Source organism: Borrelia sp. A-FGy1 (assembly GCF_014084025.1).
Taxonomy (GTDB): Bacteria; Spirochaetota; Spirochaetia; order Borreliales; family Borreliaceae; genus Borrelia.
In genome coordinates this window covers 685,610-743,280 of record NZ_CP043682.1, presented here as the reverse complement: position 1 = coordinate 743,280, position 57,671 = coordinate 685,610, and the positions used below count along the sequence as shown (strand labels likewise).

At 28.3% G+C, this 57,671-nt stretch carries 55 protein-coding genes and 1 tRNA gene (2 of these 56 running past the window's edge); 17 read left to right on the top strand and 39 right to left on the bottom strand.

Features of this window, described 5'->3' with window-relative positions:
- The 7 genes from rimM to F0310_RS03415 form a co-directional block, all read right to left on the bottom strand.
- On the bottom strand, window positions 1–83 hold the 5' end (the start) of the coding sequence (gene rimM, locus F0310_RS03445) for a ribosome maturation factor RimM (protein WP_182117543.1). The gene continues 418 nt to the left of window position 1, outside the view; only the first 83 of its 501 coding nucleotides appear in the window; the start codon lies at window positions 81–83; its stop codon lies beyond the left edge, outside the window.
- Between the two features lie 3 nt (window positions 84–86).
- Window positions 87–335, bottom strand: coding sequence for a KH domain-containing protein (locus F0310_RS03440; protein ID WP_182117542.1), 249 nt, complete (start codon window positions 333–335; stop codon window positions 87–89).
- A gap of 9 nt (window positions 336–344) precedes the next feature.
- The gene (gene rpsP, locus F0310_RS03435; RefSeq protein ID WP_182117541.1) at window positions 345–596 is read right to left on the bottom strand and encodes a 30S ribosomal protein S16; all 252 of its coding nucleotides are present in this window, start codon (window positions 594–596) and stop codon (window positions 345–347) included.
- The gene (gene ffh / locus F0310_RS03430) at window positions 593–1,942 is read right to left on the bottom strand and encodes a signal recognition particle protein (RefSeq protein ID WP_182117540.1); all 1,350 of its coding nucleotides are present in this window, start codon (window positions 1,940–1,942) and stop codon (window positions 593–595) included. Before ffh ends, rpsP begins: the two co-directional genes overlap by 4 nt.
- 59 nt (window positions 1,943–2,001) lie before the next feature.
- Window positions 2,002–3,210 carry a host adaptation transcriptional regulator BadR gene (gene badR / locus F0310_RS03425; protein WP_182117539.1) on the bottom strand — a complete coding sequence of 403 codons (1,209 nt, stop codon included), beginning with the start codon at window positions 3,208–3,210 and terminating at the stop codon, window positions 2,002–2,004.
- Window positions 3,211–3,901: 691 nt separating this feature from the next.
- Window positions 3,902–5,911 carry an elongation factor G gene (gene fusA, locus F0310_RS03420; protein ID WP_182117538.1) on the bottom strand — a complete coding sequence of 670 codons (2,010 nt, stop codon included), beginning with the start codon at window positions 5,909–5,911 and terminating at the stop codon, window positions 3,902–3,904.
- Window positions 5,912–6,039: 128 nt separating this feature from the next.
- Complete coding sequence (locus F0310_RS03415; RefSeq protein ID WP_182117537.1) at window positions 6,040–6,621, bottom strand: Dps family protein; 582 nt, start codon at window positions 6,619–6,621, stop codon at window positions 6,040–6,042.
- A 69-nt stretch (window positions 6,622–6,690) separates the two neighbouring features.
- Between F0310_RS03415 and F0310_RS03410 the strand changes: the two genes are divergently transcribed.
- Window positions 6,691–7,143: a CAP domain-containing protein gene (locus F0310_RS03410; RefSeq protein ID WP_182117536.1), complete on the top strand. Its 453-nt coding sequence runs from the start codon at window positions 6,691–6,693 to the stop codon at window positions 7,141–7,143.
- Between the two features lie 42 nt (window positions 7,144–7,185).
- A tRNA-Val gene (locus F0310_RS03405) sits at window positions 7,186–7,259 on the top strand.
- Window positions 7,260–7,518: 259 nt separating this feature from the next.
- Here the strand turns inward: F0310_RS03405 and F0310_RS03400 are convergent.
- The 7 genes from F0310_RS03400 to F0310_RS03370 all read right to left on the bottom strand — a co-directional run bounded on the left by F0310_RS03400 (window position 7,519) and on the right by F0310_RS03370 (window position 14,126).
- Window positions 7,519–7,710 (bottom strand): hypothetical protein, encoded by a 192-nt coding sequence (locus F0310_RS03400; protein WP_182117535.1) that lies wholly within the window; start codon window positions 7,708–7,710, stop codon window positions 7,519–7,521.
- Window positions 7,711–7,847: 137 nt separating this feature from the next.
- Window positions 7,848–8,741, bottom strand: coding sequence for a mevalonate kinase (gene mvk / locus F0310_RS03395; RefSeq protein ID WP_182117534.1), 894 nt, complete (start codon window positions 8,739–8,741; stop codon window positions 7,848–7,850).
- A gap of 6 nt (window positions 8,742–8,747) precedes the next feature.
- Window positions 8,748–9,686 carry a GHMP family kinase ATP-binding protein gene (locus F0310_RS03390; RefSeq protein WP_182117533.1) on the bottom strand — a complete coding sequence of 313 codons (939 nt, stop codon included), beginning with the start codon at window positions 9,684–9,686 and terminating at the stop codon, window positions 8,748–8,750.
- Window positions 9,677–10,615 (bottom strand): diphosphomevalonate decarboxylase, encoded by a 939-nt coding sequence (mvaD, locus tag F0310_RS03385; protein ID WP_182117532.1) that lies wholly within the window; start codon window positions 10,613–10,615, stop codon window positions 9,677–9,679. Before mvaD ends, F0310_RS03390 begins: the two co-directional genes overlap by 10 nt.
- On the bottom strand, window positions 10,612–11,865 hold the full coding sequence (locus tag F0310_RS03380; protein WP_182117531.1) for a hydroxymethylglutaryl-CoA reductase, degradative: 1,254 nt from the start codon (window positions 11,863–11,865) through the stop codon (window positions 10,612–10,614). The genes mvaD and F0310_RS03380 overlap by 4 nt, the downstream gene beginning before the upstream one ends.
- Window positions 11,855–12,919 (bottom strand): type 2 isopentenyl-diphosphate Delta-isomerase, encoded by a 1,065-nt coding sequence (gene fni, locus F0310_RS03375; protein ID WP_182117710.1) that lies wholly within the window; start codon window positions 12,917–12,919, stop codon window positions 11,855–11,857. Before fni ends, F0310_RS03380 begins: the two co-directional genes overlap by 11 nt.
- Complete coding sequence (locus tag F0310_RS03370; RefSeq protein ID WP_182117711.1) at window positions 12,903–14,126, bottom strand: hydroxymethylglutaryl-CoA synthase; 1,224 nt, start codon at window positions 14,124–14,126, stop codon at window positions 12,903–12,905. Before F0310_RS03370 ends, fni begins: the two co-directional genes overlap by 17 nt.
- A gap of 103 nt (window positions 14,127–14,229) precedes the next feature.
- Here F0310_RS03370 and mnmA point away from each other — a divergent pair, with 103 nt between their 5' ends.
- The gene (mnmA, locus tag F0310_RS03365) at window positions 14,230–15,294 is read left to right on the top strand and encodes a tRNA 2-thiouridine(34) synthase MnmA (protein ID WP_182117530.1); all 1,065 of its coding nucleotides are present in this window, start codon (window positions 14,230–14,232) and stop codon (window positions 15,292–15,294) included.
- 48 nt (window positions 15,295–15,342) lie between these two features.
- Here mnmA and F0310_RS03360 read toward each other — a convergent pair whose 3' ends face one another.
- The 5 genes from F0310_RS03360 to F0310_RS03340 form a co-directional block, all read right to left on the bottom strand.
- A complete protein-coding gene (locus F0310_RS03360; RefSeq protein ID WP_182117529.1) occupies window positions 15,343–17,247 on the bottom strand; it encodes a methyl-accepting chemotaxis protein in 1,905 nt (634 codons plus the stop codon).
- 28 nt (window positions 17,248–17,275) lie between these two features.
- The gene (locus F0310_RS03355) at window positions 17,276–19,516 is read right to left on the bottom strand and encodes a methyl-accepting chemotaxis protein (protein ID WP_182117528.1); all 2,241 of its coding nucleotides are present in this window, start codon (window positions 19,514–19,516) and stop codon (window positions 17,276–17,278) included.
- Window positions 19,517–19,675: 159 nt separating this feature from the next.
- Entirely contained in the window at window positions 19,676–20,602 is a 927-nt protein-coding gene (locus F0310_RS03350; protein WP_182117527.1) for an ABC transporter permease, read from the bottom strand.
- Entirely contained in the window at window positions 20,571–21,725 is a 1,155-nt protein-coding gene (locus F0310_RS03345; protein WP_182117526.1) for an ABC transporter permease, read from the bottom strand. The genes F0310_RS03350 and F0310_RS03345 overlap by 32 nt, the downstream gene beginning before the upstream one ends.
- Window positions 21,726–23,306, bottom strand: coding sequence for an ABC transporter ATP-binding protein (locus F0310_RS03340; protein WP_182117525.1), 1,581 nt, complete (start codon window positions 23,304–23,306; stop codon window positions 21,726–21,728).
- Between the two features lie 219 nt (window positions 23,307–23,525).
- Here F0310_RS03340 and F0310_RS03335 point away from each other — a divergent pair, with 219 nt between their 5' ends.
- Genes F0310_RS03335 through F0310_RS03320 form a run of 4 tightly spaced genes read left to right on the top strand, consistent with a single transcriptional unit; the run spans window position 23,526 to window position 26,597 of the window.
- Complete coding sequence (locus F0310_RS03335) at window positions 23,526–24,188, top strand: HAD family hydrolase (protein ID WP_182117524.1); 663 nt, start codon at window positions 23,526–23,528, stop codon at window positions 24,186–24,188.
- On the top strand, window positions 24,185–25,048 hold the full coding sequence (locus tag F0310_RS03330) for a hypothetical protein (protein WP_182117523.1): 864 nt from the start codon (window positions 24,185–24,187) through the stop codon (window positions 25,046–25,048). The genes F0310_RS03335 and F0310_RS03330 overlap by 4 nt, the downstream gene beginning before the upstream one ends.
- Window positions 25,042–26,088: a hypothetical protein gene (locus F0310_RS03325; protein WP_182117522.1), complete on the top strand. Its 1,047-nt coding sequence runs from the start codon at window positions 25,042–25,044 to the stop codon at window positions 26,086–26,088. The genes F0310_RS03330 and F0310_RS03325 overlap by 7 nt, the downstream gene beginning before the upstream one ends.
- Window positions 26,085–26,597, top strand: a complete 513-nt coding sequence (locus F0310_RS03320; protein WP_182117521.1) for a hypothetical protein — start codon at window positions 26,085–26,087, stop codon at window positions 26,595–26,597. Before F0310_RS03325 ends, F0310_RS03320 begins: the two co-directional genes overlap by 4 nt.
- Window positions 26,598–26,626: 29 nt before the next feature.
- On the opposite strand, the gene F0310_RS03315 is transcribed toward F0310_RS03320, so the two are convergent.
- The 8 genes from F0310_RS03315 to F0310_RS03280 all read right to left on the bottom strand — a co-directional run bounded on the left by F0310_RS03315 (window position 26,627) and on the right by F0310_RS03280 (window position 35,229).
- Window positions 26,627–27,067: a response regulator gene (locus F0310_RS03315; RefSeq protein WP_182117520.1), complete on the bottom strand. Its 441-nt coding sequence runs from the start codon at window positions 27,065–27,067 to the stop codon at window positions 26,627–26,629.
- Window positions 27,068–27,114: 47 nt separating this feature from the next.
- Window positions 27,115–27,600, bottom strand: coding sequence for a chemotaxis protein CheX (locus F0310_RS03310; RefSeq protein ID WP_182117519.1), 486 nt, complete (start codon window positions 27,598–27,600; stop codon window positions 27,115–27,117).
- Window positions 27,601–27,611: 11 nt separating this feature from the next.
- Complete coding sequence (locus F0310_RS03305) at window positions 27,612–28,943, bottom strand: CheR family methyltransferase (RefSeq protein ID WP_182117709.1); 1,332 nt, start codon at window positions 28,941–28,943, stop codon at window positions 27,612–27,614.
- On the bottom strand, window positions 28,912–31,539 hold the full coding sequence (locus F0310_RS03300; RefSeq protein WP_182117708.1) for a chemotaxis protein CheW: 2,628 nt from the start codon (window positions 31,537–31,539) through the stop codon (window positions 28,912–28,914). The genes F0310_RS03305 and F0310_RS03300 overlap by 32 nt, the downstream gene beginning before the upstream one ends.
- Window positions 31,540–31,626: 87 nt before the next feature.
- Entirely contained in the window at window positions 31,627–32,655 is a 1,029-nt protein-coding gene (locus F0310_RS03295) for a flagellar filament outer layer protein FlaA (protein ID WP_182117518.1), read from the bottom strand.
- A gap of 64 nt (window positions 32,656–32,719) precedes the next feature.
- Entirely contained in the window at window positions 32,720–33,292 is a 573-nt protein-coding gene (locus F0310_RS03290; RefSeq protein ID WP_182117517.1) for a flagellar filament outsheath protein, read from the bottom strand.
- Entirely contained in the window at window positions 33,282–34,286 is a 1,005-nt protein-coding gene (locus F0310_RS03285) for an N-acetylmuramoyl-L-alanine amidase family protein (protein WP_476577992.1), read from the bottom strand. The genes F0310_RS03290 and F0310_RS03285 overlap by 11 nt, the downstream gene beginning before the upstream one ends.
- Window positions 34,270–35,229 carry a glycosyltransferase family protein gene (locus F0310_RS03280; protein ID WP_182117515.1) on the bottom strand — a complete coding sequence of 320 codons (960 nt, stop codon included), beginning with the start codon at window positions 35,227–35,229 and terminating at the stop codon, window positions 34,270–34,272. Before F0310_RS03280 ends, F0310_RS03285 begins: the two co-directional genes overlap by 17 nt.
- A gap of 58 nt (window positions 35,230–35,287) precedes the next feature.
- On the opposite strand from F0310_RS03280, the gene F0310_RS03275 reads away from it, so the two are divergent.
- On the top strand, window positions 35,288–35,920 hold the full coding sequence (locus F0310_RS03275) for a hypothetical protein (protein WP_182117514.1): 633 nt from the start codon (window positions 35,288–35,290) through the stop codon (window positions 35,918–35,920).
- On the opposite strand, the gene F0310_RS03270 is transcribed toward F0310_RS03275, so the two are convergent.
- The 3 genes from F0310_RS03270 to F0310_RS03260 are packed head-to-tail and all read right to left on the bottom strand — an operon-like array spanning window position 35,921 to window position 37,135.
- On the bottom strand, window positions 35,921–36,358 hold the full coding sequence (locus F0310_RS03270) for a DUF192 domain-containing protein (protein WP_182117513.1): 438 nt from the start codon (window positions 36,356–36,358) through the stop codon (window positions 35,921–35,923).
- Window positions 36,355–36,768 carry a hypothetical protein gene (locus tag F0310_RS03265; protein ID WP_182117512.1) on the bottom strand — a complete coding sequence of 138 codons (414 nt, stop codon included), beginning with the start codon at window positions 36,766–36,768 and terminating at the stop codon, window positions 36,355–36,357. The genes F0310_RS03270 and F0310_RS03265 overlap by 4 nt, the downstream gene beginning before the upstream one ends.
- Window position 36,769: 1 nt before the next feature.
- Complete coding sequence (locus tag F0310_RS03260) at window positions 36,770–37,135, bottom strand: hypothetical protein (protein WP_182117511.1); 366 nt, start codon at window positions 37,133–37,135, stop codon at window positions 36,770–36,772.
- 101 nt (window positions 37,136–37,236) lie between these two features.
- Here F0310_RS03260 and era point away from each other — a divergent pair, with 101 nt between their 5' ends.
- On the top strand, window positions 37,237–38,109 hold the full coding sequence (gene era / locus F0310_RS03255) for a GTPase Era (RefSeq protein ID WP_182117510.1): 873 nt from the start codon (window positions 37,237–37,239) through the stop codon (window positions 38,107–38,109).
- Between the two features lie 73 nt (window positions 38,110–38,182).
- The gene (gene lysS, locus F0310_RS03250; RefSeq protein WP_182117509.1) at window positions 38,183–39,748 is read left to right on the top strand and encodes a lysine--tRNA ligase; all 1,566 of its coding nucleotides are present in this window, start codon (window positions 38,183–38,185) and stop codon (window positions 39,746–39,748) included.
- Between the two features lie 94 nt (window positions 39,749–39,842).
- Here lysS and gpmA read toward each other — a convergent pair whose 3' ends face one another.
- Window positions 39,843–40,589, bottom strand: coding sequence for a 2,3-diphosphoglycerate-dependent phosphoglycerate mutase (gpmA, locus tag F0310_RS03245; protein WP_182117508.1), 747 nt, complete (start codon window positions 40,587–40,589; stop codon window positions 39,843–39,845).
- 190 nt (window positions 40,590–40,779) lie between these two features.
- On the opposite strand from gpmA, the gene rpiA reads away from it, so the two are divergent.
- Window positions 40,780–41,466 carry a ribose 5-phosphate isomerase A gene (gene rpiA / locus F0310_RS03240; protein WP_182117507.1) on the top strand — a complete coding sequence of 229 codons (687 nt, stop codon included), beginning with the start codon at window positions 40,780–40,782 and terminating at the stop codon, window positions 41,464–41,466.
- A gap of 1,349 nt (window positions 41,467–42,815) precedes the next feature.
- Here rpiA and F0310_RS03235 read toward each other — a convergent pair.
- The 6 genes from F0310_RS03235 to groL all read right to left on the bottom strand — a co-directional run bounded on the left by F0310_RS03235 (window position 42,816) and on the right by groL (window position 49,007).
- Complete coding sequence (locus F0310_RS03235) at window positions 42,816–43,967, bottom strand: hypothetical protein (RefSeq protein ID WP_182117506.1); 1,152 nt, start codon at window positions 43,965–43,967, stop codon at window positions 42,816–42,818.
- A 23-nt stretch (window positions 43,968–43,990) separates the two neighbouring features.
- Window positions 43,991–44,890: a protein translocase subunit SecF gene (secF, locus tag F0310_RS03230; protein ID WP_182117505.1), complete on the bottom strand. Its 900-nt coding sequence runs from the start codon at window positions 44,888–44,890 to the stop codon at window positions 43,991–43,993.
- The gene (gene secD / locus F0310_RS03225) at window positions 44,874–46,634 is read right to left on the bottom strand and encodes a protein translocase subunit SecD (RefSeq protein ID WP_182117504.1); all 1,761 of its coding nucleotides are present in this window, start codon (window positions 46,632–46,634) and stop codon (window positions 44,874–44,876) included. Before secD ends, secF begins: the two co-directional genes overlap by 17 nt.
- Before the next feature lie 68 nt (window positions 46,635–46,702).
- Window positions 46,703–47,011, bottom strand: coding sequence for a preprotein translocase subunit YajC (gene yajC / locus F0310_RS03220; protein WP_182117503.1), 309 nt, complete (start codon window positions 47,009–47,011; stop codon window positions 46,703–46,705).
- Between the two features lie 15 nt (window positions 47,012–47,026).
- Window positions 47,027–47,323 (bottom strand): hypothetical protein, encoded by a 297-nt coding sequence (locus tag F0310_RS03215; RefSeq protein ID WP_182117502.1) that lies wholly within the window; start codon window positions 47,321–47,323, stop codon window positions 47,027–47,029.
- A 43-nt stretch (window positions 47,324–47,366) separates the two neighbouring features.
- Complete coding sequence (gene groL, locus F0310_RS03210) at window positions 47,367–49,007, bottom strand: chaperonin GroEL (protein ID WP_182117501.1); 1,641 nt, start codon at window positions 49,005–49,007, stop codon at window positions 47,367–47,369.
- A 204-nt stretch (window positions 49,008–49,211) separates the two neighbouring features.
- Here groL and F0310_RS03205 point away from each other — a divergent pair, with 204 nt between their 5' ends.
- From F0310_RS03205 to F0310_RS03195, 3 genes are all read left to right on the top strand, one after another.
- Window positions 49,212–50,909, top strand: a complete 1,698-nt coding sequence (locus F0310_RS03205; RefSeq protein ID WP_476577978.1) for a histidine kinase — start codon at window positions 49,212–49,214, stop codon at window positions 50,907–50,909.
- Window positions 50,910–50,995: 86 nt separating this feature from the next.
- Window positions 50,996–51,526, top strand: coding sequence for a transcriptional repressor (locus tag F0310_RS03200; RefSeq protein ID WP_182117500.1), 531 nt, complete (start codon window positions 50,996–50,998; stop codon window positions 51,524–51,526).
- 3 nt (window positions 51,527–51,529) lie between these two features.
- The gene (locus tag F0310_RS03195) at window positions 51,530–52,513 is read left to right on the top strand and encodes an alpha/beta hydrolase (protein ID WP_182117499.1); all 984 of its coding nucleotides are present in this window, start codon (window positions 51,530–51,532) and stop codon (window positions 52,511–52,513) included.
- A gap of 32 nt (window positions 52,514–52,545) precedes the next feature.
- Here the strand turns inward: F0310_RS03195 and F0310_RS03190 are convergent, their stop codons facing one another.
- Both F0310_RS03190 and F0310_RS03185 read right to left on the bottom strand, forming a co-directional pair.
- Entirely contained in the window at window positions 52,546–54,090 is a 1,545-nt protein-coding gene (locus tag F0310_RS03190) for a PTS transporter subunit EIIC (protein ID WP_182117498.1), read from the bottom strand.
- Window positions 54,091–54,138: 48 nt separating this feature from the next.
- Complete coding sequence (locus tag F0310_RS03185) at window positions 54,139–54,834, bottom strand: N-acetylmannosamine-6-phosphate 2-epimerase (RefSeq protein WP_182117706.1); 696 nt, start codon at window positions 54,832–54,834, stop codon at window positions 54,139–54,141.
- Between the two features lie 152 nt (window positions 54,835–54,986).
- On the opposite strand from F0310_RS03185, the gene ylqF reads away from it, so the two are divergent.
- From ylqF to F0310_RS03170, 3 genes are all read left to right on the top strand, one after another.
- Window positions 54,987–55,832, top strand: a complete 846-nt coding sequence (gene ylqF / locus F0310_RS03180) for a ribosome biogenesis GTPase YlqF (protein WP_182117497.1) — start codon at window positions 54,987–54,989, stop codon at window positions 55,830–55,832.
- Between the two features lie 97 nt (window positions 55,833–55,929).
- Entirely contained in the window at window positions 55,930–56,985 is a 1,056-nt protein-coding gene (locus F0310_RS03175; RefSeq protein WP_182117496.1) for an ABC transporter ATP-binding protein, read from the top strand.
- Window positions 56,975–57,671, top strand: the 5' portion of a protein-coding gene (locus F0310_RS03170; protein ID WP_476577977.1) for an ABC transporter permease. The gene runs 110 nt beyond the window's last position; 697 of the gene's 807 nt are visible here — the first part of the coding sequence; the start codon lies at window positions 56,975–56,977; the stop codon falls past the right edge of the window. Before F0310_RS03175 ends, F0310_RS03170 begins: the two co-directional genes overlap by 11 nt.

Below are 57,671 nucleotides of genomic sequence, written 5' to 3'. Positions count from 1 at the left end.
CCATTAAGATCGTTGGACATGCTTTTAACCTTAGCATATCCATTAATTCCATAAGACGACATTATTACGCCTTTCATAAACATATATTAATCCAAAATTTCTAGCTGAACTCTCCTGTTTGTCTTTGCAGCGCAAGCACTGAGTAATGTCCTAATAGCTCTTGCAATACGACCTCTTCTCCCTATTATTTTCCCAACATCACTTGTAGAAACTTTCAATTCCAAAATAGTTGACTTTTCCCCCTCAACCACATTTAATTTAACTTCATCTCTTTTATCCACAAGGGACTTTACCACAAACTCTATAAGTTCTATTTCATTACCGTATTCTTTCATTATGTCCTCCTATCTACCCTCTTTAAACCTACTTTTATTTAAAAGCTTCTTAACTGTATCACTTGGAATAGCTCCTTTATTTATCCAATCTTTAAATTTATCTTCATTTATTTTAATTTGATTCTGTTTTTCAACAGGATGATAATATCCAAGCTCTTCAATAGCTCGTCCATCTCTAGGTGAAGCAGAATCTATAACTACAATTCGATAATAAGGCCTTTTATTTGAACCCATTCTTTTCAATCTTATTTTAACACTCAATTTATAATTCCTCCTTTTCCTCCCAAAAGAGATGCTATCTTATTTTGAAAGCTTTTATTTTTCATTTTTTTCATCATTAAAGTTGTCTGACTAAACTTTTTAATAAGTTTATTTACTTCAAAAATTGTTGTTCCACTACCTAAAGCTATTCTTCTCTTTCTCGAAGGATTATTCAAAAAAATAGGATTTAATCTTTCTTTTTTAGTCATAGAACAAATGATTGCCTCCTCTCTTTTAAGCTCCCTTTCATTAACTTTAGAACCAAACATTTCTGAAGAAATACCAGGAAGCATTCCCATCAAACTAGAAATTCCACCCATATCTTTCATATATCTAAACTGACTTAAGTAATCTTCAAAATTAAAACTAGCTTTTTTAAGCTTATCTTCAAGTTTTAAAGCTTCTTCTTTATTTATAACAGATTGAGCCTTTTCAACAAGACTAACAACGTCTCCCATACCAAGAATGCGTGAAGCAACTCTATCTGGATAAAAAACATCAAGATCTTCCGGTCTCTCTCCAACCCCCACAAATTTAATAGGAGCCCCACATATAGTCTTAAGAGATATAATTGCACCACCTCTAGCGTCAGAATCAAACTTTGTTAAAATTACACCTGTAATTCCAATTCTATCATTAAATTCTTTTGCAATATTTACAGCAATCTGACCTGTCATAGCATCTGCTACTAATATTGTTTCTACAGGAACAATCATTTTCTTAATTTCTTCTATCTCTCTTAATAATAACTCTTCCACCTCAAGACGACCTCTAGTATCCACTATAATAGTATCGAAAAGTTCCACTTTAGCATATTTAACAGCTGCTCTTATAACCCTAAGAGGATCTTCCTCTTCCTCAAGGGCAAAAACACAAATACCAATTTGACTGCCCAAAATCTTTAACTGATCAACTGCGGCTGCTCTAAAAGTATCCGCCGCTACAAGAAGAATCTTTCTATTTTCACTTTTAAGTCGCACCGCAAGCTTTGCGCAAGTCGTAGTTTTACCAGATCCCTGAAGACCAACTACCAAAATATATGATTGTTTATTAACGGGATTTAAAACAAGATCAGAATGCCTATCCCCTAAAAAACTTACAAGCTTATCATTAACAATTTTAATAAACTGGGATTTAGGATCAATATTCCTTAAAACTTTAATTCCTTTTGCTTCTTCAAAAACAGAATTTACAAAATGTCTAACGACTTTCAAATTAACATCAGCATCAATTAAGGCATTCCTAATAGCATCTACAGCCTCTTCAATATTTTTTTCATTTATTACAGACTTTCCAGAAACATACTTTACAAAATTTCTAAAACCTGAACCTAAACCATTAAACACTAAAAACTATCCTCATTTGCAAAAATATTACAAAATATACAATACAAAAAAAGAAAATATTAATCAATATCCCCTCCTGTTAAATAAAACTTATTAAAAATAACACTAGATGCAGGTCCAATAACGGATACTTCAGTATCAAGAGAACTAAGCTTTAATATTATACTCTCCTTATTTAACTTTTTAATTTCCTCTTTTAACAAATCAAAAAAGCTTTTAAGCTTAAAACTTTGTCCATAAAGAACCAAATAATTAAAATCAAGAACTCTTTGAATATTAATGATAACTATTGCTAAATACTTTACTGTATCTTCCATTATTCTCCGTACAAATTCATATTTTTCATGAAGAGAAAAAATATCATATATGGTAACTTTTTTAAGCCTACCTTCATATTTATCATAAAGCTCAGGTATCTCTCCATTCATAAATTCCTTTGATATTAAACGTTGAAGTGCAAAATTAGATATTAACATATTAACACACCCCTTATTCCCACAAGTAGGACAATTTTTCTCCCCACCATAGTCAATAACCATATGACTAACCATACCAGACCTATTATTAAATCCCGAATAAACATTACCCTCAGACCAAATAGAAAGCTCAGCAGTATCCGTGTAATCAAAAAACATGATATTATCTACATTTTTGCCCATAAATTCAGCAAGAGAAAGGTTTTTAACATAACTTTCAAGATACACTGTAAGTGAAAAATATTCCTCTAGTATAGCCTTAACAGGAATATCATTTTCAATCCATGACCCATGGCTATCATTAACAATCCCAGACTCTTTATCCTTAATTATTCCAGTAATACTAAAACCTAATCCGATAAACTTATCTCTTGAAAAATTATGCTTCCATATAATCTCAATCATGTGATCCTTAATCTTTTCCAAAATTTCATAAGCACTAACTGGAGGTTCAAAAGAATAAGTTTCACTTATCAAAACCTCACATTTAAGATTTGCAATTCCTATCTGAAAATAATTACTCGAGATAATTACTCCCATTGAATATGCAAAATCCTTATTAATATCGAGAAGTATTTCTTTTCGTCCGTGTTTCTTAATATCAGTTTCTTTTGAACCTACTTCAACTAAAATATTTTCCTTAATCATCTGATTAGTAAGAATTGTAACAGCAGCATTTGTTAATGACAATTTACGAGCTAAATCTGTCCTTGAATGTTGCATATTCTTTAAGCTAAGGAGTATCTTTCTTCTATTACCGCCTCTTATTGAAACCATGTTCTCACCTTGCATAACACAACCTCCTTTTATTTTTAAAATAAAAAAATATTAATAATAAGACATGATATCAAAAAACCACCATAATATTCTAGTATAATTTAAAAGACAAAAAATCTTTTTTTAAAAAATAAAATTATATTTTAATATTATTACAATAAACTAACAAAATGTTTAAAATCTAGAACTTACACGCTCTAAGTATAAAGTTTTAAAATCTTAAAAGAATAAAAGTGAAAAGATAAAATAAGCAACATATAGATCTTAGTAAAAAGATTCTTCCTTTAAATAGTTGCTTCTGTCCAAAAATAGAAAATTTAATTTACATTTTGTCTTTTTAAATTAACCGAAAACATGCATTCTTATTTTTCTAATTTTAGACTTTAGAATACCAACCCCAATTATAAAATATAAATACACAAAGTAATAAAAAAAGTAATAAAAAAGGATCCAGACAATAGAATGTACCAAAAAGATTTGTAATACTCTTTCAAACTTTAAAGCAGTCTTAAATTTACAAAACTTAAAATTTAAAAATCAAAAAAGTGCTTAAGTGGAACACAAGACAACTCAAAAACAAATAATCCAATTTGAATTATCTTTGGATTATCTGATACATCAAAATATCCTTAATCAATCTAAAAAGCTATAAATAATTTTAGTACTAAAGATTATAACATTATTTAAAAATAAATTAATAATCAAACTATTCCCACTTCTCTTTAAAATAAGAAAATTCCATAGTAAAAATTCCTCTCCCCTTAGTAGAACTTCTTATAGTAGAAGCATATCCAAAAAGCTTTTCAAAAGCTGCTTCGGCTTTTATTATTTCATAACACTCAATATTATTAATAGAATGAATAATTCCACCAATATGACTTAATGTAGAAACCACCTCTCCAGTATATTCAACAGGAGTTCTAATTTCCAAAATCATTATTGGTTCAAGCTTAATAGGGTTAGCTCTTTTAAAAAGTTCATGAAAAATAAGCCCTGCTATTGACTCAACAGCAAACTCACTAACCTTGCCTTTATCATAATTTAATGAAATTATCTTAACTCCTGTATCTACAATAGGATACCCAATAACACCACTTGAAAAAGCGGAAGTAATTCCCTTAAGTATTGCATCTCTAAATAAAGGATCAATATTGCATTTAAAATCAATTTTATTGCCTTCTCCCCTATTTAAAGGACTAATAACCATACCAATTTTTAAATTAAGCTCTTTGCCTGCAAAAATATTACTAAACTCAAATACATCATCAATCTCTAAACTCAAACTCTCTCTATAACTTACCTGAGGTCTTCCCGTATAAACATTAAGCTTAAACTCATCTCTAATTCTCGTAATAATAATATCAAGATGTAACTCTCCCATTCCAGAAATAAGCAATTGTCCTGTCTCCTTACTCTCTTTATAACTAAAAGTAGGATCTTCTTTAACTATTATTTCAAGAACTTCTTTAAGCCTAGAATTATCAGATGTCCTCTCAGGCTCTATAGATATTAATACAACTGGCTCTGGAAATATTAAAGGCTCAAGTAAAATTTCGTTTCCCTCCTCAACAAGAGTATCTCCCGTAACAGAATGTTTAAGTCCAATAACTGCCCCAATATCTCCTGCCTTAACCTCATCAATCTGCTCACTTTTATTTGAAAAAACCCTAAAAATTCTTGTAAGTCTTTCAGTTTTATTCTTAGCAATATTAATAACCTTTTTGGAAGAATTAATTTCACCTGAATAAACTCTAATAAAATAAAGATGAGCTGCAATTGAACTAAAGTATTGAACTTTAAAAACAAGTGCCGATAATTTACTCTCATAACTAGAATCAATTAATATGTTTCTATCCTCTATTAAAGAATATGCATTAAAACTTTTTTCAAAAGGACTTGGAAGATAATCCACAATAGCATTTATTAAAGGCTCTATTCCAATATTTTGTAAGCTACTTCCCATTAAAACAGGAATAATAGATCCCTTAATAGTATTCTTCCTAATCTCTTCTATTATAAGAGAATTGTCAATATCAGAATTTTCAATAAAAAGTTCAGTAATCCTTTCACTAAAATTACTAAGAGAATCTATTAACTTTTCTTTAAAAATCTTAACATCTTCAATAAGCTCTCCACGCACTTCTTTTTCAATTACAACAGGCTTACCGTCTTCAAGTCTAAAATACAATTCCTTATCGCCAATAATATCTATTACTCCTTCAAAATTATTCTCACTCCCAATTGGAATCTGTAAGATTATTGGAGTAATGTTAAATTTATTTTCTATATCTTTAACAACCTTAAAAAAATCAGCACCTACCCTATCCATCTTATTAATATAAGCAAGCTTTGGTATTCTATACTTTGACGCCTGCTTCCATACCGTTTCCGTTTGCGCCTGTACCCCATCAACAGCACTAAAAATAACAATTCCTCCATCAAGCACACGAAGAGACCTCTCGACCTCAGCTGTAAAATCAACATGTCCAGGAGTATCAATAATATTTATCTGATGCTCCCTCCAATAACAAGTAATAACAGCAGAACTAATTGTAATACCTCTATCTTGTTCTTGAACCATCCAGTCGGTTACTGTATTACCAGAATCAACATCACCTATCTTATGAGTTTTACCAGTATAGTATATTATCCTTTCTGTAGTAGTAGTTTTTCCAGCATCAATATGTGCCATAATTCCAATATTCCTAATTTCCATAGAGTCCTCAAACATAAAATTAAAGCTATAGATTTACTATAGCTTCAAATAATTCAAACATAATTTGAACTATTAATTAATAAATATAAAATAAATTTTTAAAATTATTTCCAAATCACACCCCAAGCTCAATGCTTCTCTTTGCAACACCCATCTTTATAAAGTGAACAATCACATCTTTCCTTATCTTTGCATAAATCACTTTCTTTTTCCTCGTGACATGGACATCCACAATTACTCAACAAGGATTTATACATCCATAAATATTTTTCAAGAGATACCATAATGTCATCTAAAACATTAGCAGTTCCATAATCAGATGCACTATCAACAATACCTCTTGTTTCAAAAATATTTTTAAGAATATAACTAAGACCACTTACAATACTGTTCACTGAAAGGATAAAACTTGAGGTTGACTCCATACTAAGTTCCTTAATAAAAGAATTTTTAGCAAATTCAGTATATCTAAATTCAGAAACATAACCCAACGCTCTAGATCTCTCAGCTAAAGTATCAATAACTTCTGCAATGTATTCATAAAGCTTTTGTGTTCTTTTATGAATTACAAAAAAATTAACATCCTTTATATTCCAATGAATACCTCTTAAATTAGAATAAAAAACATGGAGCCCTGCCAATAACTCTTGAAGTCTTAAGTTTATTTTATCTGAGCTTTCAATTTTTAAATAATCTAAATGATTTAACATATTGCCTCCCTACTAACATCAATTAGATGTATAGTATGATAATATCATTTTATTATAGGTAAGGTAATTATGCAAAAAAAAATTATTTTTATTATTGTAATTCTTACAAACCAATTCATATTATTAAGCTCAGATAAAGACCTAAAATTTCTGTATTATTCAATTAATAAATTAAGAGATAGCCTAAATTTAAAAAAATTAGAAATAGATAAAATTCTTGAGATGGTGGCAAAAGAATATATAAAAACTCTCAGTAAGCATAATGTGTTAACACATACTCTTTTTGGAACAACTCCAATGCAGAGAGTTAAAAAATATGACAAATATTTTTGTAGAATAAAAGAAATTCTAGCATTGGATATAGAAGTTAAAGATGTAATAGATGCTTGGCTTAAAAGTCCTCCCCATAAAGAAGCTCTTTTAAATAAAGATACAAGTAAAATGGGTGGATATATTTTAAAAACACATAATAATAAAAAAATGTTCATAATTATCTTTGGAGAAAAATTTCAAAAAAATTGACATAAATAAAACTTATCCTATATAATAACTCTTGACATTAAAGGGTTCATAGCTCAGTTGGTCAGAGCGCCTGCCTTACAAGCAGGATGTCGGGGGTTCGAATCCCTCTGGACCCAAATTTTAAAAATTAAGTTTTTTGTGATTTAATAAAATACTACTTTAATCCTCTCTTATGATATGTTAATAATAATCTAATGAAATTTATATTCTTAAGGGCTTATATAAAAAAATATTAATCTTAAATTCCTCTCCCTCCCCCTCTACTTAAATTCAACATAATATCTAAAATCAAATATGTTGATAAAAATACATCCGATATACTATAAGAAGAATCTCTACAGAATTCTATACTAAAACAAACTCTCAATTTTACGCCTAGAAATCTAACCAAATCATCTTTGTAAAAAATTCATAATCAAATAAAATGTTTTTAAGATAAAAAAATTCATCTTTCATATCATTAAAATTTTTAAAAATACTAAAAATAGAATTAATCAATTCAATATAATCGAAATTAAAATAAATCTTATGATTAAAATCTTCATAAAGACCATAAAGACCTATCAATTTAATGAGATTCTATCCAATTATATCAATGTTAGATAATATGGTTTTATTTTTACATAAACTATAAATAACATAAATATTATGTCTAATATCATCTAGTATAAAATTAATTTCAACTTATTTTAAAAATATTAAACTTAAACTTTAAATACCCTAAGCTTTAAAACTAAATTAATATTACTCTTATCTATGTCTTTATTTAATTTTTTTAAAGCCGTTATAGCTTCATGCTTTTCTTTAAAAATCAAAATAAAGACTCCGCCTCGTCCTGCCCCACTCAATTTACCAGCAAGAGCCTTAAATTCTTTCCCTCTTCTTATTATATAACCAAGGGAATATGAAGATAAATCTAAAGAATTTAAACAATTATTTGCAATATTTATATTCTTTACTAAAGAAGAAAAATCTCGACTAGAAAAAGCAAAATAAGAATCTCTAGTAATGTCTCCTAACTTTTCAATTATTTTAAACAAACTTTTATTAAAAGAAATTCTTTGACTTAAATCAGATATTATTCTTTTAGTTTCAACCTCTCTTCTCACCGCACCTATTAAAAAGTAAAAATTACAAGGTTCTATTCTCTTAGGATACAAAATATTGTTTTTATTTTCTAAATAGAAAGTTCCATCTAACTCAATTAGTAAAATATCCATACCAGAAGACTTACTATGAAAAATATTTTCAATCTCACGTGCCAGAAAAATTTTATCGTAATTCTCATATTCTTTATGAGTTATAATGTATTCGGCAAAACATAAACTAAGACTAGCAGAAGATCCAAGGCCAACTCCAACTGGAATTTCTGAAAATATTAAAAATTCAATGGGCCTAACTTTATTAAATCTATTCTTAATAAAACATATTACTTCATCTATTTTTAAAGAAGGACTTCCTAAATACTTCCAAGAACTAGAAAAGGCATAAATAAAATGCATATAAAGCGGCATTGTTGCCCCAATAACTGGAAACCCATAAACAGCACTATGTTCACCTAAGAATAATACTTTAGAAGGTTTTTTTATTACAAACATTTAATTTTAAAATCTTACACCATCCAAGTCTAAATTTATTGAATTAAGACTGAATCGCTTAAAAATTTCAAAATTTGGTCTATAAACTATAAAAGTTTCATTTCCAGCTCCTAAAGCTTTAATTAAACTACATTCATTCTCAAGATAAGCAAGATCTAAAGGCAAATCAGCAGGAATCCCTATCTTTTCTCCAATTTCTATTCCTAAATCCTTTGCTTCTTTTAAACTAGATAGAAAACAAGAATAAGAATTACTTGATTTAAAAACAATTTTCCTCATCATAATATTCATATTCTTTATAAAATCAATTAAAAAAGCTCTATGTTCATTATATTTAATAATCGAACTAGTAGTTTTCACTGTCTTACTACCCTGCATTAAATAAAATTCACTAAAATCTATCTTATCTAAAAGTTTATACTTAGGCAAATTACCACCTTTAAATTGAAGAACACCACCAAAAATGCTAGTTGCAATGTCATATCCACTACCCAAACCCCCTTGAGCATATCTATAAGCTTCTAGACAATATATAAAAATTTTATCTTTTTCAAAATGATTAACGTTACTAAATAGTAAAAAAATCCCAAAAACAATTCCAACAGCAACAACTGCACTAGACCCAAATCCTTTCTTTATGCCGTTATTTAAAAAAAAAGCACTAGTATCAATGTAAACATCACAAGGAAAATTTTCTAAACTAACAAAATATTTTTGCTTTAAATATCTAAACATCTTAAAAACAAAATCATTTTCATTTTTTATTAAATTAAAATTTTCAACTTTAGTTTTTTTACTAAAAAAGCACCACTTATTGCTTCTTTTAAAAGTAAAATAAGCTCTCTCACTAATTGCTATTGAAAGCCCAAGGCCACCTTCTTCTAATATAGAATATTCTCCCATTAAAAGTAAATTACCAGGTACAGAAAATTTAATTAAATCCATTCCAAACCACTTCCAATCTTTGAGACAATAAAATCAACATCCCTAAAATTTTTCTTAAGTCTATCTAAAACTAATTTTAAATCTTTCTTCAAGCAAATTATCTTAACCTGTGGTCCAGCATCCATCGTCTCAAAAACAGGAACCCCACTACTCCTAAGAGCAGAAACATATTTTATTAAATCTATAGTACTACTTTTAAAATAAATAATAGAAGATGAAAACATTAAAGCAAACATATCTTGATAACTTTTTACAATAGAGAGCCCAAGTCTATAAAAATCACCCTTTAAAAAAAAATATAAAGCTTCCTTAAATATTTTCCGACTAGATTTAATCCAAGCATCCCAATAAAATCTATTCTGCATGCAAATCTTCATGGCAACTCTTGAAGAAATCTCTTTTTCACTACTGTCAACTATAGCAAATATTATACACAAATCATTAAAATGATTTCCATTATCTATATGAAACGTACTCTTTGCTCCTTCTTTCAAAATTGTAAATCCGCCATAAATAGCCCTAGCTCCTGATGCCGAACCTATTCTTGCAAGCTCTGAGGCTTTTTGATGAGAATATTGATTAAAGTATTTTAAAATACAAGCCGAAATAGACGCAAAACCAGAACTTGAACTTGCAAGCCCTGCAGCTGTTGGAAAATTATTCTTGCTACTAACCTTAAAACCAATATTTGGTTCATTTAAGATTTTTCTTGCATAATTGAAAAAATTTATCTCTCTGTCCCTTAAGATAACACTCTTTGAATTTAGAACTATTTCATCCTTATCTGAAATCTCAAGCTCACTTGTTGAATAAAATTTATCAATGCTTACAGCAATGCTAGAGGTAGCTGGAATATTTAAAAAAATATCTCTTTTGCCCCAATACTTAATTAATGCTAAGCTAGCATTAACCTTACATCTAACCTTCATTTTGATCTTAATTCCTTTAAAGCTTTAAGAGAAAATTCAAGAGAATAAACCTCACTATGCCTCATTTTCAATAATATTTTTTCTCTCTCATAACTAGTTATATTATAATCTCTTTCAAGCATATATAAAATTTTATTAACATGTAATCTCATATGCCCTCTTTGAATTCCATCAAGAGCAAGAGCCCTTAAAGCTGCAAAATTACTTGAAAGCCCAACACAAGAAAGTACACCCATAAATTCTTTTTTAGTACCTATACCCATAATCTTAAAGCTTAATATACTGGCTTCATGAGTACTCACAGCCCCTCCTTTAACTCCAACCTGTAAAGGAAGTTCTATCTCTCCAATTAAATTATCATTTAAAACATAAAACTTACTAAGAGGCAAATACTTCCCCCCCTTTGATGCAAACTTATGTATGCTTGCCTCAAGAGCTCTTGTATCATTAAGCGTTGCAATGCACAAACCTGTAATTCCATTCATAATACCCTTATTATTAGTAATAGCACGCTCTTCTTCAAAAAAGCCTATCTTAGAAATCAAAGAAATATTTTGAGCCAAATTCAAAGATCTAACCCTATCTTCAGTCAACTTACTAATATTTAACTTGAAATTAGCTTTCACAATAAAATTATTTAAATCGTTGCTTAAAATTTTTAAAACACATTCATATCCAAATTCCAAAGTAAGATGATTTGCAACTTTCTCGGCTACTGCATTAAGCAAATTCGAACCCATAGAATCACAAACATCAATATAAATATTTAACTTTTGAATACCAATTTCCCCAATGTATTTAGTTTCAAGCCTTCTAAGTCCTCCTCCTCTCTTTTTCATATTGAACAAAATAGGTTTAGTCCAAACATCAATCTTATCAAAAAGAGTAAGCATTATATGACTTAAATCTCTATTTGTCTTAATATATACTTGAGAAGTCCCTAATACCTCACCTACAGAATACATCAAATCAGCATTCTCAAGCATTTTGGCTGCTGAATTTAATGCAGCTATAACTGAAGCTTCTTCTGTGGCAATAGGTATAGCATAATATTTCCCATTTATCTTTAAATTCTTCACAATACCAATAGGCAAAGACAAATAACCAACATAATTTTCTACCATATTGTAAAGAAAATCTTCATCAACAGAATCATAAAAAAAATCATCAACACCTAACTTTAAAAAAGTCTTTATCTCTTCTACTTTCTCTGTAGTACTTTTCTTTCTGAAATTTTCACTAAGTCTCATAAAAATCTTTAAATTGTTTTAAATTAAATAACAAAGGATAACTTAAATAATATTTATTTGCCCTAAACTCTGATATATTCTTACTATCACTTAAAAGCATAGACATCTTTAAAACATATTTATAATCACTTAAAAGCTTATACACAGCTTCTTTGCCACCATCATAAAAAGCTTTAAGAATAGCAGATGCAGCACCTACCAATTTAGCTCCAAGAGCAATCCCCTTTGCAATATCCATTCCAGTTTCATATCCACCTGAAGCAAAGACTTTATCTTTAAGGGAATCATTAATACTTATCAATGTTAAAACTGAAGAAATACCCCAATTAGAAAAACAAGAAGCAACCTCCAAATTTCCCTCCTTAATACCTTCAACCAAAACCCAATTAGTTCCACCACTACCAGCAAGATCAACATAAGATACTCCAAAGTTTAATAAACGAACAACTAACTCAGGTAACATTCCAAACCCTGTTTCCTTAACAATTACAGGTATTTTTGAAGCAGAACAAAGCTTGGCAATTGAATCCTTTATTCCCCTAAAACTTCTCTCTCCCTTAGAATTCATTAATTCTTGTCCTGTATTTAAGTGCACAATCACAGCATCAACCTCAAGTCTCTTATTCATCTCATTTATTTTTAAAATACCAAGATCTCTCAACTGAGTAGCCCCAATATTTGAAAACAAAGGAATATTACCAGCATATTTCTTTAAAGCAAAATCTTTAATATATTCAGGATATTTAAATAAAAGCTTAAAAGATCCCAAACTCATTGGAATTCTTAAATCATTTGAAATTTTGACAAGAGTCTTATTAAACTTATTTCCCTCTCTAATTCCTCCTGTCATTGATGATATAAAAAAAGGTATATCAATCTTATATCCTAGTATATTCTCACTAGTATCTATATCATCAAAATCAAGCTCACTCAGTGCATCATGCTTTAAATTAACAAAATTTAAAAGAGTATCACTTCTACTAACATCTTCCTTTTTTAAACAAATTTCAATATGTCGTCTCTTATTTTCTAATATATTAGGCTCGATACCCATAAATTCGGTATCCATCTTCTCTAATTTCTTTCAAGTAAAATCCATAAGATTCGTATGGAATTATCTTATTTTCAAAAAAATCCCTATATTCATCAAAATTTGCATTGTGCTTTAAAGACAAAACTTTATCAACATCCCAAGTTTTAACAATAGAATATGCATCATTCTCAACTCTAAGCTCATAAATAACCATAATGTTACCAGAACCATAAGAACAAAAAAGTATTTTTTCTCCTCTAATATCTTTTTTTGAAAATACTCGTTTTAAATAAGTCATTAAAGATAAAAATATTGAACCCGTATACAAATTCCCAGTCTCTTTAGAAGCCTCAATAGAATCATAAAAATCTATCGACTCTAAATAAGCATTACACTCAGATTCATCTTCACTATAATATTTCTTTAAAATATAATGCATTGAATCTATAGGCATTTTTGCAAAAGGCACATGCAAAACAAATCTATATTTAGAAAATAAATCTTTAACACTCATATTTTTTTTATAAGCAAAATTTATCAATGCCTCTTCATTCGCTCTATTGTAACACTCAATAGAATAGCGTCCCTTTACTTTGGCTTCAAAGCTTCCAAATGGTCTAAAAAAATCATCAACATCATCAGTATAAATTCCAAACTCAGACAAATTGATAGATAACACCTTAGGATTCTGCTCAATAAGAACAGCCACAGCTCCAGCTCCCTGAGTAATCTCTGCTGTAGTAAGATTGCTATAATGTGCAATATCACTAGAAAATACTATACCATATTCAGACTTATCCATATGACTTAAAATACTTGCAGCGCTATGCAAAGAAAGTGCAGTACCTGCACATGCATGCTGAATCTGATAAGTCAAGAAATTATTCTTTAAATAAATATCAGCCAATTTAAGAGCTCCATAAACATAAGAAGATATTGATTTTGAATAATCAACTCCTGTTTCAGTTCCACCTAAAAAAACTCTCATCTTTTCTAAATTAAGATTATTATTATCAAAAATAAACTTAACAGCAGAACTAGCCATAGTAACACTATCTTCATTAGGACTTGTAAATCTAAATCCTTTCTGAAGAGTTAAATCTATTGCTTTATTAAATTTACTAAAAAATTTCTCATCTTTCTTATACAAAGGATTTTCTAAAAGAACAGAAAAATCTAAATAATTTAAAGGTAAAAAAACCCTAATATCACTTATACCTACTCTCATCATCGGGGCCATCCATCACAAAATAGATTTGCAAATATTATACTATAGATTAGAAAAAACATCAAAATTATTAAATATGTTATAATTCAAAAAGAAATAAATTATGAAAACAGCAGTACTTTTATCTGGTGGAGTAGATAGCTCTGTAGCTCTTTATGAAATGATAAAAAAAGGATATAAGCAGATAAAATGCTTTTATCTAAAAATTTGGCTTGAAGATGAGCTTTCTTATATTGGAGAATGTCCTTGGAAAGAAGACATTACTTATGTAGAAGCAGTTTGCAAAAAATTTAATGTACAATATGAAATTATCAATCTACAAGATGAATATTACAAAAGAGTGGTAAATTATGCCATTGAAGAATTAAGAATTGGAAACACTCCAAGCCCAGATATATTTTGCAATACAAGAATAAAATTTGGTGCATTCTTTGAGAAAATCAATCAAAATTACGACTTAGTTGTTACTGGACATTATGCCAAAATTGAATATAAGAATAATCATTACATACTTAAACAAGCTAAAGATAAAATAAAAGACCAAAGTTATTTTTTATCTCACCTTTCTAGAGAACAACTATCAAAACTACACTTTCCCCTAGGAAATCTACTTAAAACTGAAATAAGAAAAACAGCAGAAAAAATAGATTTACCTAACAAAAACAGAAAAGACAGTCAAGGAATCTGTTTTTTAGGAAAAATCAAATATGAAGAATTTATTAAATATCATTTAGGGAAACTTAAAGGTAACATAATCGAAAAAGAAACAGGTAAATTACTTGGCACGCATAACGGTTATTGGTTTTTTACAATTGGACAAAGAAAAGGAATTAAACTTAGTAACGGCCCGTGGTATGTAACAGAAAAGGATATTGAAAATAACATCATTTATATATCAAACAGTACAAATTATCTTAAACAAGGAAAACAAAAATTTCTAGTTCATAAAATAAACTGGATAAACAAGCCATTAAGCTTTAAAAATTTAAGCGTCAAAATAAGACACGGTGAAAGAAAAACGAAATGCACAATAAAAATAATAGAAAATAATATTATGCAAGTGTTCTTAAAAGAAGAAGACCTTGGCATTTCTCCAGGACAGTTCTGTATATTTTATCAAGAAGATGAGTGCCTAGGAGGAGCTAAAATCCTTAAAGCACTAGTATAAAAATAAAATATTTTTAATATCAAAGGGCCAAGTTTAATACTTAACCCTTTATTTATTATTAACTTTAAAGTAATCAACTGATTCTTTTAAATCTTTAACACTTTCCAACATCTTTTCAGACATTGCTGAAAGTTCTTCACTACTTGATGCTGTTGTTTGTACTAATTGACTAACTTGCTCTATCGCATTCTTGAATTGTCCTATTTGATTACTTTGATTAGAGCTTTCTCTAGTAATGTTCTTAACAAGCCTAGCTGTTTCTTCCATTCCAGGAACAATCTGTTCAAAATTATTACCTGCTCTACTTGCAATAGTCAAACTTTTATTTGCTATGTCAATAATTTCCCTAGCAGAATCCTTGCTCTGATCAGCAAGTTTTCTAACTTCTGCAGCAACAACTTCAAATCCTTTACCTTTATCTCCTACTCTAGCAGCTTCAATAGAAGCATTTAAAGCAAGTAAATTAGTTTGTCTTGTTATCTCATCAATAATTCCTATTTTATCTGTAATAACTTCCATTGCTCTAATAGCTTTAACAACAGATTTATGTCCTTCCTTAGTCCTCTCATTAGTATTAACGGCAATCTTTTCGGTAGTAGATGCACTTTCAGTATTTTCAGATACACCCTGAGATATCTGCTCAATATTGGCCGTCATTTCCTCTAATGTAGAAGCTTGTTCCACTGCTCCAGAGCTTAAATTTTGACTTGCATTCGCTATTTTAATTGCATTTTCATAAAGATAGTCAAGATTTTCTATAACTCCCTTTGCTACAGATGAGAAACTAGCCCTTAAAAGTTCTAAATCCTCATATAATCCACAAAGTTCTAAAGTCTTCCATTTTAGAGGATTCTCTGCAACAGTAAAATCCCCAGAAGCCAATCTTTCAGAATAGTTTAAAATCCCATTTAAAGAAGAACCAAGCCTTGAAACAAGATAAATAGTAACCAAGCAAAGTGCTAATAAAGTAACCACAAAGCTTATTCCCAAAATAAAAATAGTAAGTTTACTCATATAATAAAAATCATCTGCAGTAACTCGTAAAAATATTATAAAGGGTATTTTAGACAGCCTACCTTGTATCTTTTGAGCAAGTCCAACATATGGCTTTCCCTTATTATTAGGGTCAAAATAATGCATAACAGTAAGCTCTTTATTTCTCTGAATTAAATCCTCAGCTGTTGTCTTGACTATGTTATTATAATAAGGGTTGGAGAAAGATAAATTATCACCTGGCAACCAAGTATGATGCATAAGAAAAACCCCCTCTCTATCGTATACCATAGCCCTTCCAGTTCCCAATGCTCCAAAACTAATACCTTTAAAAGAATTATAAATATGATCAGTTGCATAAAAGAGTATAAAGTATCCAAGAATATCACTAGTTTCATAATCACTTAAAGGAACCCCAATTAATAAATAAGGTATCTGACCCGCCTTATTCCTTATCTTAGAAACTCCCTTAACTAAACCTTCTTCAATAGAACCAGGCTCTGCTAAAAGAACAGAAGAGTTATAAATAGAACTTGTTTCTTTTAACTTAAGAAAATATTCTCTATCTGAAATAGAAATGCCATAATCACTGTTATCTTTAACAACAGTAGTAAGTATTACATCTCCTTCTTTATTAGTTACCATCATATTACTACCTGTTCTAACTAGCATCTCAGTTTGTTCCATAATAAATTCTATTCTCTTTGCCTTAAGACTAGAAAATGCTTCAAATTTAGAAGAAGAGTTCAAGTACATTGAATTAATTTTTACTCTCTCTTCCATTGAAGAAATATAAATAGTCAAAGAATTTTTGACATTTCCAATAAGATTCTTCATAAGATCTAATTGTTGATCTGACAAATTATTACTAATCAACATCCCGAATATGAAAAACAACACAGAAATAAAAATCGATATAAGAATACTAACAAGAAGCAATATTCTAGCTCTCAGTTTCATAAATTACCACCTACCTATAAAAATAATTCTAAAAATCTGAAAAATCTTCATCAAAATTTAATTTCTTATCAACAATATCAATAGTTTTCTTAGGATCTACTCTTTTATTAATAGACTTATCAATTACATTTGAATTGCCAAACATATCTTCTTGCCTATCTCCTCCTCCTAAAGAGGAAATATTTTCAATACCCAAAGAACCAATGCTTTCAGATGTAAAACCAGTATCATTTTCAACAGAATTCAAATAATCATCAGAATCAGAAATATCCATTTCTTTAATTCTAAAAAAAGATACCGCATGCTTAAGTTCTTTTGATTTTTCAAGCATCTTCTCGGCCATACTTGAAAGCTCTTCACTACTTGATGCTGAAGCTTGAACAACTTCTCCAACTTGATCAAGAGCCATTTTAAACTGAGTAATCTGTTCATCTTGATTAGAGCTTTCTTCAGATATTTTCTTAACAAGATTAGTAGTTTCTTCTATTTCAGGTAACATATCTTTAAATATCAAGCCTGCCTCTGTTGCTACTCTAGAATTTTCTTCAACTAGTTCACCAATCTCAAGAGCAGAGATTTTACTAAGATCAGCAAGTTTTCTAATCTCACTTGCTACAACAGCAAATCCTTTACCTTCATCACCAGCTCTTGCGGCTTCAATAGCTGCATTTAAAGCAAGTAAATTAGTTTTTTTAGCTATTTCTTCAATAACACTAACTTTCTCAACAATAGCCTGCATAGCAATAACAGACTCCTCAACCGCTTTACCTCCTATCTGTGAATTTTCATTAGTCTTTAAGGCAATCTGCTCTGTCTGTCTAGAATTATTAGCACTCATTTTAACTCCAGATGATATCTGTTCAATGTTTGCCGACATTTCTTCAAGAGTTGACGCCTGTTGTAATGCACTAGAACTTAAATTTTGACTCGAATTAGCAACTTCAATGCTTGCTTTATTAACATAACCAATATTACGAAGGACACTTGCAATAGCACTTGCAATATTATCTCTCATCTTAATAATTTGAGCACCCAATGAACTTAACTCATCAGGATATCTTTCTTCAAGACCATGCTCTTTATCTAAATTTCCCTGAACTATTTCTTTTACTAAATTTCTAATCAAATCTAGCCTAAAACTAATAATTGTATCTATTCTTATCGCAAGAAAAATTACTATTGTAATAATCCCTAAAATAGAAGCCATAATAAATTGAAAAGCTAAACTGTCAATAACACCATAAATATCTTCATAAGGAATTCTTGCAAGCAACAAACCACTCTCTTCTCCAAGCTTACTGCTAACAGGTAGCATGGCATAATAGTTATCTAAACCCATCTCTGGCAAATGCGCCCTTTCAATCTGATAAACTGGAACCTCAGTAGCAACAACAGGCTGCCTTGGAGGTCTAGACAAAGCATCTTTTAAAAGATTAATAAACTTTGAGCTAACCTTTGACCCCTCATTGTATTCTATTAAAGGATTAGCAACACTATTACTAGGATCTAAATAAACTAAATTACCTCTCTTATAAAATCCAAACTTAGTCTTATTTAAACTATCTCCTATAATATCATTAATTAAATAACCTACTAAATAACCAAGAACTACCTTATTCTCTGCAGAATAGACAGGCACTACTATAGCAAAAGCTTTTTTTTCTTTTTGAAGAGTCTTCAAAGCTACCTCTCCAGCTATTCCATCAGTAAGGCCTGTATACCATCCAACAAAATTTAGTTTATCTTTTTTATAATCTTCCAAAGTTTTCTTAAAATATTTAGTTCCTGATTCAGATTGACCAAAATCAATATTATTTTCATGTCTTGTAGTAACAATTACTTTGCCTTCAAAGTCAAGAAATGCAAATTCCTCATAAACAGTATCTATTTTCAAGTCTACCAATGTCTTATATATTCGATCACGATACCTCTTGCTTAACTTAACAGTATCAAGAACTGCCTTAGAATTATCTCTCATTTTTCTTATCTCTATCTCTGAAAAGGTACGGCCTCCATTTTTTAAAGAAGAATATTCATAAAGAGTCTCAAGAGCTATAGTAGATCCTGTACCATCAAGAATAATGTAAAATGTATCTAGTAAAGATTGAATAGCAAAAGTAGCTCTCCTTACTTGACCTCTTGTAAGCTGCTTATAATAATGCTCCACATAATTACCCAAAATAGACTTAAAAATCCAAGAAAAGAATAATACAATTATCATTAAACATATGAACAAAAGCCCTACAAACTTATATTTAATTTTTAACATAAAATTACCTCGTTAAATAACTAGTTATTTAATAACTTTAACAAACTCAAAATTAACAGACATCACCCACAATTCTAGAGCAAAAAAAATAATTCCCAAATAAACCATAAATAATTTCAAAAATGTTTTATAAAAGAGTTTAAAGATATAAAGATAAAATCAATCTTGTTTATATGGCAAGCCTAAAGACTTAGGTGCATGGTTCTTTTTTGAAAAAAACATAAGACTTAAGATTACAACAAAATAAGGTAAAATAATCAATAATTTAGGAGATACTAATAAAGAAAAAAAGGAAATTTGAGTCACAACAACAACTAAAGTTCTTACAAAAGAGAATAAAAAACTACCCATTAAAATTCCAAAAGGTCTCCATTTTCCAAAAAGTAGCATAACAATAGCAATAAAACCTTGTCCGCCAATAATTCCCTGCATGTAGCTTGAGGCAATCACAGTAGAAACAACTGCTCCAGCAACTCCAGCAAATAAACCACTCAAAAGCACACAAAAAACCCTAATTATAACAACATTCACTCCAAGAGATTCTAAAACTTCTGGATCTTCACCGCTAGCTTTAATTCTAAGTCCAATTTTAGTATATTTAAATATAATGTGAAAAAGAATAACACACATTATTGCTATATAAAGTGAATATCTTTTTCCAAAAATCTGGAATATGATAGATTTTTTATCTAAAATTCCATCAAAAAGTATAGGTAGCTTAACATCTATTGGAGGAGTTGAAGAAGATCCAAAAATGAAAGTTCCAAATAACATAGCAATAGCTGGCCCCAAAAAATTAATAGCCATCCCAGTTATTATCTGATTTGACTTAAGAAAAATGGTAAAAATTACATGAAGACAAGAGATCGCGATGCCCGCAAAACCTCCAACAAAAATTGCAAATAACGGATTGCCATAAAAATACGCAACTGTAGCACCAACAAATGCACCAAGAGACATTGTTCCCTCAAGACCAATATTTATTATTCCACTTTTTTCGCTTATAAGCCCTCCTAAGCCGGCTAAAACTAAGGTCTGAGAATTTACTAAAGTTTCACTGATTAGAAATATTATTACGTTTAACACTCTTCGTACCCTCCAAAATCATCTTATTTAAAAAATGACTAGCAGAAATTACAAGCACTACTATGCCTATCATCAAAGATACAATTGAAGAGGATAGACCCATCAAACTCTGTACTCTACTACTACCATAAAGCAAAATCGAAAATAAAATACTTGAAAATATTATTCCAATAGGTGAATTATTAGCTATTAAAGACACAGCTATTCCATTAAGGCCTATTCCTTCCATATAAGAAAGCTTAAATATTGCTTTATTAACACCCATAACTTGTACAGCTCCAGCAATCCCTGCAAGAGCACCTGAAAGAAACATAGAAAATAGCAAAACTTTTCTAATATTAATCCCCATACGATAAGAAGTCTCTAAATTATGACCTATAGAACTAATTTTAAATCCAAGTATTGTTTTACTTAATAAAGTCCACATCAAAACAGCAGTAACAATCCCAATTATTATTCCAAAGTTAAGAGGTGCCTTTAGTAAATCATTAATAAATGGTCTCTCTGCTCTATAAGCAAGCCCTTCAGGTGATAATTTCCAAGAACCAAAAAAATCAATAAAAGCGCTCTCTCTTATTGACTTAGATAAATCACTATTATCTTTCTTAATAGATGGTATATCTATAATTATGTTATTTATGTGAAAAAAGATCCAATTAAACATAATTCCTGAAATTACTTCACTTATATTAAATTTAACTTTTAAATACCCAATTAAAATTCCTAAACTTCCCGATACAATAAAAACAACAACAAAAACACAAATTACATGCAATAAAGGAGACATATTGAAAAAAAGTCCAGCCATTAAAGCTGTTATTGAACCAAGTATAAATTGACTCTCAACACCAATATTAAAAAGTCCTGCTTTTAAAGAAATGCCCACCGAGAGACCTGTAAAAATCAATGGAGTAGCATAACTTAAAATATAACCTAAATGCTTAGGAGAAGAAAATATAATTTCTATTATTATGTAGTACATCCTAAAGGGGGAATAACCAATAAAAAATACCACTAAACCAAGGATTAAAAACCCCAAACACAATGCAAAAAAATTAATAAATACAGGCGAATTTAAACATTCCAAAGCCATCTTTTTATATCTATATCCATTAACACTCATCTAAACCATACCACCAGTCATCATTTTTCCAATAACATCAACATCAAAATTATCTTCTAAAATGCCTACAACTTGCCCATCATACATAACAGCTATCCTATCACAAACACTTATAAGCTCTTCAATTTCAAGAGATACAAGAAGAACAGCTGTTCCTGCATCTCTTTGCTCTATTATCTTCTTATAAATATTTTCAATAGCACCAATATCAAGCCCTCTTGTAGGTTGAACAGCTAAGAGAACCTCAGGCTCTAAATTAACCTCACGAGCAACAATTACTTTTTGTTGGTTGCCTCCAGATAAATTTTTAACTTTACACAAAATATCTCTTGGTCTTATATCAAAAGAATTTGTAAGTTGTCTACTTATTTTTTTAAGAAAACTCAAATTAAATCCAACAAACTGCTTTTTAATAGCATATAATATTTTAAGCAGTAAATTATTGCTTCTATTTCTATTCTTAATTTTCAAATACTTTACATCATCAAAGCTCTTAATACCAATATTCTGAAAAACATTAAAATCTAAAATAAGACCGTGTTTTTGTCTATCAGACGGAATATTCCCAATCTTTCTATCTATTATTTGTTTTACACTAAATCCCTTTATAGATTCAAGCTCACCGTCAGTCTTCTTAAAGATTTCTCCACTAAACACCTTTCTTACTCCAAGAATAGCTTCAACTAATTCTTCCTGTCCACTACCTTCAATTCCAGCTATCCCAAAAATTTCACTACTTCTAATGTTGAAGCTAACATTTTTAACCTTAAACACACCTCTTTCATCTCTAACATTTAAATTCTTAACCTCAAGTATATTTGTATGATTAACAAATTGCCTCTTAGATATATCAAGAACTGTCTCTTTACCTATCATTAACTTAGTAATATTTTTCTCATCAAATTCAGAAACGTCAAAAGTTCCTACAACTTTTCCAAGACGCATAACTGTACACTTTTGTGATACAGCTTTTATTTCCTTTATTTTATGTGTAATAAGTATTACAGTATGTCCCTCTGAAGCTAATATTTTTAAAATATTCATAAATTCATCAATTTCATTTGGAGCAAGTACTGCTGTAGGTTCATCAAAAATAATGACATCAGCATTTCTATAAAGAACCTTAATTATTTCTATCTTTTGTCCCATGCCAACGCTTAAATCTTCGATTTGCTTATCAATATCTATTTCCAAGCCGTATTTTTTAGAAATATTATGTATCTTCTTTCGAGCTTTTCTGTAATTAATAAATCCAAATCTTGAATCTTCATATCCCAAAATAATGTTCTGTACAGCTGTAAACCTTGGAATTAACATAAAATGCTGAAAAACCATACCAATACCGTTGCGAATAGATTCACTTGAATTTTGAAGGTTCAATTCCTTACCTCTTAAAAACATTCTTCCGCTAGTCGGTTTATGTACCCCATAAATAGTTTTCATTAAAGTGGTTTTACCAGCACCATTTTCTCCAAGAATTGCATGTATTTCTCCTCTCTTAAAGCTTATGGAAACTTCATCATTAGCTATAAAATCTCCATATTGCTTAGTTACCTTATCTAGCACTAATATATCTTGCATTGATTAAGACCTAACCTGAAATACATAAAAATTAAACAATATTTGTTTATCATTCTTATAAAATATAATAAAACTTAAATAGGAAAATTGGCAATAACCTTGAGAAAAAAATTAAAGACAACTTAAAATATCCTAAATCATGAAATAAATTTAATAAAAGAAAAAAATAATGATAAAATGAATGCACAATATAATAATCACTTTCGAAAGGATTAAATCATGAAAATAAAAGCTTGCATTTTTGACATGGATGGAACTTTAATAAATAGCATTACAGATATTGCATTTTCAATGAATTCTGCATTAAAAAACTTAGGATACAAAGAAATAAAAATAGATGAATTTAATAACCTTGTTGGAAGAGGACTAGATAAATTTGTAGAAAAAACCTTAGAATATCTTAGTATAAATTTTAATGATAAAAATCTTAAATACAATCTTTATAAAGAATTTTTAAAAGAATATAATAAAAACCTTTCTTCTCAAACAAGAGCATATGATGGAATACCCGAACTCCTAATCAAACTTAACAAGCTAGATATTCCTATTGGAATCTTAAGCAATAAAAATCATAAAGAACTCTTAATAATAACAAAAGATATCTTTAAAGACATAAACTTCTTTGAAGTTAGAGGCTATTCTTCAAAATTTGAGGCAAAACCAGACCCTGCAAACGCACTTGATATGATAATAAAGCTCGATATTAATCCTTATGAAGTTACATACATAGGAGACAGTGATATTGATATGATAACTGCCAAGAATGCTGGATTTCTACCTATAGGAGTTTCATGGGGATTTAGAACAGTAAAAGAACTGAAAGAAAATGGAGCAGTATATATCATCAATAGTCCTTCTGAGCTCTTGGACATAATAAAATGAACATAAAGGCATATTTCCCTCATTTATATCATTATTTATTTAATCATGAAAGCATAAAAAACTTGTCTGTATTTGAAAAAGAAATTGAGATAATTAAATATTTTAAAGAAAATAACAAAACTATTTCAACATTTATAGATGAAGATTTTAAATCTGATCTTAATTCACTAATACAATATGTCAAAGGCAAAACAGATATAATAATTACTCCCTTAGTTTTATCAAGCATTGAATCTATTGATTTCAATATTGTAAGGGAACTCTTTAGAAAAGAATTTAATAAAAATAATTTAGAATCAACATTTAATTGCATCAAAGACAGTTCTTATCTAAGAAAAGAATTTTTATACAACTTTAATGCAATAAGTAGCGGTCTTATTACATTCTACATAAATAAACTCTTTGAAGATAAAGATTCTTATACAGTATATCTAATTAAAAAAGAAAACGATATTCTTGATTCTTCAAAAATTATAAAAAACTACATAAAAATTTTACTTTTATTAAGGGTTTTGATAATTAAAATTTGCTTTGAAAAAGAGATAGAATTAAGTTCACAAAATATCAAAAACACAGTAAAATTAATCATTACAGAAATTGATTTTTTAGACGAAAAAACGGCTCAATTAGTAACACAAAGTTTATTCAAATACGAAAACTTAAACAATATGTCGCCAATTGCTACATTAATATCTATTTTCTCAAATAGAGCAAGAATTCCAAATATTAAAAATAATAAAACAAAAGGTTTTCTAGGATATGATGAAAGCTGGTTTTCAATAAAACAATCAAGTTCAAAAGATTACGATCCAAGAATTATTAAAGAACTTCTAGAAATAGCCAGGAAAAATAAATGGTAAAGGTACTCTCAAATATTTTAAAAGCTACTTTAATTTCTTCATTAATTGCATTCTTAATAGAAGAGTTGTCAATAATATTTTTTTTAACATATAAAATCAGATTTGGTCTTATATCTATCGGATTTTTATTTGATTTAATTTTTATCTTAATTTTTTTATTTAAAATTTTAAAAGCTTATTTTTCAAAAAAATTGCAAATATATATAAGGAATAACCTATTCTTTGACATACTACATTGTCTAATCCCTATTGCATTTTATAGCTCTTATCAAATTAAAAATATAATTAATACTCATGAAACTACCTTAAATCCAATTATACTTTCCCTCTTTAAATTAAGATTTTTAAGACTTCTTAGATTTAATGATTTAATGATTGAAATTTATTATAATAAGCAAGAGAAAAACTTAATACTCATTGCATTCGCTAGAACATTTTCAATAAGCCTTCTAATTCCATTCGTATTTTTTATAATATTTTCAAGTTTAAGCTTTGCAAATACAATTCCAGAAAAACAAGAGTTTAATATCATAAAAAACATTTCAGTAATAACTGAAAAAAATTACATTAAAGAAAAATATCCTTTTATCCTAATAATTAAAGATACGGAGAATACAATATATTCTAAATCTAATGATATATTTCTTTACTATAGTCCTAGCGAATATAAAATTATTGAAATAGATCAAACAAAATTTTATATAGATAAATATTTGCAAAGAAAAAATGATTCCATTCTTGGAATATTTTTATTTTCACTTTTTATCTCATTTGCCATTTTCTTAATGAATTTTTACAAATTTTTCAAAGCAAGTTTCTTAAGTCCAATAACACTAATGCAAAAAGTGCTACAAGATCCATTTGAATATAGAAAAATACAAATACCTTTCCTTTTCAGTGAAGAAAAAATATATGAAATGGCAAAAAAATTTAATAACATTTTATTAAAAGAAAAATTAAATACAAAAAGAAGAAGCAAAATTCCGCTAGAAATAGAAAAAGTTAAAAAAATAATAAAAACTAATAAGGAACAAATATGATAAAAAAAATATTTTTACTTTTTATTATTAATACGACACTTAACTCACGATTAATAACAACTTCAATTGAAAAAAGAGTATCTGAAGAAACGAAAGAATATTCTGCTTTTAATCTAATCTTAGAAGAAGAGTATTATACTAAGCAACCTAAAAGTCAAATTGAAATACAGATATATGAATTAACAGAAAATTTTATTAAAAGCATTATAAAAAATAAAGTTAATTATACTAAAATAAATCCATCATATAGAGAAATCAATAAATATTTACTTAGAAGCGAAATTATTGATAAGACATTTTTAAAATATAAAATATTCAAAATCAAACCCATGGACACAGTTTTTAGAAGTATAGCATTACTTTATACAAAAAAAGGATTTTATAAACTAGAACTATACATAGGCAATAATAAAGAAAAAAAATTAGAAATTTTTAACTCAAACATGACATACTTCATAAAAAACATAAAAGAAATAAAAAACAGAATGGTTTTTTATAGAACAAATTAAGATTTCTAATTCCACCAAATCAAACAAGCTCATTTAACAAACACAGACATAACTCTTTGAAGAACTTTAGTTCTATCAAGAGGCTTCACAATAAATGTTTTTGCGCCCTTAATCAAACAATCCTTAACCAACTGCTCTTTTCCCAAAGCAGAGATCATTATCACTCTAGCATTTTTATCAAATTCCATAATATTAGAAAGACAGGTTATTCCATCCATCTTAGGCATAGTAATATCAAGAGTAACAATATCAATATTAGGATAATGGTTTTTATATTTAACAATAGCTTCCTCTCCATCAGCAGCAGTATCGATAATATTAAATCCTTCAGAAGTAAAAATTTGTGTAAGTTGCTTCACAGTAAATACAGAATCATCAACAATCAGAACATTAAAAGGAATTCCAGTTTCATAGTTAATGCCCTTAGGCTTAACTGAAGAATCCACAGCAATAGTAGTTTTTTGGATCATATCAAACCCTCTCTTCTATAATTAGTAAACTTAACTCAATAATCATATCAAACCCTCTCTCTTATTGCAATATTAACTTCTATAATTTTGCCATCTGGCAAAGTAAAGGGTACAATTAAAGCCTCAGAACCTTTATTACTTATCTTCATATTTTCTCCATAAATAAAAGCTGGTGGAGTTATATCAAATATAAATCCCTTAGCATGCAAAGTAGTAACAAAATTACCTGCAATAATATTGCCAACCTCAGTAAGAGTAGCAGCAACCATTTCTTTAGTCTCTTCGTCTTCAAAATCAATATACTCCTCAAAGTTCAGCTTAGAAGCAATAAAAAGAGCAGTATCAATATCCATATCAATAACAATACTACCTTCCACAGAACCTGCAAGTCCTACTATTACAGAAACTCCCTTTATTTTTTGATTGATTGACTTAAGCCCTGGATTTCCCATCTTAATATCTTCAACAAGCAACATATCTCTTAAAACTGAAGAAGCAGCATCTAAAAATGGCTCTATGTAATCTATTCTCATTCTTTTCTCCTTTAAATCTTTTTATACAAGTTAAAATGCTCTACAGATTTATCTTTCTTAAAGATATAATTATCTTTAAGATACTCATTATCTCCCAAAATCAAAAGAGCACCACTAACAGTCTTTTTTGCAATTGTATCTAAAATTAGAACTTGATCTTCATTCTTAAGAAAACATAAAACATCTCTTAAGAAAACAATTCCCAAATTATCAGGGAACTCTGACAAAATAGCATCTGAATACTCAAACAAAATATTATTCATAATATCCGACTTAAATTTATAAATTCCTGGGCTCTTCTCAAAGGAATTCTTTCTATAAATCTCGCTCAAATTAATTTCAGCTTCTGAGAAAAATAAACTAGAAGTCTCAATTACCCTAGTTAAATTATTATCAATAGCTGTTACTTTAAACTTCTTTTTATAAGATTCACATAAAGCATTCACAAAAGATATAGTTTCCTTTCCACTTGCACATCCAACTTCAAAAACATTTAAAATAGATCCAACACCAGTAATGTTATTCAAATGCTTTTCTATAACCTCATCCTTAAATCCTTTTAAATATCCATCATCCCATAAACATCCTGAATATTTTGAATAAAATTCACCTAAAAAGTTACTATAGGACTCATCATTAATATTAGCTATATTTAATTTTATATCAACTTCTCTTAAAAACTCATCATTCACTAAAGATGCATTAAAAGAATATTGAAAAAGATTATCTCTAATTATTTTCAAATCAACTAAAATATCATTAGATTCTATATTAATTTTATTACAATCTTCTTCTAAATATGACAGATCAACTTTTGTTTCTGTTTCTAAAAAAAGATTTTCTTCTTCGTCATAATTAAAAACTCTATCTATATCAAGAAGTACATATAATTTATTGTCATGCTCAATTACTCCCTTTATGTACTTTATAAGTGTATCTTGAGATAAAACAGGATGAGGATCTTGTATTAGAGAAGAATCAATTGAAAAAACATTGTTTACCTTGTCAACAATAATACCAATTAACAAATCTCCATTTCTAAGAACCATAATATCTTCTAGATCCTTTTCACTAGTCTTTAAATTAAACATTATTCTTAAATCAATAATAGATATTATCTCCCCTCTCAAATTATCAAGTCCAACTACATATCTCTTAGCATTGGGAACATATGTAAAATTGTTAGACTTCCTAATTTCTTTAACTTTCATTATATCTATTAAATAATTGTCATCACCAATATTAAAAGATACTACCTTAAAATCCAAGTTAACAAAATTAGACTCTCTAGCTTCATGTCTATTTAACTCATCATCTTCTAAATGAATCTCTTTTATTTCCATCATAAAATCTATCCTTCATATCCTTTAGTTCAAAAAGCCTAAACACATCAATAATTAAAACAACTTTACCGTCTCCAAGTGTAGTAGCTCCAACTATACCAGGACTTGAAGCATACTTATCCTTAATAGGCTTTACAACAAAATCTTCTTCTCCAAGAATAAAATCTACGATTATTCCTGCTTTTTTATCGTCAATATTAATAACTATTAAAAACTTCTCAGACAACTCTTTATCATGATTCTTTATATTAAAAAGATCATCAAGCCTAAGTACAGATATAATTTCTTCTCTTAAATTATAAACTTCATGTTCATTTTCAAGCAATTTAATATTTTCTTCACTAATTCTATGTGTCTCAAGAACACTATTTAAAGGAATAACATAGGTTTCACTTCCTGATTTTACAAGAAGACCCTGAACAATTACTAATGTTAAAGGAAGCTTAATCTTAAAAGTAGTGCCAATATCAATCTTTGAATCTATTAAAATAGTTCCATTTAACTTTTCAATGCTCTTCTTCACAACATCAAGACCCACTCCCCTGCCAGAAACATCTGTAATCTTACTAGCTGTTGAAAATCCAGGAGAAAAAATCAAGTTAAAAACCTCACTCTCAGAAAGCAAGTCATTTTTTTTAATTATTCCTTTTTCTATTGACTTCTGTCTAATAACATTAGGATCAATTCCCCTACCATCGTCCGCAATATCTATTGATATTACATTACCCTCATTTCTAGCTCGCAAAATTATATGACCTACTCTATCCTTACCCTTTTTAATTCTCTCCTCAGAGGTTTCAAGCCCATGATCCATAGAATTTCTAACACAATGCATCAAAGGCTCCACAAGATCGTCTATAACAGACTTATCAATCTCAGTATCTCCTCCTTCAGTCTCAAGCTCTACAATCTTACCTAACTTCTTTGATAAATCCCTTACAACTCTTGTAAACCTAGAAAAAATACCAGAAACCGGCAACATTCGCGTTCTCAAAACACTCTCATGTAAATCAGTAATTATCCTTGAAAGTCTACTAGAAGCAAATTTTGAGTCTTGAAGAATTTTTAAAAAAGAATCTCTTAATTCTCCCATATCATGTAAAGTTCTTTCAATTTTATGATTCATCAAATTTCTTATTTGAGCTTCAACAGCATTTTCTAATTCCAAACCCACATCTTTAAAAACTATTTTCAAATCTATTAAAAAATTTCTTAGAAAACTTTCCTGATAATCATAAAAATAATTAAAATTATAAAGAAAAGATGTCATATCAGAATTTATTTGATTATAAGCTGACTTATTTATAACAACTTCACTTACAAGATTTAATATAGAATCTATTTTCTTACTATCAATTCTAATTAAATTAACATTTAAAGGAGCTCCTCCCTTCTTAGGTTGTTTAACAGAAGCATCATTATCAATTCCAGTATTTAAAATACTGAAATCCTTAATATTATCTAAATTAACCTCTGTAATCTCAAAACTAATAACAACATCAGATAAATCTACCTTCCTAGAAATGTTATCTGATGTAGTATCTGTTATCAAATAGTACTTAACTACATCAAAAAACTTATCTGACATTAAATCAACATTATCCGGTATAGACTTATAAATCTCTCCCAAACCTTTTAGCGCCTGCATCATCTGTATACCAGAAATTGTTGCCATAGGATTTTCTCTATTAAAATTCAATTTCACTTCAAATAATTTAGCATTTCCAATTTGACTTTTTAAGCTTACAAGCTCCTCATTAGAAAGCTCAACTTTATCTTTTTTAAATAAAACACTAGATTGATTAAAATTACCTCTCTCTCTTATCTCTGCTTCTTCCAATTCACTATCAATATCAAGTTCTTCAACTTTATAACTCAAGACGACATCTGATATATTTATTTTTCTCTCTACATTATTAGTATCTGAATATATCAAATAATAATCTACTCTGGGTAAAAACTCATCTGCAACAATCTGTTCATAACTAGGCACAGTGTGGAGTATGGGTGCTAAATCCTTTAAAGCTTGAAACATCTGTATAGCAGAAATAGTTGCCATGGGATTATTTTCATTAAATTTAATATTAACCCTCAAAACTTTTTGTCCAAGTCCTAAACTTTCTTTCATATCATAAAGATCAGAAGATGAAAGCAAAAATTCATCACTATTAACACTATCCAAAGACATCATGGCAGTTTTCTGGTTACCAATTCCCAAAAAACCTATTAACTTACTTTTAAGATCACTTACATCTTCTAAATAAACATTTCCATCAAGACGAGAATTCAGCATTGCCTTTATCACATCAAGTGAATTTAAAAGCAAATCAACAAGAGCATTACATATTTTTAATTTATTGTCTCTAATAGCATCAAATACGTCCTCAACAACATGAGTAAATTCTGAAAGTTCCATCATATCTACAGAAGCTGAACTACCCTTAAGGGTATGTGCAGCTCTAAATATTTCATCAATAGTTTCTGCATTATTAGGGTCGTCTTCTAATGACATAATATTTTCTTCAAGAGTATCTACAAGATTCTGAGCCTCTTCAAAAAAAATTTCTAAAAGCTCCTCATTATCTGAACCTAGCATCAATCTATTTCCCTATTTTAATCTTAAGATCAAAAGGACTAACCTTCAAAAAAGACCAGCCCCCTAATAATTCATAATAAATCAAATTTATTTTACCTGAGTATTTGACTCAACTTTTTTATATTTATCTTTTTCTAAAAAATCTTGAAAAGAACTATCTGGCATCGAAACATTTTCCCTAATTCTTAAAACTCTCTTGAAAGTTTCTTGTGCCTTTAACCTACGAAGAGATTCTGTTCCCTGCTCCTCATAAACTTTAAATACAGATTCATTATCAATATCAGAATCCAAAGAAACATTTAATTTATCATAAAGAACTCTCACATCTTTAACATAAAAAATAAAATTCTGATTTTTGGAACTATGTGATTTTGATACCCTAAAGGCCTTAAATCTCATTTTACTTGAAGCAATAGGATAATTTGGAATATCATCTTTAACAATCCTAGAGTTTATAGTTGGAATATAAGTAGGATTTGACCAAACCAAATCAGCCCAACCTTTAAATTTTAAGGTCCCTAAAGGATAAGCATATTCCATCCCGTTCATATCTTCAAATAAAACTTCAAGATCTACCTCATAGCCCAAACTATAAACAGTTACTTTAACTTCCTTCATAGTCTTAACATTATCAATAAGCCCCTTGCCTAAAAATTGATTTCCATCATCTCCAGAATAAAAAGGAATCTTAAAAGGAGGTAAAATCATAGCAGAAGACTGAGAATAGCTAGGAAATAATACTCTTACCCCTAATACTGTATCACCTGAATATCTCTTAGAACTATTCTTAACAACAGCTGGCGCTACATGAGAATTTCTTACATAAGCCTGCATTCTAGCTGAAGGAGTCAAAAGAACACTCCAATTATTTATGCCAAGATCTATAACCATATCCTCTGGCTTAACAATACCTGAAGCTCCAGAATAAACATAATCAACATAACCTGTAAGATCCAGCTTGGTTGAGCTTGGGTCTTTTGCAAGTTCTGCAAAATCAAGAACTAATATACCAGGTTCCTCCTTTTGACCATTATCTGTCCCAGTAGCTTCTTGCCCAAAAAGAGGACTAAATAGAATAAGAAACAATAAAATAAAAACAACTTTTAATTTTGTCATACACAAAACTCCTTCTCTAAAATATAATTTAAAACTTATCTTTTTTCCTTTTTTAACTATTTTTTTATAAAATACCCAATGCTTGAAAATTATCGTTTTTATTACTTAAAACATATCCTTCAATAAAAATAACAAGATCCTTTACATAACCAGGATAGTTAAAATTAATTGTTTCTTTTAAAGATTTAATAAATAAATTTAATCTAAGCTTACCATAATTATGGTAACTAAAATCATCAAAAGAATCATAAAAATCCTTTGATATATTTATAAAGTATATGCCATTACTCATAAAAGAGTATAAAAACTTAACATTTCTTGTATCTAATAGAAAAGAAAACCCCTTACTATTACCTAACAGAAAATCTTTAACTAAAAAATCCAAGTTTTCTTTAAGAGTTTGTCTTTTCTTTAAATATCTCAAATCAGAAATCAATTCATTCTCAGAATAAAAATAAAAAACCTTTCTAAAAAAGATATTATCATAATTTAAAAAAATCATACATGAAGAATAAAAAAAACTTAAAAATAAAAGTGAATAAAGAATACTAAATGAATATCTCTCATATTTAAGATTAAGATATTTATAACAAAAAGACTTATACTTTATAAAAATTTTCAACATGCTATTTTTCATAAAATTCAATAAACTTAATTAAAGAACTTAATATTAATATATTCACCTTACTCATATAATTGTAATCCAAAATTAACATTGCATCAGAAATATTCGATAAAAATCCAATTTCAATTAAAACAGCAGGCATACTAATATTCTTAATAACAAACCATTGTTCTTCTCTAATTGAACGCACCTTGGTTTCATCTATAGAATCCACAAAAGTCTCATATAAAAGCTCAGCTAATTTTTTTGATTCATACTTATACTTAATGTCTAGTATATCATTAAGTTCTCTTAAGTATATATTATCTTTAATATCGTATCCTTTAAAATTTTTTATAACCTCTCTTTTTGAATTCTCAGGAAGATACCAAAATTCAATTCCCCTAGCTAAATTATTTGGAGCATTATTTACATGTATTGATAAAAAGATTACATTATTTGGAAAATCCGGTTTAATTGAATTCGCAAATTCAGCCCTATCTTTTAACGGTACAAAAACATCATCAATACGAGTCAATAAAATACTTATATCTAAAAAATAATTACTCAAAATTTTATATAAATGCATAGAATAGCTTAAAGCAAAATCTTTTTCTAAGAGAGTAACATCATGGCCATCTATGTTATGTGTAACAACAGCACCTCTATCATGCCCACCATGCCCAGGATCAATTATTATGGACATTATTCTTGGTTTGCTATAATTCTCCAAAGACTTAAAATGATTTTCAATCTGTATTAAAGCCCTTTTAGTTATTAAAATTTCTCCCTCCTTTAAAAGGATAGGGTCAATATAAATATAATAACCAGTAGACGAAAAACCATATTCAAAACCTATTTTAAATCTAAGGTATCCCTTCTCATGTTTAACAGTCAAAATATCATTTTCAACATCAAAATTAAACTTAAAAATCCCACAATCAAATACATCAAGTATATTAATATAAGCAATTTCTTGGGCCTCTAAAAGAACACAAACAAAAATCAATTTAATAAATAATATTATTTTCCCAAAGTTCAACTGCACTCTTTAAGTCACCTTTAAACCTTAAGCTATTTTTAATAGTTTCATTTTTTATCTCTCTAAATTCTCTGCTAAACTTCAAAGGATTAATACCATATCTTAAACAGATTTTAAAAAATCTTAAAAATGAAAATTTAATCCCATTTCCAATAAAAATTGGAACATGATTTTTAAGCAAAAAAATCAAAAAACTTCTATTTTTTGTTAAATTTTCTGGAAAATTTAAAGAAGTATACTGTATTCTAAGTTTTCTATAAATATAAATACTCTCTCCAAAATAAATAGCTCTAAGCCCAAAATCCAATCTCTGAAAATATTCATTCTGAATTCTTTTATCAAAACCCCCTAGTTGAACAAATTTTTCCTTAGAATAAAGACCGCAATAATCCATAGTAATTAAAGTTTTCTCATAATCCTTTTCAGAATTTATTAAAATTACCTTTAATTTTTGTTGTTTATCAATAGTGGGAAGAAAGACAGAAGGAACAACTTCTTCTTCTTTATCAAAAAATTCGCCGCCAACAAGAAGTATATTTTTTTTTACTATCTCATTAAATATATTTGGAATCCAAAAAGGATTTAATAAGTACATGTCACTTTGTAAAACAAAAACAAAACTACAAATGGATTCTTTCATTGCCAAGTTAACTTTTTCTCCAGAATTCAAATCATCAGAAAGCAAGATAAACTTTAATTTATCATAAGTATCTGAAATAAATTGAAAAGAACCTCTATTACTCTGTCTTTCAATAGAAATAATTTCTCTTATGAAGTCAAAATTAGATAGAAATTCGAACAAATCTTCTCTAAAAATTTTTGTACCCCTATTTAAAATCACAAAAGAGATTCCAAAAGCAGATCTTTGTATATGATTATTCTTAGACTGAATAACTGTATAAGAATAATCATCGCTTTTAAAATACATAAATTTACTTTAAAAATCCTTATAATTAAATTACAATAATAGTATGGCCAACATTAAAATGTTAAAAATAACTATTTCAAACATCAATATTTTAAAATATATCATAATTCCTGTTGTTTTAATACTTATCTGCTGCAAAGACAAAAATATAAACTACGATAAGAGAATAAAAAAAATACTTGATAATAATAGGATTGAATATAGAATAGATAAAGAAAATGATTTTATTGTATTTAAAACTTTGGATGGCACAACAATAGATATAATAATTAGATCAAAATTAAATTCATACCAAAACTCAAAAATAAGAGAAATATTTGGGATTGTTGAAACATTTGACGTGAATTCAAATAGAATTAACGAAATATCAGAATCTTTAATGAATGATAGCTATAACAACCGAGTTTTCGGATCATGGGAAATTATTCATGATCCTGAAAGAGGCATTAACTCTTTAGTATACATTGTAAAAGTTGAGGAGAATGCTAAAGAAATTTTTCTACTTGATCTACTTGAAGAAATTGCAGCAACAATATACATTTTCAAAAAAGTAATAAAATCCAATAACTTAGACACTAATAATATTAAAAATGAACCTATAAAGCCTTATAATCAATCACAAGAAGGGAAAAAAGATAATACTAAAAACGATCCCATAGAAGAAGAACTACAAAAAATAAAGGCAAAGTAATTACTCTATTCTTATAGAATTAATATCAAAATTGAATTCAACTATATCACCCACATTAATTTTAAATTTAGCAAAAGAACCTTCTGGTACCTCAAGCGCATATTTAACTTTGTATTTAGAAATTACGTTTTTTTCTGAAAATGGGACTAATTTGTAAATTTCCTTAATAATCCCTCTAGAATCAATATATGCAATCTCTAATGGAATAGGAGTATCTTTCATCCAAAAAGATAAATTTTTTTCCTTATTAAACATAAAAAGTATACCATTGATTTCATTTATATTCTTTGTCCCCTTGTAACCCTTAGTTCTGCTAAAATCATCCGCTGCAACTTTAACAAAAAATTTAGCATTATTAATGCTAATTTCCTTATCGTAAATATGTTCTACACAAGATACACAAAAAATTAAAACAAAAAAGAAAAAAAAATCCTTCATGATTGTTTCTCTTTGCTCACATAAGACTTTAATGTCATTCTTAAGATATTCCCGTTTAAAGCAATAACAAAATCACCAATATCCCAAAAATAATTAAAAGGTGTTACAATATTGGCTTCTCCAAATTTCTCCTTAACACTAAGGAAAATAGCATATTGAGAAATTAATTTTTTATCAAAAACAAAAGTATATGAATAAAGCTGATTTTTATCAAAATTAAAGTAAGCATATCTTATATGTGTTTTGCCTTGAAACTTTAAAACATTTGTTTTAGCATAAGGAAACTCAACTTCTTCAATATTATAATAAAAAATAGGGTTTTGACGAACATTATTTTCTACAGAGACGACATTATCTCTCATTTTAAAAGATAAAAAAATAGAAAATAAATAAACAACTGTGATTCCCACACTAAATATCCTTAGAAAAAAAAACATATATAAAAAATAAAACTATTAAAAAACTCGAAAATAAATAAAGCATGACATGAACTGTAAGTTCAAAATTAAATATAGGGTTAAAAAGATCAACATTATCCCAATAGCGCTTAGTTCTTATTCTTTGCTTTCTTTTAAAGGGAATTTCTTTAAGTTCTTCAAAAGGACTATAATTACATTTCGGACAACCTTCTCCAAATTCAGACACAATTCCAATATATTCGCAATTTGGGCACTCAATATCCCCCAATTTAGAGTAACAATTGGGACACTCAAATTTACTAAGCCCAACTTTTTCCCCACATTGATCGCAAAAAACCTCAAAATTGCCTTTTTTCAAATGATATTCCCTTTAAATTAAGTGTTATCTAAAATAACAAAACAATTATACATTAATTGTAATAAAAAATATATTATTATATTTAAAGTAGGAAGATTAAAATGAAATCAGGCTTTGTAGCAATAATAGGTAGACCCTCAACAGGGAAATCTACTCTTTTAAATTCAATATGTGAACAGCAAATATCAATTATCTCATCTAAGCCACAAACTACTAGAAATAAAATAAAAGGAATATTTAAAGATAAAAAAGGCCAGATTATTCTTATAGATACTCCGGGATTTCATTTAAGCAAAAAAAAGTTCAACATAGCTCTAATGAACAACGTATACTCTTCAATAATAGAGTCAGACTTACTCCTTTATATTATTGACGTTCAAGATGAACCTGCTGATGAAGAAAATGAGATTTTAAAAATAATTATTAAATCCAAAGTCATTTTTCTAGTAGTAATAAACAAAATTGATATTAAAAAAACAAAGGCAAAAGAAATAATGTTATTTTTAGAAAACAAAGGCATTAAGAAAGAAAATATTATTAAAATATCAGCAGAGAAGAAAATTAATATTGAAAAACTCAAAAATAAGATTTACGAAAATTTAAAAGAAGGGCCACTTTACTATCCAGAAGAATATTATACAGACCAAAAAATAGATTTAAGAATTAGTGAAATAATTAGAGAAGTTACAATTAAAAACCTTAAAAAAGAATTACCATATTCTTTATATGTAGATATCGACACTTTAGAAGAAAAAAGGCGAAGTCTTTTTATTAAAGCAAATATTATTGTAGCTGGAGAGAGTCAAAAGGGAATAATAGTTGGTAAAGGAGGAAAAGGAATAAAAACAATCGGAGAAAATGCTAGAAAAAAGATATCAGAAATACTGGAAAAGCGATGTAATCTGTTTTTACAAGTAAAACTAAAGAAAAACTGGAATAAAGAAACCAAACTAATTAAAAGAATAATAAATTAGAAAGAGCATATTTTAAAAACTTGAAACAAAAAAAACAGAATGATAAAATTAATGCTCAAACAGGAGTAATATTATGAAAATAGCTCACTGGGCAGATTTTTATGCAAAAAAAATAATAGAAGAAAAAGGCAAAAAGGATAGGTATACAGTTGCATCTGGTATTACTCCATCAGGCACTGTACATATTGGAAATTTTAGAGAAGTAATTTCTGTTGACCTTGTAGCAAGAGCTTTAAAGGATATGGGTCAAAATGTGAGATTTATATATTCTTGGGATAACTATGATGTATTTAGAAAAGTACCTAAGAATATGCCAAATCAAGAATTACTTACAACCTATTTGAGGCAAGCTATAACAAGAGTTCCTGATACAAAAACCAATGAATCAAGCTATGCAAAAGCAAACGAAGTTGAATTTGCAAATTACTTACCCATTGTAGGAATTAATCCAGAATTCATAGATCAATCACTAAAATATATGTCAAGTGATTATTCAAGTCAAATTAAACTTGCATTAGATCATAAAGAAGAAATAGCACAAGCTTTAAATGAGCATAGAACAACAAAACTTGAAGACAGTTGGTATCCCATTAGCGTCTTTTGCACTAAGTGCAATAGAGATACTACAAATGTAGAAAGTTATGATAAATGTTATTGTATTGAATATTACTGTACATGCGGAAATAAAGAATCTCTCGATCTGAGAAAAACATGGGCAGTAAAACTTCCTTGGAGAATTGACTGGCCAATGCGGTGGAAATATGAAAATGTTGATTTCGAGCCTGCTGGAAAAGACCATCATAGTAGTGGAGGAAGTTTTGATACCTCAATAAAAATTGTAAAAATTTTGGGAGGAACTGTTCCTATAACATTTCAATACGACTTTATAACAATCAAGGGACGTGGCGGTAAAATATCCTCATCCTCTGGCGATGTTATATCTCTGAAAGATGTTCTTGAAATATATACTCCTGAAGTAACAAGATTTTTATTTGCATCAACAAAACCTAATATAGAATTTTCAATATCATTTGACCTTGATGTAATAAAAATATATGAAGATTACGATAAATTTGAAAGAGTGTACTATGGAATAGATAAAATTAAAGAAAATAAAAAAGAAGCTTTTAAGAGAATTTATGAATTATCTCAGACAAAATTACCAGATAAGGAAATTCCTTATCAAATTGGATTTAGACACTTAAGTGTACTTTGTCAAATTTTTGAAGGAGATAAAGAAAAGATTTTAAAATATTTAAAGGATGTACAAGAATGCCAAAAACAAAAGCTTATTAATAAAATTGAATGCGCCTTCAACTGGGTAAAAACCTATGCACCTGAAGACTTTAAATTTTCACTAAGATTTAATTTTAATAATATAGAACCCTTAAAAGACAATAATAAAGAAGCAGTAAAACAATTATTAGAATTTTTGAAAAATGACTTTGAAAATCTAAATGAAAAAAATATTCAAAATGAAATCTATAACATCGCAAGAAATCATAATATTGAACCTCCTTTATTCTTCAAGCAAATTTATAATATACTAATTAATAAAGATAAAGGACCAAAATTAGCAGGATTTATTAAAATTATTGGTATCACAAAATTTGAAGAAATTGTAAAACACTTCATTTAATTTTAAATAAAACTTTACAAAAAAACAAGAAGCTATTAATAATAACACCCCCCCCTTCACTAATCCATTATCCATTATATAATAAATTCTTTATTTAGCCTAATTTTCCTTGATTAGCAACAGATTCCATAGCTGCCTTGATCTTATCTTTATCGCCCAAGTAATAATTTTTAATAGGCATTAAATTCTCATCAAGTTCATAAACCAAAGGAATACCAGTGGGAATATTAAGCCTTAAAATACTGTCTTCACTCATATTATCAAGATATTTGACAAGCGCTCTTAAAGAATTGCCATGAGCAGCTATAATAACTCTCTTGCCCTCAAGTACAGCTTTAGAAATCTTATCTGTCCAATAAGGAATAACTCTAGCTACAGTATCCTTTAAACATTCTGTCGAAGGAAGTGCACTTTTAGGAATATTTCTATATCTTAAATCATGTATTGGATGCCTCTTATCAGTCTCTTCCAAAGGCATAGGAGATACATCATAACTACGTCTCCAAACTAATACTTTATGTTCTCCATACTTTGCAGCCATATCAGATTTATTCAACCCCTGCAAAGCTCCATAATGCCTTTCATTAAGCCTCCAAGATTTCTCTACATCAATGTAAGATTGACCTAATTCACTCAAAATAATATTTAAAGTGTCATTTGCTCTTACTAATACTGAACTAAAAGCAATATCAAAAGAATAACCTTCTTGTTTAAGTACCTTACCCCCATTCAAAGCTTCAGTAATACCTTTTTCAGAAAGCTTAACATCAGTCCAACCTGTAAAAAGATTTTCTTTGTTCCATTCACTCTCCCCATGTCGAACTAAAACTAACTTATACATAAAATCTCCTAAGAAATACTTACAAAAATACCTTAAATATAAGATAACACAAAATAAAACTAATACTAGTAATAAAAGTAATAACTTTACCTCAATATATAACTAAATATAAAAATGATATTTAAAATTTTCCATTTATTAATTATCCTTAATGATATAATAATATTATATCATTAAGGATAATTAATAAATGGAAAATCAAAAAAAAATAGTTGCACAATATGCTATTGAGAATTATATAAAAAATGATATGCATATTGGAATTGGAACAGGAACAACTGTACTTTATGCAATTAAATACTTAATCAAAAAAATAAAATCCAAAGCCCTAAAGAATCTAAAGCTATATCCAACAAGTAGTAACACTAAATATTTACTTGCAAGTGAAGAAATCCCATATGTATCTAAATTTACAAAATTTAACAAAAATATAGACATCACAATTGATGGAGCTGATGAAATATTACTAGAAAAAAAAGCGTTAATTAAGGGTGGGGGTGGAGCACATTTAATGGAAAAGGTAGTAGCTTATAATTCTGAAAAGTTAATAATTATTGCAGATGAAACAAAAATCGTAAAATATTTAGGAGAAAAAAATTCTGTACCAATCGAAGTAGCTCAAGATTCTATTGAATTCATTATAGGTAGACTAAAAAAAATGAATTTTAATCCCATATTAAGGATGTGCAAACTTAAAGCAGGGCCAATAATAACCGACAATAATAATTATATCTTAGATGTAGCAATGGATATTAAAAATCCTGAAGGAGTTGAAAAATACTTCAAACTATTTCCAGGAATACTTGAAGTTGGAATCTTTAATCATAAAAACACTAAAGTTATATATTATCAAAATGGACAAATTAAAGAAGCTTAAATTCCAATTTAAAAGAGTTACTAATTAAATAGTCTGCAATTCACCTGCAAATAAGAACCCAATCTAAATCTTGAATATCGCATTTCATCTAAATAAATAATTTTATTATCAAAACAACTACCTTACTTAAAATGAAAAGATAGCTAATAAATTCAACAAAATTTTTTATTCATATATAAATGAATGACTCAAAAAGAGAAATAGCAAGAGCTTTTTAATTCTAAAATTTATTATAAAATGTAAATGAAAAAATTCTAGTTCACTTAATATCTCAAAAATCAAAAAATTCTTCCGCACTTAAAATATTATCTCCCTCCCCACCACCTAAATAAGATTAAGCTCTAAATATCCTAAATTACAATTAATCTAATGGATTCTATTTAAATCAAAATTTGAAATCTCAAAATTCATATGCCCATCATTTTCAAAAAATCAATAGCATAAAAACTAAAAATCTTCAGCTCCATGTTGATATTTAAATCAAAATACTCCATAAAAGCACTTATAATCATCTAAAACTTTAAAGAAACCACTTATTATATCATCCCTGACTATTCTAACAAAAATTATTCAAAATTTTTAAAATAGAAAATTTAATATATTAGGAAAGAATTTCAAAATTAAATTTATATAAATAAAATAAATATTTCCAGATCAAAAATAGAAAAATTATAAATAAAATCAGCTCTATAGAAAAAAGATTTTTACTTAAAATAAAACGTTTTAGTTTTAGGATAAACCAAATTTTAAATAAAAATAAAGAAAATAAACTTACTAAAGAAAAATTTATTAAAGAATCAATGAATTTTATTAATTCCTATTTTCTACTCATAAAAGAATAAACTATTATAGTTTTATAAACATAAATTACAATATAAAACCTTTCGATAAAGGATTTAAGAAAATTATATTAATATCTCATTATATAATGATTATTAGAAGTTAAACATTCCAAAACCTCAATAGAAACCAATAAATTAAAAATCAATAGTAAAGATATGATATTAATCTAAATTTTAGGTAAAGAAATATTTAATTATCAAGTTAAATATAACAAATTACAATAATTACAATTTAAAAAAATTTAAAAAATATTAATTATATCTATGGAAAGTAGATCTGGACAGTGAACCCTCTTTGAAACAATTAAAGAACAATAAAATTAAAAATACTAAAAGATATGAAAATGAAAAATCACTTATATTAAAAAGACTTGACAGCCAGCTCCTGCAAATATTACTAAAGGAGTTCTTAATTTAAAACTATCATAATAATAGAAATTAACAAAATAATTAATGACTATGAAGTAAGAAATTTATAAAAACTTTAAAAAGTATAACTTTAAAGGCCTAAGCAAATAAATGTTCAAAATTTTTTAAACTTTTCTCCCACTTAAGCTTAAGTTCTCCAAGTTTATTTACCTTAATTTCATATTCTCGAATACCTTCCTCAACATTGCTAAAACTTTTATTAATATCTATTGAACACTGAATAATATCGCCTTGACGAGGAGCAAGAGTAAAAAATGTAAACTTCCATCCTCCATTATTTATTGTAGATATTATTCTTTTTTGGAAAACATAATCTGAAATTAAAACAAGTTTTTGGAATTCTTTCCTACGCAAATAAATAAATTCATTCCATTCATTAAAAATAGCATCGGGTAGTTCATCCAATCCAATTTCAATAATACTATTTATTGACAAGAGTATATGAAGCGTTTCCAATAAATTTAAATAATAAGTTTCAAAACAATGAATAGTAATATCTAATAAAGAAACCTTAACAAGTAGCTTAGATATATCAAGGCTATGCTCTTTCATAATTTTTGATATTTTTTCTTTTGTATGCTCTATGATAAATTTCTTATGTGTTTCTTTAATATTTTTGTTCATTTTAATCTGCTCTACTTTTTCATAATAGTCACCGATTTCTTTATTAATTAAATTCAAATTGTTATTATTAGCTTCATTAGAAAAGAAATCAATCGTGCTTGTTAACCTTTCTAAAAATTCTTGCTTAATAAAAAAAGTAGCAATTTTTATGCAAGAGCATGATGTCCTACTTTTCTTATCGAATTCTTCTATTTTTTGCCTAATATCTACCCTAAAATTCAAATATTTAAGTTTATCTAATAATTTATTAAAAGTATCGTCATCGTCTAAAAGGATCTCACATTCCAAATCTAAAAGTTCAGATTCTGGATAATATTTTTTTATTAAATTTTTAATAAAATTTAAAGCATCATAAAAGATCTCCTTATTGAAATCTAAATTCTCATTTGATTTTGAAGGATTAGTAACAATTCTATTAATATCCTTATAGATCTTATCCAAAAATACAACTTTATCTTTAAGCAAATTAGCATCATTAATAAGGTTCGATTGTTGCTTATAAGAATAATAATTGATTAAACTATACCTAAAAATACTGAAATTGAGATGCTTTTGAAAGTCAAAAAATCTATAAAATCCCAACGAGCCAAAATCAAAAAACTTCATATCATCATATTATAACAAAAACATTATTTAATATTTTTATAAAGACTTAAAAGAATAGGAGATGCTATAAAAATTGAAGAATAAGTACCAACAACAACACCTACCATAAATATTAAAGAAAAATCCTTTACAGAACCCTCAGTAAAAATATAAATAGATAGAACAGCCATGAAAGTGGTGATAGATGTTAAAATGGTTCTTGAAAAAGTTTGCTTAATACTGATGTTTAAAACATTTAAAAATGAAATACCAATAAGTTTCTTAGAATTTTCTCTAATTCTGTCAAAAATAATTATAGTATCATTTAATGAATATCCAATAATAGTTAATATTGAAACAATTATTGAACTGTTTATCTCTATCCTAAATGTACCCAAAAAAGCAATCACAAATAATATATCATGTACTGTTGCAAATATTGATGCAACAGCATAACTCAACCTAAATCTTATCGTAACATAAACTAAAACAAGTGTAAATGTTAGACAAACCAAAAAAATTGATTTTTTCCTTAAAGCAGATGAAAAACTTGAATCAATAAAATAAGAATCAAGTATTTCAACATGAGCTTTATATTCTGTTTCTAACTTCTCAATTAAAGTGTTTTGTATTCCTTTTTTAAAAACATAATCAGTAACATCAAGCTTAACTATAATAGAAAAATGACTCCTATCATTATTATTAGAAATAATTTCATTTAATTCAAATGTTTTATAAACTGAAGATAATATTTTCTTAACTTCATCATCTTTAATATTCGGTTTATCTATAACAAAATTAATACTAACTCCTGAAGAAAAATCTACCCCCCAATTATATCCATCACGATACATAAAAGTAAAAATAAAGCCCAAAAAAATCACAAAAAAACTAACTACTAAAACCCTATTTCCATATTTTAAAAAATTAAATACTCTTTGCATAATCTAAACTCCAAGAGATACTTACATATTTGCTTTTATTACAAGAAACGATAACTTCTAAAATAAATCTTGAAAAGATTAAACTACTAAAAAGAGACGCTACAATGCCTACAGACAAAGACCATGCAAAACCTTGAATGACCCCTGTTCCAAAAAGAGTTAAAAATAGAACAGCAATAAAAGTTGTAACATTTGAATCCATTATTGCCCAAAAAGCCTTATTAAATCCATCCTCAAATGCTCTTTCAAACTTACGTCCATCCCTCATTTCTTCTTTAATACGCTCATAGACAATTATATTAATATCAACAGCCATACCCATAGTTAATACAAGACCTGCAATACTTGTAAGAGTCAAAGTAAAATTAAAAGCCGATAAAATAGCTAAGATTAAAAATGTATTATAAATAACTAAAGAAATTCCAGCTACAAAACCACTAACCTTATAATAAATAAACATAAATAAAAATACTAAAACAAGAGCAAGAAGCGAAGCCTTTGTACCAAGTTCAATTGTCTTTCGTCCAATAGTAGGACCAATAACTCTAAGATCATCTATTTTGATTTCAACTGGAAATGCCGCTGTTTTAAAAACAAGTGCAAGTTCATTGGCCTCACTCTTATTAAAAGAATCTCCCTGAATTGAAACATTACCGCCAGCAATAGCATAATTAATAATTGCCACTGATTTAATCTTGCCTTCCATAACCACAGCTAAAGCTTTACCAATATTCTTTTGGGTAAATTCAAAAAATTTTTCACTTCCCTCATGATCTAAATTAAATGTCACCATATCCCTACCATTTCTGTGATCGTTTGATATACCAGCATCCCTAATATGAATACCATCAAAAGTATTTTCAATACTAGAGTCAATAACATAATAACGAACACTAGATTCATCATCGACACCATAAGAATCTTTAATATACCAAGGGAAAATTTTCTTATTCTCTCCAAGATTCATACTTTCTTTAATTTCAAACACAGAAGAAAGAGGTCCAGCATCCAAAATTTTAGTATTAAGTATAGAAGTATTTTCATTGTCAACAACATAAAAAGTCAAATTACCCTTGCCACTCAAAAGAGAATCAACGCGATTTTCATTTTTTTCTCCCGGAATATCTAAAAAAATCTTACTTCCTCCTGCTTCTCTTGTAATCTTAGGTTCTGTAAGTCCAAAAGTATCTACTCTCTCTTTCAATATTCGCATTGTACGTTCAATAGACTCTTCCTTTTCCAAAGAACTCAAACTTCTTCCTAACTTCTTCTCAAGTCCCGAATAATCAAGAGAAATAGTAATGCTTATTCCTCCAGATAAATCAAGGCCAAGTTGTATTATTTTATTTTTATTACTCTTTATATTTTCATAATATTTATAAATTTCAAGGCTAAGTTCTTCGATATCAGAATCAGTTAAAAATCCATCTCGCAAATCCTTAATACTTGAAAATCTAGGGAAAATTTTCCCATAAGCTTTATAGTTATTCTTTGCAACTGGAATTAAATATTTTAAATCATCCGGAACCTTAGCATCCGGATTCTTTTGATATAATTCCTTAAGCATAACAAGAGCATCAAAAGCTTTTTTCTTGGAGTAATCTCTTAAAGCTTCCTTTGAATATGAACTAATTCTCTTATCTTCATCCCCTATAAAGAAATACCAATTTAAAGTAGGAGATATTAAAAGATAAGCAAAAAATGTCACAAGCAATATTAGTATAAATTTAGAGAGTCTATTCATTCAATATACCTTCATATTTTAATTTCAAATAAATTAACAAAATATAATATAAATTGCCTTATATTTATTTAGCTTTTACCTTTAATTCTTTCAGGAATAACTTTTTCAATTGAAGATTTTAAAAATCTAACATCAGAAGAGGAGTTCAATTCAAGAACAACTTCAGTATCACTAATCTTTTTGACTATTCCAAAAATCCCACTTACTGTTAAAACAGTATCGCCCTTTTTAAGGTTTTGCATCATTTCCTTTTTTTTCTTCTCTTCCTTTCTTTGAGGAGATATTACTAAAAACCAAAATATAGCAATTACAGGGATAAATACCAATAAACTCCTAAAAAAACTACTGCTATGACTAAATTCTTGCAATATAAACATAAAATCTCCCAACCTTTAAACATAAATAACTTTTATTTTAGAAATATTGTCAGGATATACTACTCCAAAGAGGAGCTTAAGCTCCTCTTTGTTACTATAATTAGACTTACTAATCTTATTGTACCACTTAATCAGATACTCAATAAGAAAATGATCATTCCTATAAAGAGCTTTACTAAAAGCACTCCTATAAAACCCAAGACCAAAAAGTTCTTCTACACTTTTATCTTTATGTTGCCTTAAAAGCTCCTTATCTACTATTGCCTTAGAGCCATCATATCCAATACAAAATACAAATTCATTCTCACTCAAATATAGCTCCTTAACATAATAACATAATAAAAGCGATTAAAGCTTACATCATTCCCATTCCAGGATCCATAGGATAACCGCCACCAGCGCCGCTACTGCTCTTTTCTTCCTTAACTTCAGTAATAGCACATTCTGTTGTTAAAAGTAATCCTGCAATTGAGGCTGCATTCTGAAGAGCACTTCTTGTAACCTTGGCAGGATCAATTATCCCACTCTCAATCATATTTACCCACTTAAATCCAGATGCATCAAAGCCAAGGCCCTTTTTCTCTGTTTTAATCTGATGAATATAAATAGAACTTTCAAATCCAGCATTAGAAATTATTTGCCTCATTGGCTCTTCAAGACTTCTCTTAACGATCTCAAACCCTTGCTTTTCTTCATAACTAAGCTTACTTGTATCAATAGTATCAAGATACATAGATACCTCAATAAGAGTAGCACCTCCTCCAGGAACAACACCTTCCTCAACAGCAGCACGAGTAGCAGACAAAGCATCCTCAACTCTATGCTTCTTCTCCTTAAGCTCAACTTCAGTGACAGCACCAACATTAATAACAGCAACACCACCAACAAGCTTAGCAAGACGCTCTTGCAATTTTTCTCTATCATATTCAGAACTTGTTTCTTCTATTTGTTTTTTAATAAGATCTGTTCTCTCTTTTATTTTTTCTTTATTTCCAGTGTTAATAATAGTAGTATTATCTTTATCCACCTTTACTGACTTAGCTTGTCCAAGTTGTTCAAGTTCAATATTTTCAAGAGTAAGTCCTAACTCTTCACTAACAAGTACTCCCCCAGTAAGTATTGCAATATCTTCAAGAATCGCCTTGCGTCTGTCTCCAAAACCAGGAGATTTGATTGCACAAACCTTTAAAGCTCCGCGAACACTATTTAAAACAAGAGCAGCAAGAGCATCTCCCTCAATATCTTCAGCAATAATTAACAAAGGTTTATTTGTATTTAAAACTTTTTCAAGAACAGGTAAAAGCTCCTTAATGGTACTAATCTTTTTTTCACATATCAAAATAAGAGCGTCATCAAAACTCACACTCATGTTTTCTTTATTTGTAGAAAAGTAAGGAGATAAATATCCTCTATCAAATTGCATTCCTTCAACATAAGAAATTGTAGTATCAAAAGTCTTTGACTCTTCAACAGTAATAACCCCATCCTTTCCAACTTTATCCATTGCTTCGGCGATTTTCTCACCTATTGAATTATCATTATTCGCAGAAATAGACGCTACCTGCGCAATTTCTTCCTTAGTAGTAATTTTCTTTGCAGACTTACGAATCTTATCCGCAGCTAAAGATACAGCATGATCTATACCCTTTTTTATTCCAATTGGATTAATACCAGAAGAAACATTCTTAAGTCCTTCTCTAGCAATTGCATAAGCTAGCACAGTAGCAGTAGTAGTCCCATCACCAGCTACATCATTAGTCTTAATAGCAACTTCTTTTAAAAGCTGTGCCCCCATATTCTCAAAAGCATTTTCAAGTTCAATTTCACGAGCAACACTAACTCCATCTTTAGTAACTGTAGGAGATCCAAATTTCTTATCAATTAAAACATTTCTCCCTTTAGGACCAAGAGTTACCTTTACAGCATTTGACAATTTTTCAATGCCGTTGAGTAAACTTTTCCTAGCATCTTCATTAAAATACATTTCCTTAGCCATAAACCTTACTCCTTTTAAGTATCAAAATTAAATTTAAACTTAACATTATAAAGTTAGCATAAACTTCATACATATCACTATAAAAATATAAAATTTTTTTATTCATTATTCAAGACTAAAATCACATAAATTAACTAACTAATAATTTACTGTAAAACAAATATCATTTACACTAATCTCATATATACTTATATAAGATTTCTTATGTTGTTTAAAAAATTTAGAAGCTCAAATACCTATATTGTTATTATCTCAATAACTGCATTTGCTGAAAGTAAATTGTATTCAATTTTATCAAATACAAAATACTTAATTGAAAATAAAAAGTTATATTATAAAATACATTGGACATTCCCAACATACTTTTTTGAAATTCTCAAATTAAATCCAGAATTAAATAAATGGTTTTTTAAAAGACTCAAAAATAATGAAGATATTTACATCCCAAGCACCTACAGTGGTAGTCCCCATGAATACATGTTGCATGATGAAATACATGTAGATATATATTGGGCTTTAAAAAATCCATTCAAAAGTGGATATAAAGACTTGTTCAAAGATAATCCACCTATGTTTTATGTGTATAAGATGGAAAAATTAAGAAAAAAAGTGCTTGAACTATATAAAAAGCTTAATTTTAACTACATAGAAGGAATAAGATACACAAAAAATAAGAAAAAGTATTTGGTTTTTTATAAAAATAATTGTCAATTCTTGTCTGAAATTCAAGATCCCGAAATACATAATAATCATATAAACACACTTCTTTATTTTCATGAAATTAAAGAATTATACAACAAACAAGAATTAAAGAATTTTTTACTTCCCTTAAAAGAACTAGATACTAAATCTTATAGCATAAAAATACAAAATTTAGAAGGTACCAAAATAGTAACAGATTTTCTAGAAATTCCAGAGTTTAATTCACTAAAAGAACAAGCACTAATTCTACAATTTCAAAATAAAAGACTAAAAGAATATCAAATAAATGAAAACTCTTTAAAAGAATTTTTAACTAATAAAATTTTTGAAAACCATTCAAACAGCCTAGAAGAATCTATTACAAGCAAAAATCTTGAATACAATATGGAGGGCAATTTTACACTATCTCACTCAAAATATAATGTAAAATTTGAAGAAGGAAAACTAAGCAAAATAAAACACAAAGAGAAAAAAGTAGAATTTTTAGCCTCTTGCAAAACCTATCTTAAAGTTTTATCAAAAAAAGATATTATTATTGAACCAACTATTGAAAGCTCATTTTCATTTTCAAATGAAAAAATTTTAGGTGTTAGACAATACTTAAATTTCAATACAAAAGAGAAATCAATTATTGATTTTTTTCTAGATGAAAATCTTGCATGTTTTTTTATAGCTATCAAAATAGTATGGCCTTCCGATATAAAATTAGATGACAAGCTTTTAAAAACAGCCAACAAAAATTACTTACTTGAATACTCAAGCCTAGAAATACCTATATTTGAAGTTAATAAAGAAACAAACCTAAAGATTACTGCAAGATATAATGATTATGACATTTACGAAAAAATTATTGAAACAAAAAAAGATATTAAAGGATATATTAACGGCACAGAATTTCTAATATCTAAAGGAAGTGACCAAAGTAGCAATTTCTTTATTAGTTTTTTACATATTGAAAAATACATTATATACACAATTAATTACAAAATTGAGAAAAGAGGAAATAAGAGATGGTTTATTTTAAATATAGGAGGCTCTTACAATATAATAAAAACAGAAGATTTAAATGATTATTCTTTAAGCTTGAATTTATTATTACTCCCAATGAATAATAACTTTGATAACAAAATAAAGATAAATTCAAAAATAAAAAACCTACTCTTCTATCCGAACATAAAAAATATGAAAATAAATAGCTGACAGTAGTAAAATCTCAATAAATCGTTATAAAATTATTTTATAAGGACATTAAAGTACTTAATCTTAAATAATAAAAGGTTTATTATATGGATAATGATACAATAGAAGTGCATTCCACTTTGGAAAAAGTAGGTATTACTAATGACCCTGTCTTGTTAAAAGCATTAACAACAGAGTTAGGAATGAAAGCTTCTCATTCAAGAAATAGGATAATTTTACATATAGCATCAAATCCAAGAGAATATTTTACAGCAAAAGAAATTTATAATAAGTTGATAACAGAAATACCAAGTTTGTCAAAGGCAACAGTATATAATACACTAAACATTCTAAAAGAACGCAATATTTTAAAAGACATAAAAACTACCGATCAGAAAGAAACAAGGTTTTATCTAAGTTTGTCTTCTACAATAGCTCACTTTAAGTGTAATAAATGCAAGCAAGTTTACCCTATACAGCTTGATGAGATAAAAGATATTCTGAAAGATAAACTTGGTGAAGAATGGAGAACTAAATCTATTGAGATCATCTATTCAGGAGCATGTAACAATTGCTCTCAGAAATTGAGCAAAGAAAGATTAAACACTTTTCACGACTTTAACCACAAGGAAAAATAATTTATGAACATCAAAAATGTTATTTTCATCTTTATATTTTTACTTCTCTTGATACTAGTCAGTCCAAGGGTAAAATTTAAAAATGAATTTATAAAAGTCAAAGTTCCTAATAAACTTGAAGAACTGGATCAATACTTATTGGTTGAAGAATCTAAGTTTAATTTAGAAGAAAATACAAAAAAAGAAATAATATGGAACAAAGGCAAAGAAATAACAAAATATTCTGTTGTTTATTTTCACGGGTTTGGGTCTTCTAAAAATGGGATTTATCCCGTTCCACATAACATAGCTAAAGCTTTAAATGCAAATATTTTTTTTGCAAGACTTAAGGGACACGGAATAGACGAAAAAGATGCTTTTAAAGGTGTTAAGACTCAAGACTGGTTAAGGGATATTGATGAAGCCATTCAAATTGGAAAACTAATAGGAAAAAAATTAATAATTATTGGAACATCAAATGGCGGAACTGCTGCTATTTGGGCATTAGAAACATACCCAACCGAAATACATTCTGCTGTTTTAGTATCTCCCAATATATCTCCTAAAGATAAGAAAACCAACTTAATTTACTATCCTTGGGGGCGCCAAATTGCATATCTTATAACAGGTGGATACAATAAGCCTAAAACAAGAGAAAGCAAAAGAATAGAACACGAAGTGATTAAACCCTTCCATTCAAAATTGCAACAAGTAGATTCAATAATTGCAATGATGGGACTTGTTAAGTTAATTAACTCACATGGATTTGATAAGATAAAAATCCCTATGATAATAATTTACCCACCGAAAGACCCAACGGTAGATTCTAATAAAATAAACCAGTTCATAAATGAATATGGAGGTTATAAAAAAGAAATACCTATTACTCTCATTGAAAGTTATCACTCTCATGTTCCTGTTGGGAATCATAGCTATAGAAGTGCTCAAAACACATCTTATTTCACAAAATATACAGTTGATTTTATTAAAAAGATAAAAAGCAAATAAAAATAAAAATTTGCCCTTTATCTGAATAAAACTTAATTATCAAGAATCTCTTCTATCTCATTCTTAAGTACGCTAACTCCAGGCCCATAAATTACTTGAATTCCACTATCCTTAACAATAACTCCCTTTGCTCCAGTACTCTCCAAAATATTTTTTAAAACATTCATAGGATTTTTTACAGTAACTCTAAGTCTTGTAGCACAACAATCAAGTTCAACAATATTGTCAGCACCACCAAGACCTTCAATCACTTGAGATGCAACATTTCTATCACTGAATTCTTTTAAGGAAGAAGATGGACTATTAGAATCTAAGATATCTTCTCGTCCTAGAGTCTTATAGTCAAATTTAGATATCAAAAAAGAAAAAATGACGTAATATAAGAAAAACCAAAAAACACCTATCATCGGAACTAATATCCAATTTGTTCTTGAATTCCCTTGTAAAATTCCAAAAAGAACAAAATCAATAAATCCTCCTGAAAAAGTCTGTCCTATTGTAATTTCGAAAATATGAGAAAGCATAAATGCAAACCCATCAAACACAGCATGTATTATATAAAGGACTGGAGCTACAAATAGAAAAGAAAATTCAAGAGGTTCAGTAATTCCTGTTAAAAATGAAGTCAAGGCTGCTGAAAGCAAAAGTCCAAATACTTTAGTTCTTTGACTAGGCTTTGCAAGTCGATAAAGAGCCAAAGAAGCCCCGGGTAATCCAAACATCATAGTAATAAATCTTCCGCTCATAAAACGACTTGTTCCAACAAAAAACCTATCAGTACCTTGAGCTGCAAGTTCAGCAAAAAAAATGTTTTGAGTTCCTTCCACTAATTTACCATTAACTATCTCAGAACCACCAAGACCAGTTGTCCAAAAAGGTAAATAAAATATATGATGAAGACCAAAAGGTCCAAGCATTCTTAAAAAAACACCATAAATTAGAGTACCAATATAACCTGTTGAATCTACTAAAATACCTACTTTACTAATTCCAGACTGCATAAATGGCCAAAAAATAAACATAAATACAGCAAGAAGAATACTTGAAAAAGAAACTACTATCGGTATAAACCTAGATCCTGAAAAAAAACCAAGAACTCTTGGTAGTTCAACCTTATTAAACTTATTATGAAGATAATAAGTTAATATACCAACAACAACTCCCCCAAAAACACCTGTCTCTAAAGTTCTAATCCCAAGCACTAACCCAACAGCTCCACTTGAAAGAACTTCTTCTTTTCCTGACATATCAACTAAAATACCAATAGTAGAATTCATAACGAGATATCCAATAAAAGATGCAAGTCCTGCTGTTCCCTTGTCTGATTTTGCAAGTCCAACAGCAACTCCAATTGCAAATATCGGAGCTAAATTAACAAAAATAATAGCACCAGCCGTACTCATTACCTTAAATACTGATTGCAAGAAAAATATATCTAAAAAAGAATATGCACTAACAGTAGCAGGATTAGATAAAGATCCTCCAATCCCTAAAAACAACCCCGCCGCAGGAAGAATAGCAATAGGCAACATAAAAGAACGTCCAAATTTTTGAGCATTCTCAAAAAATTTTCCCATAAAAACTCCTATTTGTCTAAAAAGACACAATAAACAATATAAATATTTTCAAATTTTTCTAACCTCATTTATCTTCTTAATAAAACTTTTTGTAATTTCCATAGGCCTTGTAATAGCACTTCCTACAACAACAAAAGAAACTCCCAACTCAAATATTCTCTTAGCCTTAAGAGGCGTATCAATTTTACCCTCAACCACTAATTTTGACTTAAAGTTATATTTAAGTAATTCCTTTAAAAAGTAAAAATCATCATCAGCAATATTTAACCCATCAGTATCTTTTGTATATCCATACAAAGTAGTACCAACAAAATCAAACCCAAGTTTATCCGCATTAATAGCTTCTTCCAAAGAACCAATATCTGCCATTAAGGGTTGATTTGGATATTTAGCTCTAATTTTATTAAAAAATTCAGATAACAAAAGTCCATCGGGACGTTTTCTTAGGGTAGCATCAAGCGCGATGACATCAACTCCTTCCTTACATAGTTCGTCAACTTCTCTAATAGTAGGCGTAATAAAAACAGGAGAATGATCATAAACTCTTTTAATAATTCCTATTATCGGTAAATCAACCTCGGTTTTTATTTTATTAATATCTCCCACTCCATTTGCTCTAATTCCAACTGCACCACCCATCTTTGCTGCTAAGGCCATCTTAGACATAATAAAACTACTATGCAATGGCTCATCTTCAAGAGCCTGACAAGAAACAATCAAACCCTTCCTAATATCTCTTTTAATATTTAACCTCCTTATAAACTAACCTTTTATAAAAATTTTAAAGCATAATCCATAACTATATAATTTTTTTAAAAAACATAATTCATTATAGATTTAAGAACACAAAAATACAAAAATTTTATATCTGAATCAAATTAAACTATAATTTAAAAATGTCAAATAAAATAAATTGGTTCCCTGGTCATATGAAAAGGGCTTTAAAATTAATCAATAAAAATCTTAAAATAACAAATATTGTATTAGAAATACTTGATGCCAGAGCCCCACTTAGCAGCAAAAATCCACTAACAGAAAAAATAATTAAAAACGCAAAAAAGGAAAAAATAATACTTCTAAACAAATCAGATCTTGCTTTCGAAAGAGAAATTTTAAAATGGAAATTATATTTCGAATCCCTTGGTAATAACGTGATAATTAGCAATATTTACAAAAGGGGAATGAAAAAACAAATCATAGAAATCATAAAAAAAACAGCAAGCGTTAAGACAATTAAAACTTACACAGAAAAGATAAAAGTCTTAGTAATTGGAGTCCCAAATGTTGGAAAATCATCAATAATTAACCTATTGGTAGGGCGAAAAAGTACAAGTGTTGCAAACAAACCAGGACATACAAAAAATATACAAATCATTAAAATAAATGAAGAAATTAATATTTTTGATATGCCAGGGATATTATGGCACAATCTAGAGGACCAAGAGATTGCAAAGAAATTAGCAATACTAGACATGATAAAAGAGAAAATAATTATAGACAATACTGAACTTTCAATCTATTTAATCAAAGAAATGCACAATAGTAATAAAAGAAAATTATTGGATAAATATAATATAGTCTCAACAGATTCACTTCAAATTTTAAATGAATTTGCAAAAGCAAGAGGATTTATAAATAAAAATTGCAAAATAGATATTGAAAAAGCATCAAAAACACTAATAAAAGAATACAGAGAAGGTAAATTTGGAAAAATTATACTTGATACTAAATTGCCAAAATAACATTAAATAAAAATTATTTACATAAGAATTAATATAAAGTATAATCTACTCTCATGCAGTTTATTGATGTATGTATAAAAAGGGAGGGTACCATTAGTTGAATAATCTTATCTTAGAGATTAAAGGCTTAAGTCATTACTACACTGATAGTAGTAATAAAACTCTAGATAAAATCAATTTAAAAATCAAAAAAAATGAATTTATTACCTTACTTGGTCCATCAGGATGCGGAAAAACCACACTTATTAAAATAATAGGAGGTTTTTTAAATCAAAATGAAGGTGAAGTCTACTTCTTATCAAAAGAAATTTCAAAAATTAGTCCTAATAAAAGAGAGCTTAATACTGTATTTCAAAATTATGCATTATTTCCGCACATGAATGTTTTTGACAATATTTCATTCGGCCTTAGAATGAAAAAAATAAACAAAAATTTAATTAAAGAAAAAGTAAAATCATCTCTTTCTTTAATCGGAATGCAAAAATTCGCTTATAGAAATATCAATGAGTTATCTGGAGGACAAAAACAAAGAGTTGCAATTGCAAGGGCAATAGTTATGGAGCCTAAACTTTTATTATTAGATGAACCATTATCTGCACTCGATTTAAAGATGAGGCAAGAAATGCAAAGAGAACTTAAAAACATACAAAGAAAACTCGGAATCACTTTCATTTATGTCACTCATGATCAAGAAGAAGCCTTAACAATGAGCGACAGGATAGTAGTAATGAATGAAGGGGTTATTCTTCAAATTGGAACGCCTGAAGAAATTTACAACGAACCCAATACAAAATTTGTAGCTGATTTTATTGGAGAAAGTAACATTTTTGACGGAACATATGAGAAAGAATTTGTCGTTAATATGTTTGGAAAAAATTTTGAATGCCTCGACAAGGGATTTTATAATAAAGAACCTGTTGATCTTGTAATAAGACCAGAAGATGTAAAAATACTGCCCAAAGGCAGAGGGCATTTAAGTGGGATAGTAACCTCAGCAATATTTCAAGGTGTACATTACGAAATGACACTAGAAATCGAAAAATCCAACTGGTTAATTCAAAGTACAAAGCTTACAAATGTTGGTGAAGAAGTTGATATATTCTTAGAACCTAATGACATTCATGTAATGGGCAAAAATAATAATGATAAATAGAATAACATTAATTTTATATACTCTATTCTTATCCATATTTATTATAATACCACTTCTAATAATAATAACCTTAGGCTTTCTTAATGAAAGCAATGAATTCACATTTGAAAATTTTAATAGACTGTTAGAACCAAGCTACCTAAGAATTTTTTCAAGAAGTACTAAGCTTGCATTAATTTCAACCATTTTTTGTATTCTAATAGGATACCCTACAGCTTGGTTCATCTCAATATCAAAAAAAAATACTCAGAATATTCTTATTATAATGATAATACTTCCTATGTGGATTAACACTCTAATTAGAACTTATGCCTGGATAAAAATATTAGGAAAAAATGGAATTATCAATAACCTACTTAAGGTAATTGGACTAACCAACATAGATTTAATCTACAATGAACAAGCTGTAATAATTGGAATGGTATACAATTTTTTACCATTTATGGTTTTGCCAATTTATACAGGACTTTTAAAAATTAAACGTGAATACATTGAAGGAGCAAGAGATCTTGGTGCAAGAATGTGGCATATCTTGCTGTATATAAAGATGCCATTAACACTATCTTACCTTGCTACAGGAATAATTATGGTATTTATCCCCTCAATTACAGTATTTATTATCTCAGACCTATTAGGTGGCTCTAAACAAATTTTAATTGGAAATCTAATCGAAAAACAATTTTTAT

Coding starts and splice junctions, on each gene's coding strand:
- groL (WP_182117501.1), bottom strand. CDS start 49,007: ATGGCTAAGGAAATGTATTTTAATGAAGATGCTAGGAAAAGTTTACTC.
- F0310_RS03390 (WP_182117533.1), bottom strand. CDS start 9,686: ATGGATTTAATTAAATTTTCTGTACCTGGTAATTTACTTTTAATGGGA.
- F0310_RS03190 (WP_182117498.1), bottom strand. CDS start 54,090: ATGGGAAAATTTTTTGAGAATGCTCAAAAATTTGGACGTTCTTTTATG.
- F0310_RS03275 (WP_182117514.1), top strand. CDS start 35,288: ATGTTAAAAATAACTATTTCAAACATCAATATTTTAAAATATATCATA.
- fni (WP_182117710.1), bottom strand. CDS start 12,919: ATGGGTATCGAGCCTAATATATTAGAAAATAAGAGACGACATATTGAA.
- secD (WP_182117504.1), bottom strand. CDS start 46,634: ATGAATAGACTCTCTAAATTTATACTAATATTGCTTGTGACATTTTTT.
- lysS (WP_182117509.1), top strand. CDS start 38,183: ATGAAAATAGCTCACTGGGCAGATTTTTATGCAAAAAAAATAATAGAA.
- F0310_RS03235 (WP_182117506.1), bottom strand. CDS start 43,967: ATGAAGTTTTTTGATTTTGGCTCGTTGGGATTTTATAGATTTTTTGAC.
- secF (WP_182117505.1), bottom strand. CDS start 44,890: ATGCAAAGAGTATTTAATTTTTTAAAATATGGAAATAGGGTTTTAGTA.
- yajC (WP_182117503.1), bottom strand. CDS start 47,011: ATGTTTATATTGCAAGAATTTAGTCATAGCAGTAGTTTTTTTAGGAGT.
- F0310_RS03295 (WP_182117518.1), bottom strand. CDS start 32,655: ATGACAAAATTAAAAGTTGTTTTTATTTTATTGTTTCTTATTCTATTT.
- F0310_RS03305 (WP_182117709.1), bottom strand. CDS start 28,943: ATGGAAATAAAAGAGATTCATTTAGAAGATGATGAGTTAAATAGACAT.
- rpiA (WP_182117507.1), top strand. CDS start 40,780: ATGGAAAATCAAAAAAAAATAGTTGCACAATATGCTATTGAGAATTAT.
- fusA (WP_182117538.1), bottom strand. CDS start 5,911: ATGGAAATTAGGAATATTGGAATTATGGCACATATTGATGCTGGAAAA.
- badR (WP_182117539.1), bottom strand. CDS start 3,210: ATGCAAGGTGAGAACATGGTTTCAATAAGAGGCGGTAATAGAAGAAAG.
- F0310_RS03370 (WP_182117711.1), bottom strand. CDS start 14,126: ATGAGAGTAGGTATAAGTGATATTAGGGTTTTTTTACCTTTAAATTAT.
- mvaD (WP_182117532.1), bottom strand. CDS start 10,615: ATGAAGGTTAGATGTAAGGTTAATGCTAGCTTAGCATTAATTAAGTAT.
- F0310_RS03330 (WP_182117523.1), top strand. CDS start 24,185: ATGAACATAAAGGCATATTTCCCTCATTTATATCATTATTTATTTAAT.
- F0310_RS03345 (WP_182117526.1), bottom strand. CDS start 21,725: ATGAGTGTTAATGGATATAGATATAAAAAGATGGCTTTGGAATGTTTA.
- F0310_RS03300 (WP_182117708.1), bottom strand. CDS start 31,539: ATGCTAGGTTCAGATAATGAGGAGCTTTTAGAAATTTTTTTTGAAGAG.
- F0310_RS03415 (WP_182117537.1), bottom strand. CDS start 6,621: ATGTTAAATCATTTAGATTATTTAAAAATTGAAAGCTCAGATAAAATA.
- ylqF (WP_182117497.1), top strand. CDS start 54,987: ATGTCAAATAAAATAAATTGGTTCCCTGGTCATATGAAAAGGGCTTTA.
- mvk (WP_182117534.1), bottom strand. CDS start 8,741: ATGTTTGTAATAAAAAAACCTTCTAAAGTATTATTCTTAGGTGAACAT.
- F0310_RS03270 (WP_182117513.1), bottom strand. CDS start 36,358: ATGAAGGATTTTTTTTTCTTTTTTGTTTTAATTTTTTGTGTATCTTGT.
- F0310_RS03205 (WP_476577978.1), top strand. CDS start 49,212: ATGTTGTTTAAAAAATTTAGAAGCTCAAATACCTATATTGTTATTATC.
- gpmA (WP_182117508.1), bottom strand. CDS start 40,589: ATGTATAAGTTAGTTTTAGTTCGACATGGGGAGAGTGAATGGAACAAA.
- F0310_RS03360 (WP_182117529.1), bottom strand. CDS start 17,247: ATGAAACTGAGAGCTAGAATATTGCTTCTTGTTAGTATTCTTATATCG.
- F0310_RS03335 (WP_182117524.1), top strand. CDS start 23,526: ATGAAAATAAAAGCTTGCATTTTTGACATGGATGGAACTTTAATAAAT.
- F0310_RS03315 (WP_182117520.1), bottom strand. CDS start 27,067: ATGATCCAAAAAACTACTATTGCTGTGGATTCTTCAGTTAAGCCTAAG.
- F0310_RS03380 (WP_182117531.1), bottom strand. CDS start 11,865: ATGAGACTTAGTGAAAATTTCAGAAAGAAAAGTACTACAGAGAAAGTA.
- F0310_RS03195 (WP_182117499.1), top strand. CDS start 51,530: ATGAACATCAAAAATGTTATTTTCATCTTTATATTTTTACTTCTCTTG.
- F0310_RS03280 (WP_182117515.1), bottom strand. CDS start 35,229: ATGTATTTTAAAAGCGATGATTATTCTTATACAGTTATTCAGTCTAAG.
- F0310_RS03310 (WP_182117519.1), bottom strand. CDS start 27,600: ATGAGAATAGATTACATAGAGCCATTTTTAGATGCTGCTTCTTCAGTT.
- F0310_RS03355 (WP_182117528.1), bottom strand. CDS start 19,516: ATGTTAAAAATTAAATATAAGTTTGTAGGGCTTTTGTTCATATGTTTA.
- F0310_RS03340 (WP_182117525.1), bottom strand. CDS start 23,306: ATGCAAGATATATTAGTGCTAGATAAGGTAACTAAGCAATATGGAGAT.
- F0310_RS03410 (WP_182117536.1), top strand. CDS start 6,691: ATGCAAAAAAAAATTATTTTTATTATTGTAATTCTTACAAACCAATTC.
- F0310_RS03325 (WP_182117522.1), top strand. CDS start 25,042: ATGGTAAAGGTACTCTCAAATATTTTAAAAGCTACTTTAATTTCTTCA.
- mnmA (WP_182117530.1), top strand. CDS start 14,230: ATGAAAACAGCAGTACTTTTATCTGGTGGAGTAGATAGCTCTGTAGCT.
- F0310_RS03320 (WP_182117521.1), top strand. CDS start 26,085: ATGATAAAAAAAATATTTTTACTTTTTATTATTAATACGACACTTAAC.
- era (WP_182117510.1), top strand. CDS start 37,237: ATGAAATCAGGCTTTGTAGCAATAATAGGTAGACCCTCAACAGGGAAA.
- F0310_RS03200 (WP_182117500.1), top strand. CDS start 50,996: ATGGATAATGATACAATAGAAGTGCATTCCACTTTGGAAAAAGTAGGT.
- F0310_RS03290 (WP_182117517.1), bottom strand. CDS start 33,292: ATGAAAAATAGCATGTTGAAAATTTTTATAAAGTATAAGTCTTTTTGT.
- F0310_RS03440 (WP_182117542.1), bottom strand. CDS start 335: ATGAAAGAATACGGTAATGAAATAGAACTTATAGAGTTTGTGGTAAAG.